The organism is Spirochaeta dissipatitropha (assembly GCF_054657935.1).
Genome location: NZ_BAAHXT010000006.1, coordinates 114,922 through 172,592 on the forward strand (window position 1 = coordinate 114,922; position 57,671 = coordinate 172,592).

Consider the following 57,671-nt stretch of genomic DNA (forward strand, 5'->3'; position numbering starts at 1 on the left):
GTCAGATCGGCTTACGGGAACGCGCTCTTTCCGAAAATCTGTTTTTTGCGATTATGCGGCGGCTTATAGAGAATGTAGGTAAATTACGTCGGGTTCCTGCTGCTCTGGAAGGTCTGAGCGATGCCCTGTATGACGTGTATTACGGCAATTTCAGTGTGTTCCAGTCATTGCCAGACGCCTGGGCGATTGACCAGATTTTTCCGGTTATGCCCCTGCATCGTCTTAATGAGGAGCCAACCCGCAAGGCAATTATCGCGGATATTACCTGTGACTCGGATGGAAAACTGGATCGCTTTGTGGACTCCCACGACTTGCGCAGAACACTGCCCCTGCATGAGCTGAATCAGGATGAAGAGTATTACCTCGGAGTATTTCTTGTAGGAGCATACCAGGAAACCCTTGGTGATTTGCATAATCTCTTTGGTGATACGAATATTGTAGGTGTGAGAATCAAGCCTGAAGGGGGATTTGATTTTGTCCACGAACTCGAAGGCGATTCTATTGCGGACGTCATTTCCTATGTTGAATATGATCCCAAGAACCTGCTTCGTATGTTCCGTGAGAAGGCAGAGCAGGCCGTGAGGGACGGTAGAATTCAGCCGCAGGACAGAAGAAGAATTCTGTCCGTATACGAAGCGGGGCTTAACGGCTACACATATTTTGAACGATAGCAGAGTATATGGATACAGATAATCAATTCAGGAGTTAAGTATGGCGAAAGTACTGATAGTTGGAGCTGGCGGAGTCAGCCAGGTTGTTGTGCACAAATGTGCACAGGTGTCGGAGGTGTTCTCGGAGATTGTGATTGCCAGCAGAACAGAGTCGAAATGTAAGGCTATTGCAGCCCAGCTTGAGGGAAAAACGTCATCGATTATCACTACGGCACAGGTGGATGCAGATAATGTCGCGGAAATGACCGCTCTAATCCGCAAGGTTACACCGGATCTGGTTCTGAATGTAGCTTTACCGTATCAGGATTTGCCGATTATGGATGCCTGTCTGGAAACCGGGGTTGATTATCTGGATACCGCTAACTACGAGCCTCCTGAGGAAGCAAGGTTTTCATATACATGGCAGTGGGAGTATCAGCAGAGGTTCCGGGAAGCCGGCATTATGGCTTTGTTAGGCAGTGGATTTGATCCCGGGGTCACCAATGTCTTTACAGCCTATGCAATGAAGCATCATTTTGATGAGATTGATACCCTTGATATAATCGATTGTAATGCCGGGGATCATGGAATGCCCTTCGCCACCAATTTCAACCCGGAGATCAATATTCGCGAGGTTACTGCAAAAGGCCGGTATTACCGCGAAGGTGAGTGGATCGAAACAGATCCGCTCAGTGAAAATCGGCTCTATGAGTTTCCCGACGGCATCGGAGGGAAGAAGATCTATCTCATGTTTCATGAGGAGCTTGAGTCACTGGTAAAACACTTTCCGAGTATCAAACAGGCCCGTTTCTGGATGACGTTTTCGGATAATTATCTCAAACATCTGGAGGTACTCCAGAATGTCGGGATGACCAGAATTGATCCCGTGGAGTATCAGGGGCAGAAAATTGTACCTCTCCAGTTTCTCAAGTCAGTGTTGCCGGATCCGGCTTCGCTTGGTCCACTGACCAAGGGTAAAACCTGCATCGGCTGTCATATAACCGGGAAAAAAGACGGAAAACCGAAGGAATATTATATCTACAACATTTGTTCCCATGAGGAAGCATATAAAGAAGTACAGTCTCAGGCAATCAGCTATACGACTGGTGTTCCCGCCATGATCGGCGCAAAAATGATGCTTACCGGAGCCTGGAAAGCCGCGGGAGTATTCAATATGGAAGAGTTTGATCCTGATCCATTTATGGAAGCCCTGAATCAGCACGGATTACCATGGCACGAACAGTTCCTGCGCTCATAGACCCTGCACGTGTGCCCTCTCCGTCTTTCGTTGTGGACAGGGCTGCACTTGAAGATAATCTGAAGATTCTGTCTGCTGTGCAGGAAAAATCCGGAGCAAAAATCCTGCTGGCGTTAAAAGCCTTTGCAATGCATTCGGTCTTCCCCCAAATCCGGCAGCATCTTCCCGGAGTATGTGCGAGTGGGCCTTATGAAGCAAGGCTTGGCCGGGAACTGTTTTGCTGTCCGGATGGAGAAGTGCATACCTTTGCTGCGGCTTATTCAGAACAGGATCTGGAGGAAGTATTACTGCTGTCGGATCACGTAGTATTCAATTCCTGCGGGCAGTGGCAGCGGTTCCGTACACGATGTCTTGAATATGCTGAAACCAGGAGGGATGAAGGGCGGCCCATTCATTTCGGACTGAGGATCAACCCCGAGCACTCTGAGGGGACGGTGCCCATTTATGACCCCTGCGGACCGCACTCCCGACTCGGAATTGTGGAATCTGAGCTTAGATCTTTCTGTGCGAGCGACGCTGATGCATTGAGAGGAATCAGCGGCTTTCATATGCATACCTTGTGTGAGCAGGGATCCGATGCATTGCAGAGAACGCTTGCCGCCTTCGAAAAGCGTTTCTCGGATTTTCTTCCCGATCTTGATTGGTTGAATCTTGGTGGCGGACACCATATTACGATGCCTGGCTATGACCGGGATCTGCTCGTGAATCTACTGCGAACACTGCGTGAGCGCTGGGATCTGCAGGTTTATCTTGAGCCCGGTGAAGCGGTCGCAATCCGGACGGGGGTCCTGGTCTGCTCGGTGCTTGATATCACGTATAATGGAATGCCTCTTGCTATTCTTGACATCTCGGCCACAGCGCACATGCCCGATGTACTTGAAATGCCGTATCGTCCTGAAATCTGGGGAGCCGGCGCACCGGGAGAGAAGGAGCATGTCTACAGGCTTGGAGGAATGAGCTGTCTTGCAGGAGATGTAATTGGCGATTACAGCTTTGACAGGCCGCTTGAGATCGGCGACCGGCTGGTCTTCGAGGACATGAGCCATTACACCATGGTGAAAACCACGATGTTTAATGGTGTTCACCATCCTTCGATAGTCTGTTACTCGCCTGTGGATAATTCAGTTGAGGTCATCCGGAATTTCTCCTACGAGGATTTTCGCGATCGTTTATCGTAATGTGTCATTGAAACGCTGTAGATAACCCGATACACTGTGTAAAGTTTATGCAATCACAATGGGTATTCCGGAAAACAGAACCGAGCTGCCGATTCGCAGCTGTTTATATATTTTTTCCTCTTCGGCTGCAGTATAATTGATAGGGATACATGAGAAGAAAAGCCGTATTTCCGATAATAATTACTGCAGCTCTGATTTTGAGCAGCTGTGCGACTCAGGCAGAACTTCAGCGGCCTGGAGTAAACCGCAGATGGGATGACTCTGTAGCAGCCAGCTTTGATGACGCTCATGTGCTGCTTCAATCTTCGCGGGACCTGAATGAACGTAGTCGTTACGCCCTTCACCTTTCCCGCAGTTATGAACAGCTTGGTGCTCACTCTGAAGCACTGCATTACGCCCGGATTGCGGAGCGGAGTCTCAGGCAACTCGACGAACCGGCGTACGATGTTTCTATTGAGTTGATTCACATTCTGTTTGATCTTGAACAGATATCCGAGGCAGAGCGTGAGCTGCAGCTTACGCTTGACTCATTGACCCTGAGCGGAGATGAAAATCTGCAGGGTGAGTATCTGAGCAGAATAATACAGTTGATTTTCTCACTTGATGATATTACCGGCGATCAGTTCCGCCGGGTTACCGATCGTGTTTTATTTATTGGAGATCCGAGAATCCGCTCTTCTGTGCTGCAGGAGACTATTTTCCACATGTGGCAGGTCAGTTTTTCCGGTGATGTTACCGGTATTGTACAGCACGCGATCGCGGCCAGCTCCGGAGTGCCTGATCGACTGACTCAGAGTGCTGGGTTAATATATCTCTCCGGACTCGTTGGTAAACTATCACAGCCGGTTTCCGGTGTAGATCCTGTACAACTGAGAAACCGCGGGCTGAGAATCTGGCGTGAGTCGGACCTCTGGACCATAGACAGAAATGTAGCATTGTTGGCCGTCAGAGGGAGCATTCTCAGCGGACACAGAGTGGTGCTCGAGGAACTTCTTTCCAGTGTGCCCGGGAATTCCGCCAGGGCCGAGATACTTCTGCAGGAAGCAGAATGGTTTCTGAGATACAGCGATGCTGACTCTGCTCTGTTTCTGCTACAGGAAGCTCAGCGTTATGCCTCCTCTATTGATTCCGATGAGCTTAAATCAATTGCATATGTCCGTTTGGCCCTGCTGAATGTTGAAATGGGTCATGAAGAGACTGCTGTGGACCTCATTAGAGAGGCAAGACAGTTGAGTCCCAGATACTGGCTTTCAAATACTGATGCAGCGTATGCTATGGCAGTTCTTTTTGCCAGGGAATCTGATACTGCAGGGATTGCGGAAGTTATAAGTAGTCTGCGGGATCCTGTGGATCAGGCGCAGGTCTATCTTGAGTTATATTCCGGACTGGATGATTCTCTGCTGGATAGTGTAGGGGCTGTAATTTTGCGAGAAGTTCCTTTTCTTCTGCGTAGAATTAACTGGTCGAGAAATAGTCTGCTCGGTGCTGAGCTCAGTTCGGCTGTCATCAGGGCTGCAGGAAGAGGAGATACGGCCTTTGTCGCGGAGCTGAGATCTATACGTCCGCCCCAGGATCTGCAGGTTCTGATTGAATCAAGGTATGCCCAGGCACTGCAGATTCGTGCTGAACAGTTCTAGGAATTACCGGATTTATTTAATCACCCAGGATTTTTCAAGGATTATCTTCTTCCGATTACTGTGCAGATTGAATCTTCTCCGTGAAGAATCCTGCGGAAATTCGGCAGATCTCTGCCTCCGGCAGCGATTACCTGCAGGTTTAATTCGCTGGCCTTCGCACTGGCAATCGGATCGAAAGGAGTGTTCTTTCCGGGTATCCATTCCGTTCCGACCATCTTTCTGAAATCATCCCAGCTGATGTAATCCAGTGCCTGCGCATCTGGATCAATTTTTGGATCTGCAGTATATACCTTCTCGATATTACTGAGATTGATTATTCTGTTTGCAGAGAAACGTTGTGCCAGCATGACAGCGTCAAAATCTGTGCTGAATCCAGGTTTCCAGCCAGCTGCTACAAGGATCTGCCCGGGAAAGTCAAATTCCGCAGTAGGATCTGTAACAACCGCTGTGCCGCATTCCTTGTCAAATACTGCGCGTACCAGTTCGGCGTTCAGGCGCGTCGCCATAATACCTATCCAGTCCTGAGCATCATTGTCAGCTTTCTCGCAGAGTTCTCTGTATGCCCTCTGGTATCGGCGTGCAGGTCCGCCTCCGCCGATAATCAGTATGATTTTTCTCTGGGAATTTTCCTGGAGATACTCCCGAATCGTCAGTGCCAGAGCATGAATGTAAGGTACGTCGACTTCGTCGGGTGCGACTATGCTGCCGCCAAGGGAGATAACTGTGATCATCGGGATCCTCCATAAACAACTTGAGTGATCCCATTATAGGGATTTCAGCGGCAAGAATAAAGGCCTGCAGCTATGGGGAATCTTGACAAAGTTCACGAACTCCCCGAATATGAGCAGAGTATTATGAAAAACAGAAATCACATAAGTCCGTCTGTATTCTTTCTATCCCTGCTGCTGATTTTTGCAGCCTCGGTTTTGCAGGCTCAGCAGATTATTACCGCCCCGAATTTTTTCTCGAGGGTTGGTGATAGATATGAGGAGATTGAAGATTATACAGCTGATATTTCAATGAGAAAAGGCGACACCAGGATGAGCGGCGAGCTTTTTCATCGCTATCCGAATCTTCTTCGTATCAATTTTACCAATCCACAGGAGCAGGTTCTGGTTACCGATGGAAGTACTCTCACCTTGTATGTTCCTGCTCTCGATGTAACAATGCAGCAGTCTCTTGGTGCCAGACAGCAGGATGAGGAAATTACTGCTCTGGCCACCCGTGAAGGGCTCGGTTTACTGAGACGCTTGTATAATGTAAGTTATCTGACTGATCCGACCCCTGTTCCTCTGCGTGAAGGTTCTGAGGTAATGGTTGTAAATCTCCGGCTTACCTGGAGAAATCCATCTGAAGGTTTCCGTGAGATTGTAATTGCGGTAGATGATGACATGCTTATCCGCAGAATGATCGGGACAACTGTAAACTATGAAGAGGTTGTACTCGAATTCAATAATATTGAACTTAATCAGAATTTGACAATGTCCCAGTTTGAATATCGATCGCCGCCTTCGGCAAATCGATTTAATAATTTCCTTTTCGGGGCTCAGAATTAGATTCAAGGAGAATGAATGGAATCCGTAGGTGAAAGGTTGCGAAAAGCTCGTGAGGCCAAAGGCAGCAGTATCGAGCAGGCGGCCCGGGATACCCACATCTCGCAAAATTTTCTCCGGGCAATTGAAGAAGAGCAGTTTGATCTGGTTCCAGGGGAGACATATCTACTGGGCTTTATACGTAAGTATTCCGAGTACCTGCAGAAAGATCCTCAGGAAATGGTTACTTTATATAAAAACCAGCTCCTTCAGGAGCAGCCTCTGCCTATTCATGAGTTGCTGAATCCAAAACCACGGATCTGGCCGAAGCTGCTGGTCGCAGGTGTTGCTGCGGCATTGCTGATAGCTGTTGGAATACTTGCAGCAACCGGGGTTCTGGGGATTCCTTTTCTTGATGGGGAAGGTAATACTCATGCTGCAGCCGCCGATGTCCAGGAGCAGACTCTGCCGGCAGCTGACGAAGAAAGCGCCGGGGCAGAAACGCCTGTTTCTGCTGCTTTGACTGATCCCGACGAGTCTGATACTGATGACATCGAAGCCTCCCTGGCTTCTTCGGCTGATTTTGCCAGGCCGGTCGGATCAAGCAGTATTGCATCACGACGTAGACAGAATCAGCTGCTTATGGAAGCCGCTGCGCCAGGACCGATCCAGCTGCGGGTAGAGGGTGGAGAAATTCCCAGCCTTGTACGCTTGCAGGCTGATAGTGTAGAGCCAAGGCAGCAGATGCTGAGTCAGGGCGACAGCATTCAGCTTGAAGGTACTCAGTATGTCCAGGTATACACCTCAAATGCCGGTGCAGTAAGTCTTACCGTTAACAATACCAGTATTCGCCTTGGTAGTGACGGTGAGGTTGCAGTAGCACGCTTTGCCTGGAACAATCCGGGCTCGGATAGTCCATTCCGGCTTGAGCAGGTGCCTGTTTACTGAGTACACTGCATGAATCTATGCATGAAAATCCCATATTCTCCGGACTGAATGAAAGCCAGAAAGCCGCTGTACTGCATAAGGGCGCTCCCTTACTGATTCTTGCTGGTGCAGGATCAGGCAAGACAAGGGTGATCACTCTAAAAATAGCATATCTGATATCCCAGGGCGTAGACCCTCGATCAATTCTGGCTGTGACATTTACCAATAAAGCAGCCAGGGAGATGCGTGAGCGTGCCGCTACGCTTGAGCCTGCTGCTGCTGACTGCATGATCCGGACCTTCCATAGTTTCGGTTCCTGGATGCTCAGGCGGAATGCAGCTCATGCCGGGATTCCTGCGGAGTTTTCTATTTATGACGACGATGATCAGGTGAGCCTGCTGGCAGGTCTATACCCGGAACAATCCCGCCAGTGGGTAAAGGCAATGGTACGTAGTATTTCCCGTGCCAAGGATATGGCCTTGCAGCCGGGAGACGATCTCAGCGCTGTGCATGCTGACCCCGAATTTGCAGAGGTTTACCAGGCATATGCAGCACGGCTGCAGTCTATCGGGAACGTTGATTTTGGAGACCTTATTCTCAGGCCCCTGGAATTGCTGAAACAGCACAGTGCCCTGGCAGATCGCTTTCACAGCAGATTTTCGATTGTGCTGGTAGATGAGTACCAGGATTCCAATACTGCTCAATTCAAGCTGCTGGAAGCGCTGACGGCTTCAGGTACCTATGTCTGCGTGGTAGGCGATGATGATCAGTCAATTTATCGCTTTCGGGGAGCTGAAGTACGCAATATTCTCGACTTCCCCGAGCATTTTCCCGGTACAGATATAATCCGGCTCGAACAGAACTACAGATCGACAAATGCAATACTCCAGGTTGCTCATGCCGTTGTCTCGAATAATGAAGGAAGGCTCGGGAAGGAGCTATGGACAGAGAACGGAGACGGGAAGATCCCCTTGATAGCGCAGCTCTATGATCAGGATGAGGAAGCTGAATTCTGTATGCAGCTGATCCGGAACGAGCCGGAGGTGGATACCGCAATTCTGTACCGGACTAATGCCCAGTCCCGTGTTTTCGAAACGGTGTTCCTGCGTAACGGTATACCCTATCGTATAGTTGGAACATTGCGGTTTTATGAGCGTGAAGAAGTCAAGGATGCCATAGCATTACTTAGATTCAGCGCTAATCCCAGGGATCCCGTATCATTTATACGCATAATTAATAAACCAGCCAGAGGAATCGGCAAAAAAAGTGTGGAAAAAATATTACAGCATGCCGGTTCCGCTGATTTAATGCAGTCAATGGATTTTATTTCCGGTGCATTACCGGCCAAAACTGCAAAGGCGGTATCCGGCTGTCTCGGTTTTTTCAGGGATATCGCCGCCGCCCTCCGTGATCAGCGCTTCGAAATGCTGAGTGAGCTTCTCGATTATGCCCTTAAACTATCCGGGCTGCTGCAGTATCACAAGGAGCAGGACGAGGTTGCTGGTATGCAGAAAGTCCAGAATCTGGAAGAGTTGGGCAATGCTGCTGCTATGTATCCCGGGACACTTGAAGGCCTGGTAGAATTTCTTGAAGCGATTGAACTGGACAGTGGTTCACGGCAGGAAACCGAAGATGCATCTGTAACGCTGATCACCATGCATAATACCAAGGGACTTGAGTTTGACAGGGTTATTATCAGTGGTATGGATGAAGGAGTGTTCCCCCGGGAGTCAGATCTGGATCCCGATAGCATGGAGGAAGAGAGAAGGTTGTTTTATGTGGCAGTTACAAGAGCCCGGCATGAGCTGTATATGACGACTACCAGATTGCGCCGCATGCACGGGAGGATTCTGGATACCTCTCCGTCCCGTTTTCTGAGGGAGATTCCTTCAGAGCTGGTGCGGACAAGTCTGGCCGGCGGTGATGCAGGCAGCAAAGAGGAATCGGGTCTTGAGTACCCGGTAGGCTCTGCAGTGTATCATGACGACTACGGAAGCGGTCGGGTCATCCGGTCGGAAATAAAGAGTGGAGAGCTTGTGATAATGGTACAGTTTGAAACCGGACGCAGTGCGCGGTTTCTTCCTGCCTACACGGCTATTGAGAGGATTAGTGGTGATGATTGGTAATGTAAGGCGCTGTCGGGACTATCATTGGTACGGGGCTGACGGCAGAAGATATCTGGATATGCGCCTGGATGAAGGCGGGGCATTCTGCGGCCATCGTCCTTCAAGGCTGTTATCGGACATCAAGCAGATACTCTCGCGGGGAACTGTCACAAGCTGCGTTAATCGCGAGTCAGAACGCTCGGTCAAACTCCTGGGGAAGCTTTTTACGGTATCCGGACTGGCAGATGCTGTTCCCGGGTATAAAATGGTTCTGCTGCCGCCTGGACTGTCTCTCCGGCAGCTTCCATTTGTGCTTCAGTTGCATAATTCAGATCTGGTTGATTCAAGGGATCCAAGAGGACAGAAGGCTGGATCAATGTTGATGTGGCGTCCTGGCTATGATGTTGAAGATACGCTCTCGGAAGGAAAAAAAGCAGTGTCCGATAGCATTGCAGCCGGAAAACGCCCCATCGTTGCACCGATTCTGCCCGTCCCCAGAAGTCTCTGTCCTCAGCCTCTGTTTATTCCGGAAGAAATTCCGGATACTCCGATCATGCACTCTGACTGGGCCAGGTCTCCGGTATTCAGTGAAATCAATCTGAAGAGTCTCGTTACGGGAATAGAGCTCTTTTTTTCACCTGTATATCCTTCCTGGAGTACGAAGCGCAGTGATATTGAATGGTTTCCGGAGAGCTTCAAGGCAAGAGCTTTTCCTGAGTGGTACAGTTCAGGACCCTATCAATATTTTTCAGGGTCAGCAGAGAGATATAATTCCTGGAAGATCGCTGCACTCAACCTGGGTTTACTCCTGCCGGAGGATCCATCGATTGCAGCAATTATGCCGGCCGTACTCAGCAGCAAGGAGAACAGTCTTATTAATGCCTTGCCGGATTCTGCTGGCTGCTTGCAGTGAGCTGTGGATTAAGCTAATAATATGGTATGACTAGTTCCCAGTTCTGGATATTTGCCGCTGAGTTGTTCATTTTTGGTATAGCCTCTTTCCTCGCGATCATCGTGTGGTCGAAAACACGGGAAATTCCCTGGCTGTTCATGGTAATCGCTGTGTTGTCCCTGTATGCCTCCTCCATACTGCATGCACTTGATCTGCTGGGAGCAGTAAATCTTGATCCAGTATTTCTTGGCGATGCCAGTCCTGTCAGAATACTGCTGCAGATATTGCCGGGGATGGCACTTATTGCAGGCTTTATAGCCTATATTCGCGGGAGATTGTAGAAATCAGTCCTCGTACAAGCCAACGGGATTTGCTTTTTTTTCTGTCTTGTGATAGCTTGGCTTCTGATATCTGCTAGGAGGATTTGCATGGTAGCATTAATTGTGGGACTTGTATTTTCGCTGGCTGGCCTGTACGCAGTTCTGCCAATGGATTGGGCATTACAGTGGGGACCTGAAGTCGTGCAGTTCATCAAGGGCGGTCTGCCAGTAATGGCATTTTTTATTGGATTTCTGGCAGTAATAATCGGCATCGCTGATATCAAAGACAGAATGGAAGCAAAGAAGGAAGAGGCAGAAGAGGCAGCCAGGCAAGGCTGATACGACGGGTAAAAAAGACATTGCCATCTCGACATACGGCACTTGACTTTTTTTCCGTTCTCAACAATTATATGCCTCCGAACTGAGTAGAACAAAGGGAATGATCATGAAAACAATATTCAAAAAACCGGCAGAGGTTGAGCGCTCGTGGTACCTGATCGATGCCGAAGGCGAAACCCTCGGACGGGTCGCAGTTAAAGTAGCCACTCTGCTGCGTGGAAAACATAAGCCTGAGTTTGCTCCCCATGCCGAAATCGGTGATTATGTTGTTGTTGTCAACGCTGATAAGGTGCAGGTGAGCGGAAGAAAAGAAAAGCTGAAGGTTTATTATCGTCACAGCGGGCATCCAGGTGGAATTTATTCCGAAACCTTCGAGAAGGTTATCGTGCGCAAGCCGGTATTTCCGCTCGAGCACGCAATTCGCGGAATGCTCCCGAAGAATCGTCTTGGCCGCAAGCTCTTCAAGAATGTCAAAGTGTATGCTGGTGATCGACATCCTCATGCATCACAGCAGCCAAAACAGATTTCTGTTAAGTAAGATCAAGGAGTAAGGAATGTCCGTATACGTTTCACAGGGAACAGGAAGAAGAAAAACATCTGTAGCACGGGTTTATCTGAAAAATGGTAGCGGTGATATTCAGGTGAACGGCAAGAATCTTGATGACTACTTCAACACCAAGGAACAGTCGTACATCGTACGTCAGGCACTGGTGGTTACTGATAATGAAAAGAAGTTTGACATTAAAGTAAATGTATTCGGTGGCGGTAAATCAGGTCAGGCAGGGGCTATACTACATGGTCTTGCTCGAGCGCTGGTATCTGTTGACGAGGAAAATCTGAAATCATTGCGCGCTAACGGCTTCATGAGCCGGGATTCAAGAATGGTTGAACGAAAGAAATATGGCCAGCCAGGTGCTCGTCGGAAGTTCCAGTTCTCCAAGCGTTAATTTTTTGTGCTATCCGATCATCTGGTCGAAATTATTCACATAGAAAAAGGAACCGTTGCGGGATGGCTAAGGCTGTCACTTGCTGACGGTTCTTTTTTTATGCTGCCCTTCAAGCTTGTGCATGAATCCGGCTGGGACCTACCTGGTTCATATGCTGATCCGGTGCAGCTTGAACAGCTTCAGCATTCAGCCTATCTGAAGCTGGTTCGTCGAAAAGCCCTTGATGCCTTGAGCAGAGCTGAGCACAGCCGCCAGAAACTGGAACAGAAGCTGACTCTCAAAGGTTATCCGATTGACTGTATAAGGGAGATTCTTGATGAGCTTGAGCAGCAGGGGCTGCAGAGTGATCTGCGTTTCGCCGAAGTCTGGGGACGATCCCGCATGGAACGTAAAGGTGAGGGGCCGCGCAAGGTAATGCTTGGTCTCAGAAGTCGTGGAATCTCTTCTGCAACTGCCTCAGAGGCCCTCTCAAGGCTTTTAGCCGAGGAGCCGGAGCTTGGCATGCGTGCGGTTCGTAAGGCTGTTGAACGACGTCTGGGAAGCCGCCGATACAGTGGTCCGGAAGCTCTGGTCCGTGAGCTTCAGTATGAAGGATTTGACCGTGAGCTTGTGATTGAAGTGCTTGATGCAAAGGAATCAGATTAAACACAGAAATGTATCTTTTTTGGGTTTTGTTGTTTATTTTGCTTTTCATATTCACCTTTTCCAAGTAGTATATTACAGGGTACGGAGTTTTTGGCCGTAAGCAGATAACAATCAGACAAATCGATTGAGGAGTATATATGGCAAGGAATGACAAAAAAATCCGCATTTTCAGCGCACTTGAGGTGGCAAATATTTGCGGAGTTGTAAATCAGACAGCAATCAACTGGATCAAAAAACAGCATCTGCGTGCATTTCAGACCCCTGGAGGACAATACAGGGTGTATGCGGAGGATCTCATTGATTTTCTTCAAATGCGCGGTATGCGCATGCCTGAGGAGCTTCAGAGGATCATGCAGGAGCAGATGTCATACGATTCCATAATGGTTGTAGATGATGATGAGCAGCTCTTGAATTCAATGATGGATTTTCTCAGAGACGAGTATCCACGATATGAGCTTTTTGCTGCTGCCGATGGTTTTCAGGCAGGCCGGATAATTGCCGAACACAAGCCTAAGGTAATTATTCTTGATATAGATCTTCCTGGTGAGAATGGCTACAGTGTATGTCGTGCTATACGAAGCGACGATACGCTCGGGATTCCGATTATAATTGCAGTTTCCGGCCTGGATGATGAAGAAGTCAAGTCTAAAATTGATGAAGCAGGTGCAGATACCTTTGTAAAAAAACCTCTTGATTTCGAGGCAATCCCCGAGTTGATCAAGGAACTGGTAAAAGAACGTCGGCGTGCACGGCGGCAACGGGAGCTTGATTGATATTATGGAGCAGTACACAATTCTTATTGTAGAAGATGAGGATGCTATCCGTTTGACGATGCGGGATTTTCTCGTCAGGAAGGGCTACAGTGTGCTGCTTGCCTCGGATGGAGTAGGGGCTATCAAGGTTCTAATAGATCATTCCGAGATCGATATGCTTATTACTGATTACAGAATGAATATTCTTGGTGGCGATTACTGGATAAAGTTTCTTGCCCGCTTCTGTCCTGATTTGCCGGTAATAGTTACCAGTGGTTTTCTACGGCCTGATTTCGAGATTCCATTCGAGGTTGTGTATAAGCCATTTGACTATAATGAACTTGAGAGATTGATTCAGGAGCGCCGCTGAGGTTTTCTGATACATCATTTCAATGCATGTTCAATGCATGCAATTGATGCCAAAAAAAGGCTGTCAGGGAATCAATCCCGGACAGCCTTTTCGCATTCAGTATCTGCCGGGCCTCCGTTTGGGCAGCCCCGGCGCAGTCTTACCTGGAAATACTGTAGAATGTATCCATTCCTGGGTATTCTGCGATATCATCGAGCATATCCTCGATTCTCAGCAGCTGGTTGTACTTTGCCAGACGATCGGAACGGCTCATTGAGCCTGTCTTGATCTGACCGGTTCCAAGTCCAACTACCAGGTCTGCAATAAATGCATCTTCGGTTTCACCTGAGCGGTGGCTGACGATTGCAGTGTAGCCGGCACGTTTTGCCATTTCTACTGCCTCAAACGTCTCTGTCAGAGTACCAATCTGGTTTACCTTGATCAGGATTGAATTTGCTATTCCCTTTTCGATTCCGGTTGAGAGGCGCTTGGTGTTGGTTACGAAGAGATCGTCGCCAACAAGCTGAACCTTGTCACCGATCTTGTCGGTGAGTGACTTCCAGCCATCCCAGTCGTTTTCGTCCATTCCGTCTTCAATTGAGATGATCGGGTATTTTGCTGCCCAGTCAGCCCAGTAAGAAGCCATTTCCTCGCTGGAGAGCTCACGTCCATCAGACTTCTTGAAGATATATTTCTTCTTGTCTGCGTCGTAGAACTCACTGGCTGCAGGATCAAGAGCAATGAACACGTCTTCACCGGCTTTGTAGCCAGCAGCCTTGATTGCTTCGAGAATTACCTCAACAGCCTCTTCATTTGACTTGAGGTTCGGTGCGAAACCGCCTTCATCACCAACTGCAGTGCTGTAGCCGCGACTTTTCAGAACAGTCTTCAGGTTATGAAAAATTTCTGCTGTCATACGAAGAGCAGAGCGGAAGTTTTCTGCTCCGACAGGCATAACCATGAATTCCTGGAAATCAACGGAGTTGTCTGCGTGCGATCCGCCGTTGATAATATTTGCCATTGGAACTGGCAGGGTACAGGCCTTGTATGCGCCGAGGTACTTGAACAAGGGAAGTCCAAGATGATCTGCTGCAGCACGGGCTACTGCCATACTTACACCAAGCATTGCATTTGCACCAAGTTTGGCTTTGTTTTCTGTTCCGTCAAGCTCGATAAGCGCACGGTCAAGAGCAACCTGGTCAAGTGCATCCATGCCTTCGATTTCTGCTGCGATTATTTCATTCACGTTTTCAACAGCCTTCAGAACGCCTTTGCCCATGTAGCGGCTTTTATCGCCGTCCCGAAGCTCAACTGCTTCATGTTCACCGGTTGACGCTCCGGAAGGTACGGCTGCACGGCCGAACGATCCGTCTTCCAATACAACATCAACTTCTACTGTCGGGTTTCCGCGGGAATCAAGAATCTCCCGTGCCTCGACGTATTCAATCATACTCATAGTTACTCCTTGGATTATTAGGATTTATCAGCTCTTACTATGCGAGTATGGCAGGGCATTGTCAAGGTCGGTCAGATAGAACTACAATAGCCTATGAGGTATTCGAGACTCTTCACCAGAACAGCACGGCAGGCACCAAGAGAGATTCAGGCGCCTAGTTACCAGCTCCTGCTCAGGGCTGGTTATATACGTCCACTGGCACCAGGGCTGTTCGGATATCTGCCGCTTGGTCAACGGGTTATCGAAAGAATTACAGGAATAATACGCGAAGAGATGCAGACACTGAACGGAGGTGAAATCAGTGTTCCGCTGGTTAATCCCATCGAGTTGTGGCAGCGCAGCGGGAGAATTGAGTCTTCCCAGGCTGATATTGCGCGTTTTACTGATTCTTCAGGACGGGAAATGATACTGTCTCCTACACATGAGGAGGCGGTAGTCGAACTTGTGGGGTCAACTTTGAGTTCCTACAGGGATCTTCCCCTGTTCGTGTATCAGTTTCAGCGAAAGTACCGCGATGAGGCCCGGACGCGGCATGGACTTCTGAGACTCAAGGAATTTCTGATGAAAGACGGCTACTCATTTCACCGGAATTTTTCTGATCTGAATAATTTTTTCCCGAAGGTTTTTTCTGCATATGAACGTATTTTCAGAAGCTGCGGACTTGATACGATACCGGTAGAAGCCGGTGTCGGATTCATGGGTGGTGACCGTGCGTATGAGTTTCACCTCCCTGCGGCCATCGGAGATGACGTTATTGTCCAGTGTGATGGCTGTAATTATGCAGCAAACCGGGACATTGCAGTTGGTTACAAGCAGATATTTGGTGGACAGCCGGGAGAATTCAGATGTCTGGATACTCCTAACTGCACGAGTATGGCAAAGCTCGGCAGATTCCTTGAACTTCCAAAAACCCATCTCGCCAAATCAATGGTGTTCCGGACCCCTCATCGCCTTGTCCTGGCTGTTGTGAGAGCAGACTTCCAGGTGAGCACCGAAAAGCTGTCAGCCGTCTGCGGTGAGGCGATATTAGGGTTGGCCGGTCCGTCTCAGCTACGTGATTCAGGATTGATTCCCGGTTACTTTTCACCTGTCGGACTGCAGGAAAGTGATGATCTCTCGATTGTAGTAGATGATGCAGTTGCAAATACTGCAAACCTGGTTTTCGGTGCAAATGAGCATGAAAAGCATTACGTGAATGTCAATTTCGGACGGGATTACGAGTGCAGCTCGGTAGCCGATATTGCCAGAATCGGGCGTCAGAATCAGTGCATGCACTGCGGTGGAGATCTGAAGGAACAGCACAGTATTGAGCTCGGCAATATCTTTCGTCTGGGAACATACTACACAAAAAGAATGGGACTCGAGGTCCAGGATGACCATGGCCGGCGTATCTATCCGCATATGGGGTCTTACGGTATAGGAATAGACCGGCTCATGGCTGCTGTAGTCGAGCGGCATCATGATCGGAAGGGAATTATATGGCCCTTTAATCTGGCTCCTTTCCGCGGTTATCTACTTTCTCTTGGTAAATCTCTGAGGGTTCAGGAATTATCTGAATCTCTGTATAGAGAGCTTGGCGACCTGGTATTGTTTGACGATCGTCAGGAGTCAATCAGCGCAAAACTGAAAGATGCCGAACTGCTCGGAATTCCATATGTGGTGATGGTTTCACCGGATTCAGTTGCAAACGGCATTGTGGAAATTATCGAACGCCGCAAGGGTGTTTCGAAAAAGGTTCCGCTTCATCAGGTAGAGCAGATATTGTCGCATCAGGATGGGTTCAGCCATGCAGTTTGATTTAACGCCGGAGCTCATAGACCAGATTCTCTTTGCCATGGAAAATCAGGAAGTGGAATTTATTGTGGAGGCTGATACCTCACTGGTTGTTCCTTTTGATCAGCTCTCGGAAGATAACTTTGAACCGAACAGGCATTACTCAATACCTGAATGGGGACCAAATGACGGGTTCCGTACGATGGAAGCTTTTTGTGCCCAGCTGCATAATCCTGTATATCGAGAGCGCTTGTTCGGAATCCTCAGTTCCGGCAGGAAGGTTTTCAGACGCTTCAAGGAGGTTCTGAGGGAGAGACCGGAACTTGAACAGCGATACCGGCAATTCAAACGACAGACAATGCAGCGGGTGATCAGTGTCTGGTACAATGATCTCCGGGATACCTGGGGGCTTGAGCGGAAGGCTACTGAATCAGTTTTCAGTGATGAGTTGCTGTACAGTGAGCTGTCCATTGTGGGGCCAGACAGAATTTTTGCAGCCGAGTCCTACCTGAGTCATGCCGAGAGACACGCATGGCGAAGCATGGCTGAGGATAGTGGTGAGCATACAATGCTGCGTGCCAGGCGCATCCGGAATCTGTTTTGTGGTTTGAATGATTCTTCAGAAACCGAAGATGTAGTGGAAGCTGCTATGTCCATGCCGGGAGTTCTGCTGTACGGGCAGAGTCCGGAAGGGGAAACTGCCGGCTGTATCTGGATTTGCCTGTCCCGGAGCGATACTGCTGAACTAGGGCTTATTTTCGTAGAACCTGAGTATCGAGGTATCGGGCTTGCTGAAAAACTGATAGAGAAAGCGATCGCGGAATTGAGGGGAAAATATCCGGAATGTCTCAGGCTTCATGTGCACATAGCCGGTAAAGCCTGTTTGCTGCTGGACTATCTCGAAAGAAGCGGAGCTCTTTTAAAGAGCGCCGCTTTTTCCTATGATTTACGGTGATTTCTAGGATTTTGCCTGTAGTGCTGCCAGGCGCTCTTCTCTGACAGAAACCGCTGACTGGTGCAGAGAATCAAGCTTTGCCATTATTGCATCTGCTACATGTTGTTTCAGATCACTGTCGGCAGGGGCATTCTCACGCGCATTATTGCGGAAATCCCGGGCACGGATTACTTCTGAAGCCTGCATGACGATAACATCGGGGGTGATGACATCATTTTCCATGGAATCGGTAACCTTCAGCAGATTGCCGGCAGTCCCGAGGAACAGCACATTATCAAATGACTTTAGATATGAATCCATTTCCGGTAGTCCCTTTTTGGTGCCGGGATCACCTTCGCGGTAGCGTGTGCCCGATGGAAACACCAGAATAATATGTCCGTTGTGTTTAGCCCGAATCATATGATGCAATGCAGCACGGTTAATATTATTGCTGACTTTCTTTTCCTGTTCCCATTCCGGGCTGTTCTCATAGCGCTTCAGGGAGCGAGAAGGGTAGATTACAATACGGGTATATGCTTCTGCAAAAGCGCGTACAAGGGGTTGTTCAACCGAGAGCTTCATTCCGGCGATTGCGATCAGGCTGTCTGCTATTTCTTTCCCGGAATCATCCTGCTGCTCGAGCAGCTCGAATATAGCTGGAATGTCGAAGTTGCTGTAATGCTCTACAAGCAGCAGACAGGATTCGCCTGCTTTCGAGCGCTCGTAAAATTCCTTCAGGTGCTCGAAACCTAAAAAACAGCTTCCCGGCAACATAATTTTCTTGATGAGTGAGGCAATGATCTTTCGATTGGTGTCATTGCCGATTTGATGCACCGTCTCCGGAGTAATGTGCTCAGGTGAGCGTGCATTTTTCATCAACAGTTCAATAACCTCTTTCTGTGAGTCTGTAACTTTCATAGGTCTAGAGTACGTGGCAGTTATCAATATGTCAATGTACAGGAAATCAGTTTTTCTGGTCTGCAGGTAAAATAGTGGAAACTCTTTGGTCATGACGAGAGTACGCGACTTCCGGGTTTCCAGGGTCCAGAGTACGGCGTCCGTTAACATAGAATACATAGAAATGCTGTTGATCAGGGGCAACTCTGAGTTCAATTTCATATTTTCCCGGTGAGGTTTCCCGCAATCGCTGGGCAAAGGGATCCCAGTGATTGAATGTTCCGCCGACTGTTACATTCATACCTGCAGCTCCCTTGTACTGCAGTCTGAGTCGGCCGTCGTTGCTGACAGCGGGGACTCTATAGCTGCCTTCAGGGGCTTCCGGTATCTGTATTCTGGAGAGTCGTCTTCCGGCGATATCTGCAACCGAGTCTTCTGCGAGCGGGTCTGTAATCCAGATTCCATCTATTCTCAAGCGGTAGACCAGGGAATCAAGGTCTCTGGGTACTGGTATGGCAAGTATATAGACATTATGCTGATTTATCGAAAAGGTGTGCAGCTTCTGGAACTGCTCGTGCTCGAATGCTGCGGCGACATACCGCGGACGCTGCTCCTGTCTGGGCTGACGGTAGCTGATAATGACATGGTCTGACACAATGTAGGGCGCTCGTGGACTGTGCAGCGACATTATGCTCATGTGCACTGAAAAATCCTCGACCGCGAATGCTTCGGCTATCGGACTGACAGCTCCAAGCAGACACATACATGTGAAAAATACTCTGTATAACTTCTGGACGGTTTTACTCATCTGCATTAACATTTTCGGTTAGATAGCCGGAAAGTTAAGTAATATACGCGGCTAATACTCAGTTTTTTCGCAGAACTGCCGAGATCAAAAGTAGGTTCAACAAATAGGATTATAATGAGCGTATGCCAAGGATAGAGGATCTACAGGACTTCCAGAAAAAACTTGTCTCAATAGCACGTGAAGGTGAGCTTCTGGCACAGCAAGGGAAGATCCCGGAGCTGGCTGATCCGCCGGACAATCAGATAGATGCTGATCAGTTTTCAGATCTGTTTGATGATGATCCCGGCAGCATGGAACCTGAAATTCAGGAAGATTATACCCAACAGCTTTTTGAATCGGTGCAGGCAGAAGATGAAGACAGCGGAGCTGCTGAGGATAGCAGCCATGATTTTGCCGATCTGCTTGCCCCTGACGATGATGATCCCTTTTCGGACATAGATGAGTTTGATATTCCGCAGGATCTGTTTGCAGGCGAGGATGAAGACGACGATGTCGCTGACGGCGATGCGGCGGATATCGCGGCAGCAGAAGAAGCTGTCCCGAGCGCCGATGAACCGGAAGAAGCCGAGCTGGAAGAAGCCGAGCTGGAAGAAGATTTTCTTAACCAGGATTCCCTGGATGATGTTTTCTCTGACGGAGATATGCCCGACGAGGCTGTGTCTGACGATAGTGTCTTTGATGATAGTTCCCTGGACGAGGTCGGCAGCATCCCGGATGATTTCGACCTGCCTTCCGATAGTGATTTTACCGACGCGAACGATGAAGCCGACGATGACGCCGACGATGACCTTGGAGATTTCGATCTTGAATCCTTCTCCTCGATTGAGGATGTTCCTGATCTTGATCAGGAACCCGACATTGAGTTTTCACGGCCCGAGGATAATGAAGCAGGCACTACCGGTGATCTGGATTCCATTGATGATATTGGTTCATTTGATGAACTGGATTCCATTGATGAGCTCGGTCCGGTTGATGATCTGGATGCTCTTTCTGATTTCGGGGCGATGGACTTTGGTGATACACTGGATGCAGATGTCTCAGGGAAGGGAGCTTCGGAATCCAATGACCTGGATGGTATCGATGATCTATCAGGTATCGATGATCTTGACGGCATACCTGGCCTGGATGACATGGAAGCTGAGCTTGGAGACTTCGATGTCGACATGGGCTCAGATGAGTTCAGTCTGGGAGATTTCGGTGCAGAGTTTGGAGTGCTTGAAGAAGAGCAGGGTGATGTCGGCCATGTAGATCACGAACATGATTTCGGAGACGATGATGCTGAATTACTTGAAGCAAGTCCCGAGGACAGTCTCCAGCTGTCGGAAAGTGAGTTTGCCGAGTTAAGGAAAAATCTTCAGAATCTCCCGCTTAATGTCAAAATGCATGTCGAGGAAATCATCGCTGAAGCTCAGGGCAGTCCTCGTCAGCAAAAAGCGCTTCTCGATCTGGTAATTGCCGGAGAAAATGCCAGAATCATTGCAGGGAATGCAGGGCGGATAATCGGTAGAAAGATTGAGGTTCCCAAGGGCTATGAGAAACACTCCGGTATTGAATTCGAAGAGCAGAAAGATTCTTTCTCGTATCAATTCAAGCATGTTATCTGGCCCGTTGTCCGTTCTGCAATAATAATCCTTGCTTTGCTGTCTACTCTGGTACTTTCAGTCTATCGCTTTGTCTTCAGCCCATTGTACGCGGGCAGTCTGTATCGTCAGGGGCATTCCGAACTTGTAGAGGAGAACTACAGCGAGGGAGAGCGTCTGTTTGCCAGAGCCAGGGAATACCACGACTCGAGGCGCTGGTTCCTGAGATATGCTGATGAATACAGAACCCAACGGGAGTTTTTGAGAGCCCGGTCAAAGTTTGAGGAGACACTTCTCCGGTGGCCTGGAAATCGTGCTGCTTTGCTTGCGTATGGAGGTATGGAATCAGAGGATCTACTGAATTATGCACGGGCTGAAGAACTGCTGTCCTCATATTATCGAGCAGAGAGCTCGAGAGTCTATGATTATGACATTCAATTGGCCAGGGGAGACAACTTTTTGCGCTGGGGTGAGCAGGACTTTGATAGATATGAGGACGCCAGAAGAACCTATGCCGGACTTCTTGAGCAGGAAGGGGTCAAGGATCTGCTGTTGTTCCGTATGCTCCGTTACTTTGTGCGCACGGATAATTTCGAAGAAGTCAGGCTGCTGCACTCCTTTATTGAGGCAGGAGGTGCAGCGATTGATGCAGATGCATGGACCGAGCTGGGCGGATATTATCTGGATAAACACGAGCAGAATCCTCTGCAGCACAGTCTGGAAGGCATCTCTCAGGTTCTGCTGGCGGCACTGGATGCAGACAGCAGTAAACCCGCAGTGTACTACCATCTTGCCCGGAATTTCCGGCACAGTGGTGATAGAGCAGCAGAAAATCGGGCCCTGGAAACTGGTATCGGCCTTTTTGATGCCAAGCGACCATTAGGAAGACTGGACGTGGAAATGCTGATTGATTCGCTGATACGTCGAGGTGAGAACCATTCTGCACGGGATCAGGATGTAGACGCTCTGCGTTATCTGTCCAGAGCGCGGAATGAATATGAGAGCGCTGTCAGCAGACTGCTCGTTCAGCCGGATGAACGATTCGGGCGCCTGTACTCACGAATGGGAGACATCTACTATTACCGCGGTAGTGAGTATGCCCAGGCCCTGGAACTGTATCGAAGAGCTGAAGCGAACGGATATTCAACCAGAGAACAGGATTACCGAACCGGTGTGATTCATTACAGGAGTCAGAGATATGACCAGGCTCTGGATGCATTTGCAGATGCCAGAGGGTCTTTCAGCGATCAGCGTAATCTCGAATATGCCCTGGGAAACACTCTGTACAGACGTGGAAGCTACAGTGCAGCAGCGGCTCATTATCAGCGGCTGCTGCGGGATCTGCAGAACGAGCGCCGGAATATAGAAAATCTTTTTGTAGATGAAAATCCTCAGCACTATGCACTTATAGAGTATCTGAGGCGGGTAAGCAATAATCTTGGTGCAGCTATGCTGAGGGAGTCGGGCATGACAGGTGAGCGTGAGCGCTGGAACAGGGGAATGGCTCACCTTACAGAGTCTGCGGAGCTGTCCGAGGATTTTTTCAGGAATCCGGAGACTGCGGAGCGGGCGGAGATCGTGAATCTGGGATATCTGAACCTCCGCTCTGCTATGTCACCTGCTGCCAGTTTTGATCTGGAAATATTTGATGGGCTGCTCCAGGATTTTTCGGATATTCGATTCCGAACCTACTGACATGCGACAGGTCCTGGGTATCAGGTGGTAACCGGGATCATCCATCCAAATCGATCTTCCCGTGCGCCGTATTGAATCCCTTTCAGGCTATAGAGCAGTTCGGTTGTCAGTACTCCCATTTTACCATTGCCGAATTCACGGGTCGTCCCCAGATGGCTTATGGATTCTATGTATGAAACACCGGCAGCGGTTCCGGTCACAAAGGTTTCTGTGGCCCGTTCAAGTACCTCGTGGATACTGATTTTACGTTCTTCCACCCGAACATTCATGGCCTTTGCCAGCTCGATTACACTCAATCTATTGATTCCGGGCAGAATGGTGTCCTCAAGTTGCGGGGTAACCAGGCTGTCGTCATCCAGCCGGAAGAAGATGTTACAGCTTGATCCTTCTTCTACATAGGTCTGTTCGCGGCTGTCCAGGAAAATAGCTTCCATGTAACCGTCGCGATTTGCCTGCTTTTTTACCAGAGTCGGTATAACATAATTTGCATCACATTTTATCCAGCCGGTGCCGCCTGGTGTTGCCCGTACCCGATCGGTAGTAACGGCCTTTGCATTGCCGTCGGGATCGAAGTATGAGCCGACCGGTGTGGCTATGCTTATAACCCAGGGAGCTGAACTAAGACCGAGACCAATGCCGGGTTCGGAATACGTGAAGGGGCGGATGTAGACTGCATGACCGTCAACAAAGCCGGTTTTTTCCCATTCTTTCCGGTATTCAGGGCGAAATCCGATTTCAGCATTGCAGGCGCTGATTCTCTGCATTGCCTGGACAAAGAGGTCTTCCGGGAATTCAGGCATCATGAGGCCGGCCATGGATCTGGCAAATCTCTCGGCATTTTTATCCGGCCGGAAGAGTTTCAGGGAGCCGTCCGGCTGAGGAAAGGCCTTGAGTCCTTCAAAGCAACCCATGCCGTACTGGGTTGTGTAATTTACCAGGGGCAGTTCGGGGAAGGAATTCCTGCGCCTGTAGTACTCGGCACGGGCTTCCTCAGGCAATGCAGCCTCTTCCTGTGGTGTCAGATGGGGTTTTTCTATCAAGTCGTCGCTCCAGCCCTTTTCTGGCTGAAATTTACTGATGTGAACATAGGGATACATGGACAAGGAAAAGCCAGCTGCCATTCTGAGCTCCTTTAAAGCGATATATTTGTATTCAGGTGGTATTGTAGCGCTCGGTAATGTTACAATGCAAGAGGGAAACCGACTAATGAGGAGGAATGTAATGATAGATAATGTGCTGATACTGGCCGGAGGCTCAGGAACACGATTGTGGCCGGCATCAACCCGTTCCCGTCCGAAGCAGTTTATGGAGCTGGGAGATGGTGAATCACTATTGGCCAAGGCAGTTGAGCGCGCACGCTGTGCATGTCCGCATGGCAAGCTGGTTATAGTGACGCATCATAGCCAGGTTGATCAGACGGTAGAGGTCCTCATTGCAGAAGCTCCCGGAAGCGGTGCCCATGTGCTTCCTGAGCCTATGGCCAGGAATACAGCCCCGGCCATTACCGCCGGGCTTCGCTATCTCGAATCGAAGGGTGAGAGCGGAGTTACACTGGTGCTGCCGGCAGATCATCTTATCAGTCCGATGGATGCCTTTGTGGATGATGTTGAGCGTGGAGCTGCCCTTGCCAGGGATGGCTTTCTGGTGACCTTTGGAATCAAGCCACTGCGGGCAGAAACCGGCTACGGTTATATTGAGGCCGGTGCTCCCGTCCAGCAGGGGAGAACCGTACGAACCTTCAGAGAGAAACCTGATCAGAAGACTGCCGAGTCGTATCTTGAGGCTGGTACCTTCCTCTGGAATTCGGGAATGTTTCTTTTTGATGGAGAGGTTTTTCTGAAGGAGCTTGGAAAATATCAGCCTGAGATCCTGCAGGAACTGCCGGCTGATCCGGAACTGTTCCGTCAGCATGGAGAAGAGGTTCCTGTTATAGGCGATCAGAGTGCGCTTGAGCACAGATACGCTCAGCTGCCGAATATTTCAGTTGATTATGCCGTTATGGAACGCAGCGAGCATTGTGCGGTGATCGAGGCCCGGTTCGGATGGAATGATGTAGGATCCTGGGATGAGGTAGCGGATATAGCTCCTCAACTGCACGACGCAACCTGGAATCCCGAGGGTGAAACCCCGGTTATTCAGATCGAGTCTGCTAATTCATTTGTTTTTGCAGACATGCCGGTAGCTTTGATTGGTGTAAGCGACCTGCATGTTGTGCAGAAGAACGGTATGCTGCTTATAAGCCGGAAGGGAGATGCCCAGAAAGTCAAAAATGTAGTAGAGGAATTGAGGAAAGACGGGGCTGTGGACTGCATTTAGAACCCTGGAGTGGATAATTAGAGGAATATGTTAAAAAATCGGTCGAGAGCTGAATTTTAACACAAGAAAATTTAATACTTTGTTGACACCTCCCAATTTCACTCATATACTAAGCTAAATTATTGTAAGAGGGGCGTAGCCCCTTATAACCTAAGAGGAGGAAACAATGAAAAAACTTGCCCTTGTGCTTGTTGTTTTACTTGCTTTCGGCGGACTGGTTTTTGCTGAAGAATTTACTGGCCCGACCCTGGAAGTAACCGGCGATGCCAGCCTGGTATGGCAGATCGACCTGAACGATCCGAACCTGAACGGATTTGAGAATTCTGAAGGTTCAAGCGGAAGCGTTAAATTTTCTGCCAGCACCGCTAAAGCTACTGAAGGTACCGGCTGGTGGGGTGAATTGGCTGTAAGCCTTTCTGCTTCAGCTGTTGGTTTCGAAAACATGATTGTAGTTGATGAAGATGGTAACCCAACATTTAACGATGATGGCGACCTGATCAAAAAACAGTTCCTGACTGGTGAATTCAGTACTTCTGTAGACACAGCTCGTCTTACTAATGGCGTACTGTATGTAGACATCAAGAAGCCCAGCATTGAAATTGACATGGCTAAGAACTTCCATGGCGATCCAGCTGCGAATGAGGCCTACGACGAAGTTAAAGGTCATGGTTTCACTTTCGGTCAGTTCGAGCAGGAAGCACTTGTAAAGACTTTTGCAATTGCTGTTTCCAGCGACGAAGGTAAAGCAAGTAACAGCTACAGCTATGCAGCTATTGCTACTCTTGACCTCGCTGAGATTGTTGACCTGGACGCAGGTGTTTACCTCAAGAGTGTTCCCCAGGCAAATACATTTGGATTCGGTCTTAAGCCAACTATTTCTGTAGCTCCTGCTACCATCGTACTTGGTTTTGACGGAAAGCTTGCTGATGAGTTTACATACGATTTTCTGGCCGATATCGCTGTAGACCTCGGTGACATTGCTCTTAGCCTCAAGGCTTTTAATAACAGTGATGAAGTACTTGATGTACAGGCTGGCTTAACTGCTACCCTTATCGAAGTACTGAAAGCTGGTCTCACTGTAGATGCACGTGAGCTCATTAACGATGCTGACGTAACACTCGGTGTTGCTGCTCACCTGACCTACGATGGTGCATTCGGTGAAGATACCTTCATTGATGTAGATGCTTTCAAAGCTGATGCGTTTGCTGCTGCTGGTCTCTTCGGAGCTGGTGTAAAAGTTAGCACTGACGACGTACTCGGCGATGCAATTGACTTCAAGGTTAATGTTGGTGCCGGTACTGCTATCGATGCAATTACTGCAAACGTATGGTCAGTTCTTGGAATCAGCACTGCTGAAGGTGCCGAACTCGGTTGGACAGCAGCTGCCAAGCTTGGTTACAGCGAAGGCGGACTCGGCGTAACTGCTGCTGCTGCTTTTACTGATGCAGAAACTTCTTACTTCAAGGTAGAAGCTGTTGCTGGAGCTGAGTTCACATCTATTGAAAACACTACCTTCACATTGGGTTGGGGTGTTGCTCAGTACGGTCCTGCCGGCGCAGCCGACAATGGTGTACTGTCTTTGACCACAAAGATTGCATTCTAATTTTACTTAAAGTAAAAAAAAGCCGCTTCCGAAAGGAAGCGGCTTTTTTTATGTCTGGTGTTCTTTGGTGAGTGGTAATGAAAAACCACAAAGAATTACAGATTATTGCCCCTCGTTCACAAGGTTCAATTAAAAGTCATGTAGTAGTAGGTGGTATGTACACAACGAAAAAAGGAGTTTCGTATGCATACCCCTCCATTCTGTCCCAACAAGAATTGTGAGCATCACAATCATCACATGCGCAGCCGGTCAGAGAAACAGAAAACTGGCACCTGGTTCTGGCTGAAAGGCAGAGGTTGTTCAGCCTGCGCTGGCAGTTTCCAGCAGTTTCAGTGTAAGGACTGCAGACGTTATTTCTCTGAACGTACCTTCTCAATCGATTATCGAGTGCACCGAATTGTGTCATACAATGATATACTGAAGGATGTCCGTAGCCGCTGTAGCCTGGCCGGAACCCAGCGAAACCGCGGGATTTCACCTGCCATCCGCCGCAACAGAATCAGCCGGCTGGCCCGCAACTGCATTGCGCTGCACGCTGAGCTCAGTCCCTACCTGAACAAGCCCGAGGATCTGATCGCTGATGGCTTTGTATCCTTTGAGGTGAGCCAATATTACCCGAGTAACCTGCATATTCTCATTGGGAAGGAAAGTGAATATCTCTATACTATGGATCACGTTACAATCCGCAGGACAGGAGTTATGACTGATGCCCAGAAAAAGAAACAGGCCCGGTTGGAGAAGGTCTACCGGCCTGAACCTCGAGGGATTGTGAACTCATTCGAGAGAATCCTGAACACCATGAGTAATCGTATCGAGCAGTGGAATATGCCGGAAATGCCTGATATAAATCTGCCCGCTCCGGTGTGTTTGATCACCGACAACAAGAAGGAATACCCTGACGCAATTGGCAGGAGCGAGCTGACGCATCGCCAGATTGCCAGTAGACGACTTACCTGGGAGCACATCAGTTCTGATCATAATCGTGGGCCAGGCGGGCCGATGTTTGCCATGGATAATTTTGATCGTGAGCTGCGAAAGGACATTGCATCGTATGTCAGGGAGACGGTCACCTTCAGGCGGAATGTGGTGAATGCAATGGAATCGGTACAGGTGTACCGCATGTATCATAACTTCATGAAGCCGTATCGTAGCAGGGATTCTCTGAGACAAAAGCGCTGGCAGCGGGCAGGATTACCGGAAAAAATGGTCCAAAGCAGACTGAAAAAACTCTTCACGCAGCGTTCGTTTTTGAGTCATCTGGAGACTGTACCGGAGGAAGATCTGAGGGTCTGGAAGCGACAATTATATACCCCGGGACAATTGCATCAGCAATTGCCTCCGAGATATATACTTAACTAAGGTTTTATGTGGAGTTTTGTGGTCACTAAAAGATTAATCAAGAAAGAGCATGAAAATTTCATCCCGGTGAATTGCCAGTCCCCATGGAGTAAATCCCTGATCCACTGTCTGTTGTATTCCCTGCCCTGATAGTTCAGGATCGATAGGGAAAGCTTGAATTAACCCCTGACGAGAGGTAACCAGGGCACTGTCCAGACTCAGAATATATACCCGGTCGTTATAAATGCTTATGTCCATGGGGCGAAACCCCTGATTGAAGAGTGCTGAAAAGTTTTCGTTGAGTGCATCGGGATCTATTGCGATATCTACTACGTTCATTCGGCTGGTATAGCTTTCCTGTTCCAGGTAGAGGAAGACGGCTGCATTTTCCTGCATATCGAAACCAACCGGAGTCCAGCCGTTTTGCAGGCGTGCCGAAAGTCGCTGTTGTACCTCATTATGCGGATAGACGGCAATTTCGTATCTGTCTGTACCAACCTGTTCTCTGCTGCTGAAAAGCAGCATATACACTGTACCGTCAGCCTGTTCGATTCCGATTGGAACAAGGCCTTTTTCGATCTGCTGATCGATTACAGCCTTACCGTCTTCCTGAGCGAGGTCAACGAAGAGAATGCTGGTGTGAGGTGTATCAGCGCTGATCGCGACGATACATGTTGAAAATAAGAGTAGGAATACTATTAGAATTCTGTGTTTCATATAGCTACTGTATCACGAGAGTGGCTGGCGATAAAGTGTTGCTCATAGCCATCAGACGATCTCCCGCAAGCATGTGATCCAGAGCAAGCGTGCCATCCAGAGCAAGCATGCCATCCAGAGCAAGCCGGATATCTACAGCAGCTGAGTCAATTCTTCTTTTGTAAATGAGTAGCTGGAACTGCAGTAGTGGCATTCAGTTTTCAGTGGGAAGGGGCCATGCTCACGCAATTCATTCCGGTCTTCAGCCGGAAGTCCCTGAAGGAAGGTGGCAAAGCGTTCTTTAGTGCAGCTGCAGAAGAATTCCACGCCCCTACTTCCTACGATCTCTATCGAGAAATCACTGAACAAACTGCGTGCAATTTCGCTGGCGGGCATGCCGCTGCTGCTCATCTCTGCAAGTTTATGGTTCAGGTCAAGTGTATCGGCGTATGTGGCAATCGGTATAAAATCATCCTTGCTGTGGGTGCTGGATTCCGGTAGGGTCTGCAGCAGCAGAGCGGAAGCGCTCCGCAGAAAAAATGTATCATCCCAGTCGAAACTGGTCCATATTCTTGTGGGCACCTGCTCGGACTGCAGATAATATGATTCAAACATTCGGTCAATTGATCCGGCTTCGAAATCCACGGTACTGTTCGATGGCTGACGTGTTCCTTCAGGAAAGCGGGTTACGTGTAGTGCTCCGGAACCGATCATTCGATCGGCCATGGAATTCAGGACATCTGTGTACTCTTTGCCATTATTCGGACTGCCACTGGTGGAGACTTCCGGGTCAAGATCGGTCTCTGTGAAGTGTTGGGCAAGGTAGCCTCGTATCTCACCAAGTACATTTACTTCGATAGACATGGCATTTGCAGGACCATTGGTTCTTAGTTTCCAGGCTGATCGGTCTTTGCCTTTCATGCCTCCACAATGCAGGCCGGCTGCAAGCAGTCCCTTACCGAGCACAACAGTTTCCAGTGGGGAAAGACCGTGATTACTGCGTGCCTGATGGATAAGCCGGCTGGCGTGAACAATGACACCACGGACACTGCCATTACCCAGGAGAAAAACATCGAGGCTGTCCTCCGGTATCCGGCTGAGGTTTGCAAGTACAGGGGCAGGCAGTGGTCGATACATCATATATGGTTTATATCCTTCCGAATAAAGTAGTCATGCGAGATAGTTTCTGCAGCAGCTTTTTCTCGAGCATCTCCGGAACAAAGCGCCATGTCCAGTTACCCCCAAGGGTACCCGGTGTGTTCATTCGTGCTTCTTTACCGAGTCCGAGAATATCCTGCAGGGGTATAATAGCAAAGGCTGCTGCACTGGCAAATACCCCGCGAATGAAATCCCAGTGAATTTCCTCTCCATGACTGTTCAGATATTCCAATGCTAGATTTCTATCGTCTTCTGAGGCGCTTTCGAGCCAGCCCTTCAGTGTGTCATTATCATGGGTTCCGGTATAGGCAATACAGCTGGATTCATAATTGTGGGGAAGAAATTCATTGATCATATCCTGACCGGAATCAAAACCGAATTGGAGAATTTTCATTCCAGGAAAGCCGAATTCCCGCTTTAGCTCTCTGACATCATCCGTAATAAAACCCAGGTCTTCTGCGAGGATTGGCGGACTGCCGAGAACCTCACGAACTCTGGTGAATAGATCCTTCCCGCGAGCTGGACACCATTCACCGCGTTCGGCTGTTGTGTCCCCGTAGGGAACTGCCCAATATGCTGCAAATCCCCTGAAATGATCGATTCTCAGATAGTCGAACATAGAAAGCTTATGCTGGATAATTTCTATCCACCATTCATATCCTGTTTCGTGGTGATAATCCCAATCGTAGAGTGGATTTCCCCACAGCTGTCCGGTAGCACTGAAATAATCAGGGGGTACACCTGCAACATGTGTCGGTCGGTGATGTTCGTCAAACAGAAATAGCTTTGGATTCGCCCAGGCTTCTGCGGAATCATACGCAACAAATATCGGCATGTCACCGATTATTTCTACACCGCTGCGGTTTGCGTATGAGCGTATATCCAGCCATTGTTCGAAAAAAATAAACTGCAGGAAGGAGTGATATGCGATTTCATGCTGATTTGATGCCTTTGCCTGTTTCACTGCCTCGGGGGAATGCATCCGCAGATCTTCATCCGGCCATTCAGACCAGGCGGCACCACCGAATTGTGATTTCAGTACCATAAAGACAGCGTAATCATCCAGCCAAGCAGCATTGTCCCTGCGGAAGCGTCTGAACCGGGCTGCCATTATATCGCTGTCCGGATCACCGAGGCTTCTGAGGAAGCTCTCACCGGCTTTTCTGAGTATCTGCATTTTCAGAGGAATCAGTCTTCCGAAATCAACAGTATCGGAAGGGAGTTCCTGCAGTGGTTCGAGATCCTGTGCATCAAGCAGCTGCATCTTCACCAGCTGCTCAACATCTATCAGCAGGGGGTTTCCAGCTACAGCCGAGAAACACTGATAAGGCGAATCACCGTAACCGGTTGGACCAAGCGGACACATCTGCCATAAACGCTGCCGAGACAGTACCAGAATGTCGATAAAGGACCTTGATTCTGCACCAATGCTCCCAATTCCATATTTTCCGGGCAGTGAGGTTGGGTGTGCAAGTACCCCAGCTGCACGCGGCAGTTCCATGTGTTGTTTTCTATGCTCCATACTTTATATTATACACAAATTAATGATTGATAAAACAGTTTAGTTAGCGTAATCTATGAGAATGAGCGAAAAAATTAATTCTCCACTATGGTACAAGGAAGCTGTTATCTATGAAGTGCATGTCAAGTCCTTCTATGATTCTAACGGCGATGGCATCGGTGACATTCGGGGTCTAACCGAGAAGCTTGATTACCTTCAGCAATTAGGTGTAACTGCCATCTGGATGCTGCCCTTTTATCCGTCTCCATTACGCGATGATGGTTATGATATCGCGGATTATTATGCCATTAACCCTGACTATGGAACGATTGAAGATTTTCGCGAACTTCTGACAGAGGCTCATGGGCGCGGTCTGAAGGTTATTACCGAGCTTGTCATTAACCACAGCAGTGATCAGCATGAATGGTTCCAGAGAGCCAGAAAGGCCCCTGCTGGATCTCCTGAGCGTGACTATTACGTCTGGAGTGACAATACAGAAAGAAACAAGGATGCACGGATCATATTCCAGGATTTTGAAGCCAGTAACTGGACCTGGGATTCGGTAGCTGGTGCATATTACTGGCATCGCTTTTATTCTCATCAGCCTGACCTGAATTTTGATAATCCACTGCTGCAGGAGGAAATATTCCGGGTCATGGAGTTCTGGCTGGATATGGGTGTGGACGGCATGCGCCTTGATGCAATTCCTTATCTTTTTGAGCGAGACGGCACCAATTGTGAGAATCTTCCCGAGACTCATGTGTTTCTGAAAAAACTCAGGACCAGGATCGATGAGAAGTACGAGGACCGTATGCTGCTTGCAGAAGCCAATCAATGGCCGGAGGATGCCGTCGAGTATTTCGGCAGCGGTGATGAATGCCACATGAGCTTCCATTTTCCTCTTATGCCAAGAATTTTTATGTCAATGCAGATGGAAGACCGCTTTCCCATTATTGATATTATGGAGCAGACTCCAGACATACCTGAAAACTGTCAATGGGCACTCTTTCTCAGGAACCATGATGAGTTGACCCTGGAGATGGTTACAGATGAAGAGCGCGACTACATGTACCGCGTCTATGCCCGGGATCCCAGAGCCAGGATCAACCTGGGAATCAGACGACGTCTTGCCCCGCTGCTTGGTAACGACCGCCGCAAGATCGAACTGGCAAACGTACTGCTTTTCTCCATGCCCGGCACACCTGTGCTGTATTACGGTGATGAAATCGGTATGGGAGACAATTACTATCTTGGTGATCGTGATGGCGTTCGGACACCGATGCAGTGGAGTCCCGACAGAAATGCCGGTTTCAGTAAAACTAATCCCCAGGGTCTGTATCTTCCGGTGATCATAGATCCCGAATATCATTTCGAAGGTGTAAATGTTGAAAACCAGCAGCGAAATCCTTCTTCACTATTCTGGTGGACAAAACGGCTTATTGAGACCCGAAAGCGTCTGCCTGCATTTTCTGATGGGGACATGGAATTTCTGCACCCGGAAAATTCCAGGGCGCTTGCTTTTCTGAGGAAAAATGAAGAACAGACTATACTGGTGGTCATGAATCTGAGCAGAAATCCGCAATCAGCTTCAATCGATTTATCGGAATACAAGGGATTTGTTCCTGTTGAGGTATTCAGCAGGAATCGCTTTCCGGTAATCGGGGACGCCTTGTATACCGTGACACTGGGTCCCTGGGATTATTTCTGGTTCGAACTGGCTGAATCTGGAATTATCGCACCAGTACTGGAAAAACTGCCTGAGATTCCATTGGCCTCTATGTGGCAGAAACAGCTGAAAGGAGCTCTTCTGGATGCTATAAGTAGTTATATAAAGCAGGCTGCCTGGTATCAGGACTCTCATCGAATTCCAGAAAAAACAGTATTGATAGACGCGGTTGCTGTTCCCGCCAAAGACCCCGAAATCAGTATGGTACTGCTTGAGTTCCAGTATACCGATGGCTCATCAGCCGCATATTCATTACCGCTGGGACTTGTTTCGGAGAAAGTAGAGGGTGAGATTCCTGCCGCAGCACTGGCGCGCCTTCACCCGGCTGATCCTGATCAGGAAGACACATTCGTTGTAGACGCAGTGTATCATCCCGATGTACTGCTGAAGATGCTGAAATATTTCGGAAAGGGACAACTATCTTCTCTTCGTCAGCAACGTCTTGGTGGAGGCTTTGAAATACGCGAGGATATTTCCGGATTTTCCGAACACGATGTAAGTCTTGTCGGTAACAATTTGAGGAATACTACTGTCAGCTTTGGTCACGATTATATAGTCAAGTTCTATCGCCGGGTTGAAGCTGCTCCAAATCCTGAACAGGAAATTCTGTCGTATCTGAGTGACTGCAGCACCGAGCTTGTGCCGGGCTACCTTGGAGCACTTGAGATTTCCCCCAAAGGCGGCAGTAAATATGTGCTGTCACTGGCACAGGAGTACAAGCAGCATGAGACTGACGGATGGACATTTGCGGTCGAATCTGCCGGAAGGTCCTATGAAAAGTTGCTCAGCAGTCAGCTTGATGTTTCAGTCATACATGATGCTATGGCATCTGTTTCTGCCAGAAGGATGGTTGTGTGGGAAGATATTCCTGATAATATGCGTGAATTTATCGAGCCCTACATTCTCGGTTTTGCTGAAACCGCAGGCAACAGGACAGCGGATCTACATGCCTGTATAGCTGAATCAGATCGCCCGGATTTTGCTCCCGAGGCCTTCAGCAAGCTATATCAGCGCTCTCTTTATCAATCCTTCCAGAGCCAGGTGAGACGGGTGGGGCAGTATATTGATCAGCAGAACGGGCGTGAGCTCCCTGATTTTGTTAGAGACTGGCTGAACGAACTTCGCGGATGTCAGGATGCAGCATTCTCTGCTCTGCGCCGTATTGCGGGTGACAAGCTTCCTGCCTACAAAATCCGTGTTCATAATGATTTTCACCTTGGGCAGATATTATGGACGGGAAAGGACGCCCTTATCATCGATTTTGAAGGACGGACCGATGTTCCATTCGGTGAACGGCGGCTGAAACGTCCTGCGATGGGAGACGCATCGGACCTCATGCGTAGTTTTCACTACGCCGTGTACCGTGCAATGCAGACCTACGGAGGTGGGCAGCTGGATGAGTTGAGTATTGCATGGGCAGATCTCTGGTACCGTTATACGAGTGGACGTTTCCTGATGACATATTCAGAGAAGATGGCTGAAAAGGGATGGCTGTCTGACGATTCAGATCTTCGAGAGGCCATTCTTGTGCCCTTCCTGCTGCAGCGTTCCTATACTGCTCTGGAACACCACCTGCAGACTGGAGACTGGGTAAACCTTCAGGTAGCTGTTCAGGGAATCCGTGATGTCCTGAGGGGTGCCTTGTGATACTTGTACTATTGATTCCCCTGGCAGTCATTGCGATGTCATTAGGTGTCCTTGCAGGCTATGAGAACAATGCCGGATCAATACGTTTCTGGAAACTGGTGAACAGTGCTAGCTGCTTCCTGATTGCTCTGCTCGGTTTGAGCACCGAGTTTGCAGTTCCTGCTTTCTCGATTTCTGTTGCTCTGGTAATGGCTCTGTTTTTGTTATCAGAGTATGTACGAAATGCTTCACACAAGGGCAGCCTGCAGAGGCTTGCCCTGATTCTGCTTGTAGCAGCTGTTCTGTATCTGAACCCGGACACAGGTGATGCAGCAGCCACGATTTTTTTCGGGGGCGGATTTGTCGCGGTATTGATTGTTTCGCTGTTTGCATCCAGAAGCTCCGTCAGTCCGGGAGCGCAGTTTCTGAGTGCTGCCCCTTTCGTTCTGGCTGCTGCGGCTCAGCTTGGCATGCTCGGACTTGTCCGGGGGGCAGCTTTGCCGATGTTGTGGGTTTCTGCTGGTTTCCTTTTTCTCCATGGGCTTGAAAGAACCTATTTTCCTGCAGGCTTTTTCAAGACCATGCGCACCGGGGACATGACACTGATGACGGCATACATGCTCATTTCAATTATTCCCGGTATGATAGGTATTGAGGGCGGCTGGTTACTCTGATTCCTGCTTCGTTTGTCTGGTCATCAACCGAAGGGCATCCAGCCCAGTAGCCTGCGTACGTTCATAATAAGCTCGATAAACTCCGGAGAATAGGCAGGGTGAGGGCTGCCCGGATAGGCTGCCCGGCCCTGGCTCTTGTATTCTGCGCCTTTGTATCTGAGATTTACCAGCCAGACTGGCCCATCAGGAATATCCGGGTTGATATATTCACGCTTCCAGTGTGGAACGCCAATTTCAAACAAGCTGTTCCAGAATTCTTCTACATCCTTGCTGCCTGGCTGATGTTTCAGCTCTTCCAGCTGTCCCGGATCCCGGATCAGCTTCTGGGTCGAGAAACTGTAGAATACAGTGTCATCACGCAGAAGGAACTGGTAGGTCGGGCCTAGTTGATTCTGAATGTGAATATAAAACTCGTCAAACATGGAAAGCCTCTTGAAAATAGTATAGCATATAATATGGAACAGGGGGCTTGCAAAGTGTAGCCTCTCTGATATAGTAAACCAGTTCAATAAACAAACAGGAGTTTTTATGGCCAAAACGAATGCCCGAATCGAGACACGCCGGGGAAGAGATGCGGAATCGATTAAATGGGGGTTTGCCGAGCACCTAAAATATACGCTCGGAGTCGACCGCTATTCAACCGAGGACTACAAACGCTTTATGGCTCTCTCGTATGCAGTGCGTGACCGCTTGATTAACCAATGGCTGCTTACACAGAGGACGCATCATAACAAAGGTGTGAAGCGTGTATACTACCTCTCACTTGAGTTCCTTATGGGAAGAGCCATGGGAAATAATGTAATCAACATGGGAATGGAGAACGAGGTTCGTGATGCCATGGCTGAACTTGGTTATGACTGGGAGGATTTACGTGAACAGGAAACCGATGCAGGCCTTGGAAACGGTGGTTTAGGACGTCTTGCTGCCTGTTTTCTGGATTCCATGGCTACCCTTGATCTACCGGCTTTCGGTTACGGTCTCAGATATGATTATGGAATATTCCGTCAGGGGATCGACAACGGTTATCAGATCGAGCATCCGGATGACTGGCTGCGACAGGGAAATCCCTGGGAGATTGAGCGACCGGACATTACTGTTCCTGTTCATTTCGGTGGACATGTAATAACCGTCGAGGAAAATGGAAAGCTACGCCACAAGTGGATAGACACCGAGGAAGTTCAGGGTGTTGCCTATGATACACCAATCGTCGGCTTTGGCGGGAAGACCGTTAATACCCTGCGGCTCTGGAGCGCTCAGTCCGGCGAGGAATTCGATTTCCAGCGGTTCAATGAAGGTGAATATGTCGAAGCAGTAGCCGATAAGGTTGCAGCAGAAAACCTGACCAAGGTACTGTATCCTAACGATACTCTTTATCTTGGGAAGGAACTGCGATTGAAACAGCAGTATCTGTTCGTGGCATGTTCGCTCTGGGACATACTCCGGCGGTTCAAGAAAAGTGGGAAGAGCTGGAAGCAGCTTCCTGATATGGCAGCAATCCAGCTGAATGACACGCATCCTTCTCTTGCGGTACCGGAGCTTATGAGACTGCTGTTGGACCAGGAAGGACTCGACTGGGATCAGGCATGGGATATCACCATCAAAACACTTGGTTACACCAATCATACCCTCATGCCGGAAGCCCTCGAAAAGTGGTCTGTTCACATGCTCGAGAAGCTGCTTCCGCGACATCTACAGATAATTTACAAGATAAATCATGATTTTCTCGAGCAGGTATCAATTTCCTATCCTGGAAATTCACAGCGTCTGAAATCAATGAGTATAATTGAGGAAGGAGATCAGAAGCAGGTTCGAATGGCGTACCTTTCCATTGTCGGATCACATTCCACCAATGGTGTTGCGGCATTGCATACTGAACTTCTAAAGGAGCGCCTGGTACCAGAGTTTGCGGAAATGTTTCCTGAAAGGTTCAACAACAAGACCAATGGAATTACCCAGCGCCGATTCCTCCTGAAAGCAAACCCGGATCTCAGTAAACTGATTACCGACACAATCGGAGATAGCTGGATTACGAATTTCGCTGATCTGAAGAAACTGGCTCCATATGCCAAGGATAAGGCTTTCCAGAAGAAATTCCTCAAGGTCAAAGAGCAATGCAAGATCCGTCTTGCCGAGACGGTTGAGCGGGAGACAGGCTGGAAGCTTGAAACAGATACTATTTTCGATGTCCAGATCAAGCGTATTCACGAGTACAAGCGACAGTTGCTCAATGCTCTGCATATCGTCATGCTCTACAACAGAATCCGTAAGGGAGAGGACGTGTATCCGCGTACATTTCTTATCGGTGGAAAGGCTGCCCCGGGCTATAAAATGGCCAAGCTGATTATCAAGCTTGTGAACAATCTCGGAAACGTGATCAACAAGGATCCAATGGTGCGCGACAAGCTCCGCGTCTATTTCCTGCCGAATTACCGTGTGAGTCTTGCCGAAAAGATGTTTCCCGCGACGGACGTCTCGGAACAGATTTCCACAGCCGGAACAGAGGCCTCAGGTACCGGTAACATGAAGTTCATGGCAAATGGTGCAATCACCCTTGGAACACTTGATGGTGCCAATATCGAGATCTGTGAGGAAGCTGGTGCTGAAAACTGTGTTATTTTCGGACTTACAGCTACCGAGGTTAATGATCTTCGGCCCGTATATAATCCCTACACCTACTATCAGGACAATGAGGAGATTCGGGAAGCCCTGGATCTGCTGTTCTCAGGGCACTTCAACTTCGGCGAGCCCGGATTGTTTGAGCCGATTCGTGAGCTTCTGTTTGAAAAAGGTGATTACTACATGCACCTGGCAGATCTGCAGTCCTATGCAGATGCTCAGCGTGAGGTGGAAAAACTGTATCAGAACAGAAGTAAATGGGCTGAGAAAGCAATTCTGAATATTGCAGCTGCCGGGAAATTCTCATCTGACCGAACCATTGCTGAGTATGCCAAAGATATCTGGGGCGTTGAAGCATGTGAGATAGAGTATAATCTCGATGTAGCTGAAACACTAGATGAGGCAAAGTCACAGGCATGAATGAATCCGCCATTGCTGCCCTGACTTCGGAGTTCCTGTTTGGCCCTGATCTCGTTTTCTTCCTGGTTGCCGCCCTGCGCCTGATACTGGCGCTGCTCTGCGGTGGCTTGATTGGCTGGGAACGGGAAAGTAACAGTCAGCCTGCAGGTCTCCGGACGCACATGCTGATCTGTATGGGTGCAGCTTTGGTAATGATTCTATCATCTGCAATAGCGCGGCAGTTTCCTGTCGAACAGGGGGCTGATCCCGCGCGTATTGCTGCCCAGGTAATCTCCGGCGTCGGGTTTATCGGCGGCGGAGCCATTCTCCGCATGCGTGGGGGAGTCAAAGGTATTACTACAGCTGCCAGTCTGTGGGTGGCTGCCGGGCTTGGCCTTACGGTTGGGGCAGGACTTTATCTTATTGCTGTTCTGGCAACATTACTCATTCTTTTTACGCTGAGAAGCTTGTCCCGCTTTGAAAACAGGATGGTGAATTCCGTGGTACTTCGTCGTCTTGAGGTAGCTGCTCTGTTGAAATACCCGGATGTAGAGTTTCAGATACGAGAACTTCTTGATAAAGCCGGGCTGACAATTCTGGAAGAGGAACTTGATTTTCAGATGTCGACCGAGCAGTTTGAACTTACATTTCAAATGAAAATGCCGACTAAATTTACAGCTTCAGCTTTCTGCAGAGAGGTTTCGGAACTCACCGGTGTCCGCAGGGTGAAGCTTAAAGCGCCCAGGTAACTTTTTATTCAATTTCAATATAGTCACTGAAATCAGCAGAGAAGGCATCGTGCCTGGATTCGGGGACTGCTATCAGGTTCCAGATTCGCTTGTCGCTGAAGCGGCTGGCGCCATACAGTTTCTCATCCTTGTTTCTGAATAACCCGTAGGGAATATAGCCTTTGAGCTGCAGCTCATGAACGATTTCCCGTCTTTCGTAGCCTGCGTTCATACAGTTCTCAGTACTGTATTCCACGAGAATTACAGGATGGGCCTGACGCAGAAGACCTGAAGCACCTTGCAGGGCAAAGAGTTCTGCACCTTCAATATCCATTTTGATCAAAGCAGGCAAGGGAAGGTTAAGTTCTTTCTGCATATCGTCCAGGGGCTGTACGTGAATCTCGGCATGCCCATAGGACTCCAGATGGTACTGTTTCTGCTGCTCAGGATCCCGTGGAAAAATCGAGTTGAAAGTTTCATCGCTGAACTGGTGGATGAGTACGTGCTGATCCTGATTTGCAAGCCCTCTGGGAATAACCGTGATGTCTGATTCAAGCCCGGCTTCATGAATATTTTTTCTCAGACCTTCAAGAGTAGCCGGAACTGGTTCAAATGCGACCACGCTGCAGCCTTTTCGAGCCAGGGCAATGCTGAACATGCCTGTGTGCGCGCCTATGTCATACACTACTGGTTTATTCAGATAGTCGGCCAGTCTGTTGAGCCATTTGCCGACGTTTTCGTGTATGTCTCCGAAATCTGATATCATGTCATTACTCCCGCTGCTTTTATTGACTATTGAATAGTAGACTGCCGGGAATTACTCGTCAAGCAAGACTTATAAGCGCTGGATAATTGCCTATGTGACCGCTTCTTTGTATTTTATAGTATATGAAGCAGACACAGCAGCTACATCGGGTCGCAGGAATCCGACAGCTTACAGATTCATCATATGTCTTGAGAATGGAATGGAAAGGCGGGCAAGTCAATCCCGGTCAACGCTTTGCGATTGGAATACCCGGAATTGGCGAGAAGCGCTGGTATTCGGTTTATTCCAGACCGAATTGCGAAGAGGTGGAATTCCTGATCCGTGAGGTTCAGGACGGCTTGTTGTCCCGTGCATTCAGAAAAGCCAGAATCGGAGACTTGCTGGAAATCCAGGGGCCGGCTGGGCATTTTACAATAGATCCAGGGACCATTGATGAAACTACATACCTTTTCATTGCGACCGGAACCGGGATCGCGCCCTTTCATGCCTTTGTCCAGGCATATCCGGATTTAAATTATATCCTGCTTCACGGTGTACGGTATCTTGATGAGAGATATGAGTTCCAGGATTATCATCCAGAGCGCTATGTCGCCTGTGTTTCCCGTCAGAAAGGCGGCGATTATTACGGGCGTGTTACGGATTACATCCACGAACTTGATGTGCCTCCGACACACAAAGTGTATCTCTGCGGTAATCAGCAGATGATTTATCAGGTCTACTATGAGCTTCTTTCACGTGAGCATCCCAGAGAAGGATTCCACACCGAGGTCTATTTCTGACGGCTCGGGAGCGTGGTGCTCAAAAATTCAGACTTCCATTACCAGATCGGTTGCGCCGGCGGCGCGTACTCTCAGACTGTCTATGCCCAGCGGGTTATGATCCTTGCTGATATCCGGTACTGAAAACAGATGTTCCAGGAACATACCTGCAGCACCGTAGGCTATAGTGTTTTCCTTGCGGTCGCTGAATCGAATTCTTGTCTGCACCGGGATGTCGTAGGACCAGTTCCGATCGATTTCTTCCTGCATTATATTGAGAATTTCTGGATGGAACTCGATTCTACCACCCAGAATTACGGTATCAAGATTCAGCATGTTTACTATGAGAGCGATGTTTCTGGAAAGTTCTCTTGCGATCTTCTCGAAAATATGTGGGTCGTCCTCATAGCATTCAGCTTCCTGATCACTCACTGAAAACTGGTTGATATATTCACCGCTGCGGAACAGGCTTCTGAATTCACCAGCTGAGTACTGCCGCCCGTACATGACCCTGTTCTCTATTCCAATGCTTGCACCAACAGCAATACCATTGTAGGCCGCATCGTGAACTGTGCTTTTACGTGTTTCTGCGAGTATGTATACGAAATTTCCGGGATCTCTTCCTTCTTCCGGAAAAGCGATTTCACCCCAGGCTCCGCAATTTGCATCATTATCAATGAGAACCGGAATGCTCACTGCCTTATCGAGTTCAGAATACAGCTCCTGGGGCATTTTTATATGCAGAGGAGTAGATCGGTATATTATGCCGTCATAGGGATTGATAATTCCTGCTGTGCCGATAGCTGCTCCGATGATCGGAATTCCGCAGGCCTGCAGTTCCGGCTGCAGGCTTTCATAGATTTCTGTAAAGCTTCTGGCTACAGAGAAGAATTTGCCAGGCAAGGTACGCTTGCACTCAAACAGTATGCGTCCGCTCATATCCACCAGAACGGCAATCGCATACTCAGTCTGAATTTCCACCCCCAGAACTGCTCCAAAGGCTGGATTTATTGCAAGATAAATCGGCTTCCGTCCGCCCTGAGGGCTGGCATCGCCTTTTGAAACCTGAAGGAGCAAACCGCAGTCAATGCATTCACCGACAATTTTCGAGACGGTTGATTTGTCGAGCTGGAGATAAGCTGCCAAATCAACTCTGCTCATTGTCTGTTTCGTCCACAAGCTGCGCAGTATCCGTGCTGCATTGACTCCGATTATCATGTGATTCCTGTCTCCCTGCTTTATTAGTTGTGCTGGTTCGCTGCTATAGAGACATGTACATCTACTTCTCGAACACCTTTACGCTGCAATCCGGTAATCAGTTCTGCAGGCAGTATATTACCTTCAAGTGCTTCGCCATTACAATATATGCTGGTCTCTCCACTGCAAATACCGCGGGGCTTATGAACCAGAATATGCAGCATTATTCCACGGTAGTTCCTGTGGACCTTGAAGTTCGTCCAGTCTCCGGGTACACAGGGAGAAATCTCCAGGCCGTTATAGACGGGGCGTATACCGAGAATGTGTTTACATGCCGCCTGATACATCCAGGAAGCGGTGCCGGAAAGCCAACTGTTTCTTCCAAGCCCTGCCTGTGGATGTTCATCACTGAGAATGTTCTGCGCATAGCAGTAGGGCTCGACTTCGTACTGCTCGATGCTTTCATTTCTCGCTGCAGGGTTAATCTGGGCATAATACTCGAATGCCCGGTTACCATTGCCTAGCATTGTTTCCGCAATTATTACCCAGGGATTCGAATGAAGGAAGATACCACCATTCTCCTTGGCACCGGGCGGGAAGGTGGTCACACCACCTATCTCCGGGATATACCCATCATAGCCGGGGGTTGAAAGCTTGATACCATTGGAGGTGTTCAGTTTTTCATTCACGCTGTTCAGGGCTTGCTCGGCCCGCTGCTTGTCAGCATATCCCCCGATAATCGTCCATGACTGGGCATTGGTATAGATCTGACCGTAGGTGTTCTCAGCTGTGCCAAGCGCCTGTCCTTTGTCATCGAAGTAGCGTCGGTACCATGAGCCATCCCAGGCAATGCTGTTGACGGTCTCTTTCATGGCACTGTGTCGTTTCCGGTATTCTTCTGCTGTTTGGCTGTCGCCAAGAAAATCCATGAGGCTGATCATTTCAGTCAGTGCTTTGCCGTACATTCCGGCAATCATTACAGATTCTGCACCTTCCGGTAGGTTGACTGTATCGTTCCAGTCTGCAAAACCGAGTAATGGCAGTCCGTGGCTGCCGGTGTTTCCGAAGGTAAAGTCGAGTGCCCGTTTCAGATGTTCAAGTACCGTTCCGCTCTCTATAGCTGTGCCGGATTTGTCTTTTTCATAAAACGGAATCTCTGCTTTCAGAAAATCAAGATCAGCGGTTTCCTTGATATACTCACACACTGCAAGAACAACCCAGAGATGATCATCGCCATAATATTTCGGACGGTCCTCCTCTTCGCGGCTGTCTCCCTCGTTGGCAATCAGGGTAACAGGATTGAACTGATGCATGGCGGAACCGTTCCGCTTCTGCACCTGCAGGAGCATATTCAACAGTTTCTTTGCAAGTTCCGGAGCCCCGGCAATTATGCCCATGACATCCTGTGAGCTGTCGCGAAAGCCCATCATTCTGGCGCCTAATCCAAGTTGATACAGAGACAGATATCGTGACCAGTAATATGTAATCAGGCACTGGTGAGGATTGTGGACGTTCACCATGGAAGCAAAGGCTGGATCCGGTACATCTATCTGGAACTTGTTGAGAAAACCGTCCCAGTAATTCCGGAGTTCTGTGAATGCAGCATGGACATTTTCTTCCTTGCGGAATCTTGTTATGCGTTCCTTTGCTGCATCTATGGTGGTACTCTGTCCCAACTGCGTAATCAGGGTCCGGGATTCGCCGGGTGCGATTTCTCCAAGATGATGCATTAATGCTGCAATATTATCTCCGCGCCGGGCCTCACTGTTGTTGAGTTCAGTCTCCTGGAGGCTCTGAGGATTAGCCCAGGTTCCATAACCTGAATCCCCCAGAAACAGACTTCTGTCCGTCTCATATGAGCTGACCGGGAGATTGGATGTAAAATAATTCTCTGCATAGCCGCGCTTCATGTATGCATACTGCCTGAGAATTACACCACCTTTGGCGTCGCTCAAGGCATCGCTCTGCATGGTCTGAGGTACCCAGTCAGCATTGGTAAATTGTTTCAGTGCATCAAAATGGGTGTACTCCACGACTGGTATCAAATCGACCCGGCAGCTGTTCCGGCTGTTATTTTTGACTGTGATTTTTCGTATGACTTCTGATCCACCAAGGGGAACAAAAACAAGTATTTCGAAATCCAGATCGTAAAAACTACTGCGGAACAGAGAGTAACCCTGGCCGACACGGCACTCATATTTACTGTATGAATGCAGACATGGTGTGTAGAATGGCGAAAAAACAGTATTCGTATGATCTGCAGTATTAAGCCTGACGTACAGTGTTTCTCCGTTGAAGTCCGCTGCCGGTAGCTGTGGAACATACTTGACTATACGATTGGTGGCGGGATCACCCTTACAGATAACGCCGCCGCCTTTCTGATCAATAAATCCGCCGAAATCTCTCGTGCCTATATAATTGATCCAGGGAGTTGGTGTTTTGGGACTTGTAATTACATATTCCCGGTTTATATGATCAAAGAATCCGCAGTTCATAGATACACCTCCACTGTGTTGCTGCTGCCGGCTGCCTGGGCCGGAATAATATTTCCGCTGATTTGCGTTCCGTTCAGAAGCATGCGTTTAACACCCTTCATGCGTTTATCCGGATTTTTTATGGTGATGTGATATTCCGCACCCCGAAAGCGTCGTTGTACAGTGAATTCCTGCCAGTCCGGCGGAATACATGGGTCAACCAACAGACCGTCAAAATCAGCCCTTACACCAAGTATATGCTGTGAAACAGCCACAAAATTCCATGCTGCAGTACCTGTCAACCAGGAATTCTTTGCTTCACCATGTCGGGCGGCATCTTTTCCTGCAATCATCTGTGAATATACATAGGGCTCAGTCCGGTGAAGATCACTGATTTCCTCAAGGTATGCTGGCGCAATTCTACGATAGTACTCAAATGCCTTGTCTCCACGTCCGAGACTTGTCTCACCGATTATAACCCAGGGATTATTATGACAGAAAATGCCGGCATTTTCCTTATAGCCTTCAGGATAGGAGCTGATTTCTCCCAGCTGCAGGTAGTATTTGGAGTATGGCGGCTGCTGCAGGACGATCCCGTAGTCAGTAGCCAAATGAGTCTCAACCGCATCCAGGGCCTTACGTGGCATGTCGTCTTCGGTACCAATCTCTGCCATCGAACAGAATCCCTGGCTTTCAATGAATATTTTGCCTTCTTCGCATTCCTTGCTGCCGATTTTTTCTCCCGCATCGTCATATGCGCGGAGATACCAGTCTCCATCCCATCCGCTTTTCTTGACGGCTTCTTCCATTTCCTTGACAGCAGCCAGTACTCGCTTCTGTTCATCTTTTTTGCCGCTACGCAGGGCCAGCTCAGCGTACTGCCGGCCGTAGTATACAAACATTCCAGCGATGAATACGCTTTCAGCTGTTTTTCCTTCTTTAGAATCTGCGGTCTGAAATGACTGGTCAGGGTTGGTTGAAAAACTGTTCAGATTCAGACAATCATTCCAGTCAGCTCTACCTATGAGTGGAAGCATGTGCGGGCCGAGATTATTCAGCACATGATTTACTGAACGCGTCAGATGTTCAAACAGTGAACCGCTGTTATCCGGATTGTTCTCGAATGGAACATCGGCATCCAGAATTGCCCAGTCATTGGTTTCACGGATATATGCGGTAACACTTGCAATCAACCATAGTGGATCATCATTGAAGTTTCCTCCGATTGCATCGTTCCCGCGCTTCGTAAGCGGTTGATACTGATGATAACATCCGCCGTCCGCTAACTGTGTAGCTGCGACATCCAGGATTCTCTCCTTTGCCCGCTCCGGAATAAGATGAACAAAGCCCAAGAGATCCTGGTTGGTGTCCCGGAATCCCAGTCCTCTGCCAATGCCGCTCTCGAAATAGCTGGCACTTCTCCCTACATTGTAGGTCACCATGCACTGATACTGATTCCAGACATTGACCATGCGTTCCAGTCTGTTGTCGGAATGCTTCAGCTTGTAACCAGCCAGCAGGTTGTCCCAGTATGTTTTCAACTTGTCCAGAGCCTGCTCTGCTTTGGCCGGACTGGCAAAGGTCTCAATCATTTTTTCTGCTCTGCTTGTATTGATTTTTCCCAGAGCCGTCCATTTTTCATTTTCCGGATTCTCTACATAACCGAGAATGAAAACCTGTTTGATCTCTTCTCCTGGAGCTATGCTGTATTTGAGTTGATGACTGGCAATAGGAGACCATCCATCGGCAACGGAGTTGCTAGCCTTGTCGGCAAGGACCGTTTGCGGCTGCTGGAACCCGTTGTACATACCGAAAAAAGCCTCACGATCGGTATCGAAGCCGGCTGGTTTTCCATCTGTGTGGAAAAAAGCGAGATGATTTCTTCTCTCCCGGTATTCCGTCTTGTGATAAATGGTGCCGCCATGAATTTCTACTTCGCCTATCGAAAGATTTCTCTGGAAGTTCGTCATATCATCCTGGGCATTCCAGAGACACCACTCGATGAACGAGAATAGCGACACATTCTTTGTTTCCTGGCTGGTGTTTTTCAGGCTGATCAGGTGTACCTCACATGCGGATCCTACAGGTACGAAGGCCTGCTGTGAGCATGTCAGTCCATTTTTGCTGCCGGTAATCGTTGTGTAGCCAAGTCCATGCCGACATTCATATGTATCCAGCTCGGTTGTTGCCGGTTTCCAGGCAGGTGACCAGATGCTTCCATTATCGTTTATATAGAAATACTTACCGCCGAAGTCAAGCGGCATATTATTGTAGCGGTATCGGGTTATTCTTCTATACAGCGCGTCCTTGTAGTAGGAATAGCCTCCTGCGGTATTTGATATCAGACTGAAATAATCCTCAGACCCCAGATAATTGATCCAGGGAAGAGGGGTCCTTGGATCGGTAATTACATACTCTTTGTTTTGATCGTCAAAATGACCGTATTGCATTTGTTTCTCCTTATATTCTGAAACATCAGGTTAGTTTATAAGTTGATTCTATCAACTAACATCTGAGCTGTCAAACTTTCTTTCTTTAAAATCAACTATAATTGGAAGATTTCTCCGGAAAGGTTTATGATGTAGTTATGAAACAGGGTGAATGGTATAAGGTCTTCGGTGATTCCGATAATGTTACATACTATCACGTTCTGAACATTTCAGATGAGGTTGTGAAAGTTGAGGCTTTCGAGTATCACCCTCTGCTGAGGCGTGTCGAATCAATCTCGCAGTATGGTATATCTGCAAAGGACTGGATGGAGCGGGAGGCTGAGAATTCAATTCATCCTGTTCCCAGGACACAAGTGCCGTTTCTCATTGGTGTGTAGCAGAAAAACGCGTGATAAAATCTTTCCTGCTCACGCGGTTTGATTCGCTGATCAATTGCCCGTTGTGATAGTACCTTATGTATGGAATCAAGGCGTTTTTCCATGAGCGCTCTTTTACACGCATGAACTCATTCTGATATGGCTTTTTATTATAGATAACTATACCTACCGCAATGTCCACATCCGGGACGTTACCATCTTTCTTTTCTGACTCATGCAACCAGCGCTGCATGGAGCTCCAGTCCGGACACCAATCCTGGGTTGCGATTACTGCAGTGTTCATCAGCCTGGAACGTACCGATTCCGGATATTCATGGTCCTGTATAGTTGTTTCTATTTCTGATTCCGATATCTGAAAGAGCTGTATCATATGCATTTCCTTTCTTGTACTGTGGTACCACTATAAGATAGTATGAGTTCTCGAAAGTGGCAAACACTTGAAAATAATATCGATTTGTATTAATATATGATTATCTATATATAAGGATGGTTTCTATGGAAAACACAAGAAAAGTTATAATTATCGGATCAGGACCTGCAGCGCATACTGCAGCTATATATGCAGCCAGGGCAGAGATGAAGCCGCTTCTGTTTGAAGGTTTCATGGCAGGTGGTGTTGCTGCAGGAGGCCAGCTTACAACTACAACCGAAGTTGATAATTTCCCGGGTTTCCCGGAGGGCATCAGCGGTCCTGAATTGATGGATAACATGCGGAAACAGTCTATTCGTTTTGGAACCGAGATCAAGACAGAAACGGTCAGCGCCGTCGATACTTCTTCACGCCCATTCCGGGTTACAGCTGACAGCGGTGAATATCTGGCAGATGCGGTAATTGTTGCAACCGGGGCTACTGCCAGAAGACTGGATCTTCCAGGGGAGGACCGCCTTTGGCAGCGAGGTATTTCTGCCTGTGCCGTCTGTGATGGAGCACTCCCTCTATTCCGGAATCAGCCTCTGGTAGTAATAGGAGGAGGGGACAGTGCAGCTGAGGAAGCAAGTTTTCTGACCAAGTACGGCAGTTCAGTGACACTTCTGGTCCGCAGGGATGAAATGCGTGCCTCAAAGGCCATGCAGAAGCGTGTGTTCAATAACGAGAAAATCCAGATTATGTGGAAAACACAGGCAGTAGAAGTCCGTGGGGAAAAGATGCTCGAGGAAGTGCTGGTTCGCAACAGTGAAACCGGGGAAGAAACCCTTGTTCCGGCCAAAGGCCTCTTTTATGCCGTTGGCCACACTCCGAACACAGACTTTCTGGGAAATGCTCTCGATACAGATGATGCCGGGTACATACAGACCATTCCGGGAACTACCAGAACAAATATCCCCGGGATTTTTGCCTGCGGCGATGTGCAGGATAAGCACTATCGCCAGGCGATTTCTGCGGCGGGTTCAGGATGTATGGCTGCTTTGGATGCAGAGAAATTCCTGGCCGAACAGGCAGATGCTTAAGCTCAGCTGAAAAATTCATTCAGTAAATTTGTTTTCAGGGGCCGCTTCCCACCGGTTGCGGCCTTTATCCTTAGCCTTGTAAAGGGCTTTGTCCGCCCGGTTGATGGCGGTATCCCATTTCTCTTCAGGGGATTTGACAGTCACACCGAATGAGAAGCTGATACTCCGCTGATCCGGAAGCTGCCAGTCAATCTCTGACATTGCGGTGCGGATTTTTTCAATAGTTGTAATGCTACCGTCCAGATCCGTTTCCGGCAGACAGATAAGAAACTCCTCTCCACCCCAGCGGATTAAAATGTCCTGTTTTCGTATGCTGCCACGCATGGTTTCGGCAGCTTTCACCAAGACTCTGTCACCTGCTTCATGACCAAAGCTGTCGTTTACACTCTTGAAATTATCCAGGTCCAGCAGAATTGTTCCGATGGGCTGTGAATGACGTTGGCTTCGTTCTTCCTCGTATTCCAGATAATCCCAGCCTTTACGTCGATTCAGCAGCTTGGTCAATGGATCAGTACTGGCTAATTCAGACAGGGCTTTGTTGGCTTTGCTTAGTTCGTTCTGCTTCTGTTGAAGTTCTTCTTCGGCTTTCATGGCTTTGAGGATCTGGAGGTTCAGCTCATTGGTGTAGTCCTCCATGCGCCGTTGGGCATCGCGGAGCTGTAGATGAGCCCTGACCCTATGTACCAGTTCTTCTGCGAAAAACGGCTTTGCAATATAGTCGACAGCACCGTGCCGAAAGCCATCTATAAGGGTTTGCTTGTCGGTTTTTGCGGTAAGGAAAATGACAGGAACCTGTTTGTACTGCGGCATTTTCTTGATCCTGCTGCAAAGCTCCAGGCCATCTATGCCTGGCATCATGATATCAAGCAGAAAAAGGTCAAAATCCATAGTGCTGAGTCGATCCAGGGCTTCTTCGGCATCTGTGGCATAACTAATAACCAGATCCGGAGCCTTTAATATGCTGGCGGCAATCTGTATGTTTTCCGGCTGATCGTCCACGATCAGAACAGAATAATGAGCTGTCTTATTCATGCATCTTTCCTTGTTATTTCTTCCTGTCTATCTGTATGGGCAGTGAGTTGTTCAATCTGCTGCCATTTAGCAGTCATTTCTGCTATGTCCCAGTTATCAGCAGCCTCAGACAGCTGCTGCAGCAGTCCTTCTGCCAGTGCTCCCGGCTTATAGGTATCTATCTGCTCCCGGGCCCAGGCTGCAATCTCTTCGGGAACTGATCTTGCTTTTACAGCAGGGCCAGTTTCCATGAAGTAAAGCAGCCATTGCTCCGGCAGTTCCAGCACAGGTGCCTTGCTATCAGATTGCAGTCTGTCTGCTTCGGACTCCGACTTAGCTGTGCTTTCATTCGATTCATAGTTGCTTGATGCTTCCAGACCGGGGAATCGGACTGTGAAACAGCTTCCCTGACCTGCCTCGCTTGTGAGGTTCAGGTCGCCTCCCATTATTGAGACCAGACTTTTAACAATTGCAAGACCGAGTCCTGTGCCGCTGAAGCGTCGTGAATCCTGGTTTTCAAGCTGTGAAAACCTGTCGAAAATCACTTCGTGAAATCTGGCATCTATACCAATGCCGGTATCCGTAATGCTCAGACTCAAACAGCCGTATCTTGATCTCTCTGGGGTCCAGTCCAGCTTGACTTCAATTTTTCCTGAGTCGGTAAATTTTACTGCATTGTCCATGAGGTTATAGCTGATCTGTCGCCATCTGGAAGGATCAAGCTTGACACGAGGCATGAAAGCGGGGTGTTTCAGGATTAATTCCAGGTTTTTCCTGCTGATCCTGTCCTTAAATCTTCCGTTGATTTCTATGAGCGCGCTCAGCGGGTTGAAGAACTCCGGTGTAAGCTCAAGTAAATCACTCTCTATTCTGGATATGTCCAGCATCTCTGAAACCATGCGCGTCAGGTTCTGTCCTGACTGTTCAATTGAGTCGGCATAGCGCTTGATTTCAGGTAATGGATCTGCTTCCTGAATCAATCGGGCAAAACCAAGAATACTGTTGAGTGGTGTCCTCATCTCGTGGTTCATGATAGATAAAAACGAGCGTTTGGTCCTTGCCGCTTCCTCTGCTGCATGCTTGTACTCGGTCAGAGTAGATGCTATCCGGTTCCTCTCTTCTGCATCTTCCTGAACTGCAATAAAGCCAAGCAATCGTCCTTTTTTCGAGAAATGAGGACTAATATACTGGAGTGTACTATAGTAACTGCCGTCCTTCTTTTTGTTTGTGATTTCCTCATTCCACACCTCACCAGCTTTTATGGTCTCCCAGAGGCGTTGGTAATATTCCGGAGCTGTTTTTCCGGACTTCAGAATGGATGGGGTTTTACCCTTGAGCTCTTTGAGACTGTAGCCTGTCAGTTTCGAGAAACTCTGGTTCGCAAAGTATATTTTCCCCTCGATGTCCGTAGCATATACAGCCACGGGTGAATTATTGAGTATTTGGTGTATTCGTCTTGAGAACCGCATCCATAATAATAAGGCAACAGATATGCCTGCAGTAAAAGCAACCAGTCCAAGCAGTGCGTACAGCATACGTAAATCATAGCTCACCTGGATGGGAACTGCAATCGTGTGGCTGATTTAGAGAAAGATTCTGTATACGGGGTTGTCAGTTTCATCCTTGCAACTGTAACCAAGTTTCTCCAGTTGAATCTGGAAGTCCTGTCTTTCATTCAGAGGAATCTGAAAGCCACAGAGAACTTTGCCGTATGCTGCCCCGTGATTCCGGTAGTGAAAAAGGCTGATGTTCCAGCGTTTTCCGAGGTTTTTCAGAAACTGCACCAGGGCTCCCGGGCGCTCCGGAAAGACGAAACTGTATAACACCTCATCTGATGCATGATGGGATTTCCCTCCAACCATATGACGAATATGTGATTTAGCAATGTCATTAGTGGTAAGATCCAGTACCTGGTACTCAGCTGTCAGGAGTGTATCAATCAGATCCCGCTTCTCTGAGTCCCCCTCAATCTGTATACCTGCAAAAATATTTGCTATATGATCATCGTCGTATCGGTAGTTGAATTCGGTTATTGCTCTTTTACCCAGCAGGCTGCAGAACTGGAGGAAGGCTCCTGGCCGTTCAGGAATGGTAACTGCCAGCAATGCTTCTCTTTCTTCACCAACCTCGGCCTGCTCTGCAACATAGCGCAGGCGGTCAAAATTCATGTTTGCACCGCTGGCTACCGTTATATAGGTCTGATTATTCAGTTCCGGATGTCTGCTGGCATATTTCTTGACACCTGCTAATGCGAGGGCGCCGGCAGGTTCGGCAACAGAACGGGTGTCATCAAACATGTCCTTCACTGCTCCGCATATTTCATCGGAGTTGACAGTGACCACCTCATCGACACAAGTCCTGCATATTTCCCAGGTATATTCTCCAATCTGCGCGACGGCCACTCCGTCGGCAAATATGCCAACCTGATCCAGAATGACACGTTCACCGGCTTCCATAGCGGCGTGAAGGCAGGCTGATTCCTCGAATTCAACACCAATTACCCGAATGTCTGGTTGAAGATATTTAATATAGGCAGCCATTCCTGCGATTAAACCACCACCTCCGACGGGAACAAAGACAGCATCAATCTGTCTGCTGCATTGCTGAAGTATTTCCCGGGCAATGGTTCCCTGTCCGGCGATGGTGAGGGGATCGTCATACGGGTGAATATAGGTGAGGTCCTGTTCTTCCATCAGTTTTCTGGAATATGCAGCGGCCTCATCAAAGGCATCTCCTGTGAGTATGACTTTGACAAAGGAGCCGCCATGACTACGGACTGCTTTGACCTTGATTTCCGGTGTGGTTTTGGGCATGACAATGGTTGCCCGGATTTTCAGAAGATTGGCGGAGTAGGCTGTGCCTTGCGCATGATTACCAGCGGAGGCGCAGATTACGCCTTTCTTCTTCTGTTCATCGCTAAGGTTTGCCATGCGGTTATAGGCACCGCGGATCTTGAATGAGAATACCGGCTGTAGGTCCTCACGCTTGATAAAGACACTGTGACCTATACGGACAGAGAGGTTTTTTGCAAATTCCAGCGGGGTTTCCCGTGCGGCTTCGTATACCCGGGCATTCAGAATGTTTTTTACGTAGGTTTCCAGTGTCATTGAGAATCAGCATAGAAAAGCCGGAGAAGGCTGTCAAGTAAGCAATATGTGTTCTTTAAGTCCACAATTCGGGATGGTAAAGTGTAAAGAGCTTTGTTTTTTCATTAAAAAAACATTGACATGAAGAAGAACCGGGCGTACTATGTTTTTAGCTGATCAGGTGATCAGTGAAATTTTTAGGCAATTGCGAGGAGGTGCGCATGAAAATGAGAGTCACAACGGGCTTCATTATTATTGCTGTTGTTGCTGCTGGAATGCTTTTTACCAGCGCAGGTCAATCTGAAACCGCCAGAGGCCAGATCGTTATAGACGTATTGGCATATGGTGATCAGTCCGGTCAGGAAGGTCAGGATTTCGAGGATATGGTAGCTGATTTTGAAGCTGCTAACCCTGGAATCAGAATTGATTATGAATTGCTGTATGACCAGGCCTATCATCAGAAGGTAGAGGCCCGGCTTGCTGCCAATGATGTGCCGGATATGGCATACATGTGGGTAGATGCACTTGGTCAGGCATGGCGCGATTCAAATCAGTATGTTGACCATAGGTCTTTTATTGATCCGAGCTACTATGATTTCGATCTGATCGATCCGCATGATGTTAACGGTGAGATCTACCAGGTTCCAAACGGAACTGCCAATATTACATCGGTAATGTATACCAATACTGCGCTGCTTGCTGAACTTGGTCTGGATATTCCACAAACCTATGCAGATCTTGTGGCTATGGTTCCTGTTGCTCAGGCTGCCGGGGTAGAAGTAGTTGCACTGGCTGGTGCTGAAGGCTGGGTATGGAACTCATGTGTTCTTGGTACAGTTATTTCCCGCATGAGCGGTGAGGCTGACTGGCTTGCAAAGGCTATGGAAGGACAGTATTCATTTACTGATCAGGTTTTTGTTGACAGTCTTGCGTTCCTGAAAACCATGGTTGATGACGGTGTCCTTTCCAACACTGCAATTCTGACCGATTATGGTGCAGCCCTTTCCAACTTCACCAACAGTCAGGCATTGTTCATGATTGATGGTCAGTGGAGAGCTGGTGGGATTGAAGACTCACAGCTTGATCCAGCAGATGTAGTAATGCTGCCGATACCTGCACTTCCAGGTGAAAAACCGGCAATGGCAGGATCTGCTGCTGGTGCGCTGAGTGTTGGCTACGGAATTACCCGAGCTGCCTATGAAGGTGATCAGGCTGTATTTAATGCAGCGCTTTCATTCCTGAACTTCATGAACAGTCATGAGAACAAGACCCGTGATCTGATCGAAGGTGCGATTGTAGCTCCTGTATTGAAAGATTTTGTAATCCCTTCTGATCTGCCACACATGAGTGCTGAAAAGCTGCGTTTTATGGATATTGTTGGACCTACCGTAGGTGTTGTTGATGCTTTCGTTCCTGGCGAAGCCAATAACTTCCTGAACACAGGTATGCAGAATATTGTTGTCGGCCGTGCGACTCCACAAGAAGTTGCCGCCGGTGTCGAGCAGCGGGTTAATCGCTGATCGTCTCAATCAACCGGCCTGCATGTCAGGCCGGTTTTTTTATAGTGAAAAACGGTATTTCCGTTCTGCCTGGCGGCAGTTACTAATTTTGAGTATTTTATATGAGTCCGTTCAGCATAAAGCGCTGCAATTCCGGTCTCAAGGAGATTTATAATGAAGAATCGTGCAAGTGGAAAAGATGTTGCGGTGTATCTTTCCATGATCATGCCGGCACTGGTCATCTATTTGCTGATCATTGCGTATCCGGTGCTGAACAGCATTGTAATCAGTTTCACAGACTATAATCCTCTCAGGAATCAGCCAATGAGCTTCCTGGGTTTATCCAACTATACAACCATGTTTCGGGATCCGGATTTCTGGCATGCTTTCAGAAATAATATGATAGTCGTAGGGGTTTCAGTTTTTGGTCAGATTCCTATTGGTTTCATACTGGCATATATCCTGTTCAGGAAACTGGTGAAGCAGCAGGCGTTTTTCCAGGCAATGATTTTCATGCCACAATTCCTGTCTACAATCGTTATTGGTATTTTGTGGCGCAGAATATTCCTGGCGAATGGTCCTGTTTCCAGACTGATTCAGCTGGTGAGCGGTGATCCCACCAGGCAGTTTACTATGATGCTGTACCCGGAAACCGTTATGATTCCGATAGCTTTTGCACTGATCTGGATTTATACAGGCTTTTTTATGATCATCTTCCTGGCTAACCTGCAGAAAATTGACACTGGAATGATAGAGGCTGCTCAGATAGATGGGGCATCGGAATCCCAGATTTTCCTGAAAATCATCGTACCACTGCTATCCGGCGTCATATTGATCAATGCGATCCTGGCCATTGCGGGTTCATTCCGGGGTTTTGACCTTATCTTTTCAATGACAACCCAGGGTATACAGCGGGATAATGCCATGGTTCTGCCGATTTTCATGTATCAGAAAGCCTTCCAGGACAGGAGCAACGACCTTCGTTTTGCCTACGGAGCCGCTATTGCGAATGCAATAGTCCTGATCAGTATCAGTATCATTATGTTTGCTAATTTTGTGGGCAAGAAATTCGGAACCGGAGAGGAGCATTAAAATGGGTGTTGATACAACAAATACTATAGTTGGGGCCAGCAAGAGACGCAGCTCTCACTATGTATACCAGTCCATATCGTATTTTGTTTTTATTAGCTGGACACTGCTCACAGTCCTTCCTCTGATCTGGATGGGTTACTCATCTTTCAAGACGAATTCTGAACTCACAAGAGATATATTTGCATTACCGAGTATGCTGATGTTTGATGGGGATCATGTATACCGGGTAGTAGATGAGCGTCATCCTGATCGTTCCTTTGAAGGTGATTATCTTGCAATTGAGTCTACGACGATCCGTAGGTACCGGCATTTTCTTGACGCAGATAGCCTGACTCCCGAGCTGTTGGCACTGGATGTCGGGGATCGACTGATTGTGAATGACCTGCCTCCTTCAGTGCGCCGGGGAGTACTGTGGAGAACATTTATCTACAACTATTCTTCGGCCTGGGAACGTGGATCACTGGGTGAGAAATTCATGAACAGTGTGATTTATGTAACGGTTTCTACCTCTCTGCAGCTGCTGTTTGCGCTTATGGCAAGCTATGCTTTTGCAAAGATGGGCTTTACCTTTGTTTCCCGTCACCTGAGCAGGATCATTGCATTTGGGTATCTGCTGAGTATACCGTCGCTCATGATACCCCTCTTTATAATGCTGTCAAATCTGGGTCTGACTAACAATCATTACGGCATAATTCTTGTCTACATTGCGTTTGGATTGCCTCTGGCGGTCATGCTTTGCCAGGGTTTTATTCGGGGTATTCCTGACAGTATTATCGAGTCTGCCCAGATGGACGGGGCATCTCACTGGAGAATCTTCCTGGCGATTATTGTACCCATGACTACACCGGTAATTATTACCATTGCGATAGTCGGGGGTCTCGGGATATGGAATGAATTCCTGCTGGTCCTCGTGGTCGGCGGCAGAGCCACTCAGTCATTGCCGGTAGGGGTGTTCTCCTTTGCCAGTCAGACCAGTGTGGAGCTTGGGTGGCAGATGGCAGCCCTTGTAATTTCTGTTCTGCCAGCAGTTATTGTGTATTTCTCGTTCAACAAACGAATAACACGTGGTGTTGTTGCGGGAGCAGTCAAGGGGTAAACCTGGGGCGCACAAACCTGTTGCATGAGAAGCCGGCGGAACTAAACCCGCCGGCTTTTTCTTTTCTCTGGGCTGAGTGTGCAAGGTTTCCAGAGGGTATTGCGGTATGTTGGTACTCCGGTTTATGCTGATAATGTTCTGCGGGAGGAAGTCATGACAGTCGGTGGCAATATGCTCAGTGTAAAACAAGGGAACCGTGCCCAGATCCTGAGCAATCTCCATAGGCTTGGGAAAACCTCGAGGAAAGAACTCGCCCGGATTATGCAGCTTACGCCTGCATCAATCACGATTAATGTGAATGCAATGATTTCCGAGGGAATCATTAAAGAAGCGGGGCTGGATAATCGCAGTCAATCTGTTGGCAGACCGCAGAAATTTATCGATATTAATTACGATTACCGCCTGCTGGTCGGTGTTCATATAGAAACAGGTAATAGTTTTGCCTGCCTGGGGACCATGCAGCTTGACCTCATTGACCGGAGGCCGATCAAAACAGCGGACAGGAGCCCGGAGGATTTTCTTGAGGCACTGGCTGAGTCGATCCGGGATTTACTCAGTGCTAATGACTGCAAGGCAGGGGATTGCCTGGGAATAGGTGTTTCCATAGTCGGGGTCGTGGACCAGGATCAGGGAGACGTTCTGCATGCCTGGGCATTGCTGCCGGAACCCTGCAGTCTCGTACAGGAATTGCAGGGTTTAACGGGAATGCCGGTCTTTATAGATAATAATGTTCGTGCCCTGGCACAGGCAGAATATTTCTCGTGTCGTCCGACACCTCCGGACAATGCAATGATGGTTAAATACGGGAATGGTATCGGCTCTGCCTTTATAATCAAGGGGAATTTCTATTCGGGATATACCCATACCGCCGGTGAAATCGGTCATACCTTCTTTGCTGACAATGGCAAACGCTGCTGCTGCGGCAAGACCGGTTGTCTTGAAACCGTAGCATCTGCCTGGTCAATCCGCGAATCACTTCAGCTTGCTCCTGATCTGCCTGAAGCGGAGTTGGTAGCTATGTATTATGCGGGGAATACCGAAGTTGCGGCTGCCTTCCGGGTTGCGGTTCATGCGATGGCAGTTTCCTTCTGTAATACCTTTATGCTGTTTGATCCAGAGTTGATAATGCTCTATGGATTCATTTTTGAAATACCGGAATTGCTTTTCGATCTGCAGATGGAGTTATCACGGTTGAGCGGTATTGATCTCCAGCAGATCAAGGAGCGGCTTGTGCTTTCCAATCATAACCTGCAGCTGGAAGAGCAGAGCCCGATGAGTGTCCTGCTCAGACGTTTTCTTGACTCTGGAGGTCTGGAAAGTCAGCATACTGTCTGATTTCATGGCTTGGTCCTGAGTTCAGG

General features: G+C 48.5%; 50 protein-coding genes (2 of these 50 only partly in view). 32 read left to right on the forward strand and 18 right to left on the reverse strand.

Features of this window, described 5'->3' with window-relative positions; all coding sequences use genetic code 11:
- The 4 genes from speA to ACYQ2L_RS09000 all read left to right on the forward strand — a co-directional run.
- Positions 1–671 carry the 3' end of a biosynthetic arginine decarboxylase gene (gene speA, locus ACYQ2L_RS08985; protein ID WP_460054144.1) on the forward strand. 1,246 nt of this gene lie to the left of the window's left edge, so 671 of the gene's 1,917 nt are visible here — the last part of the coding sequence; its start codon lies beyond the left edge, outside the window; it ends in the stop codon at positions 669–671.
- A gap of 40 nt (positions 672–711) precedes the next feature.
- Positions 712–1,908, forward strand: a complete 1,197-nt coding sequence (locus tag ACYQ2L_RS08990) for a saccharopine dehydrogenase family protein (protein ID WP_460054146.1) — start codon at positions 712–714, stop codon at positions 1,906–1,908.
- Positions 1,881–3,086 carry a carboxynorspermidine decarboxylase gene (nspC, locus tag ACYQ2L_RS08995; protein ID WP_460054149.1) on the forward strand — a complete coding sequence of 402 codons (1,206 nt, stop codon included), beginning with the start codon at positions 1,881–1,883 and terminating at the stop codon, positions 3,084–3,086. The genes ACYQ2L_RS08990 and nspC overlap by 28 nt, the downstream gene beginning before the upstream one ends.
- A 149-nt stretch (positions 3,087–3,235) precedes the next feature.
- Positions 3,236–4,723 (forward strand): tetratricopeptide repeat protein, encoded by a 1,488-nt coding sequence (locus tag ACYQ2L_RS09000; protein ID WP_460054154.1) that lies wholly within the window; start codon positions 3,236–3,238, stop codon positions 4,721–4,723.
- Between the two features lie 41 nt (positions 4,724–4,764).
- Here ACYQ2L_RS09000 and pyrH read toward each other — a convergent pair whose 3' ends face one another.
- Positions 4,765–5,454, reverse strand: a complete 690-nt coding sequence (pyrH, locus tag ACYQ2L_RS09005) for a UMP kinase (RefSeq protein ID WP_460054158.1) — start codon at positions 5,452–5,454, stop codon at positions 4,765–4,767.
- 123 nt (positions 5,455–5,577) lie between these two features.
- Here pyrH and ACYQ2L_RS09010 point away from each other — a divergent pair, with 123 nt between their 5' ends.
- The 11 genes from ACYQ2L_RS09010 to ACYQ2L_RS09060 all read left to right on the forward strand — a co-directional run bounded on the left by ACYQ2L_RS09010 (position 5,578) and on the right by ACYQ2L_RS09060 (position 13,552).
- A complete protein-coding gene (locus ACYQ2L_RS09010) occupies positions 5,578–6,279 on the forward strand; it encodes a LolA family protein (RefSeq protein WP_460054161.1) in 702 nt (233 codons plus the stop codon).
- A gap of 15 nt (positions 6,280–6,294) precedes the next feature.
- Positions 6,295–7,203 carry a helix-turn-helix domain-containing protein gene (locus ACYQ2L_RS09015; RefSeq protein ID WP_460054166.1) on the forward strand — a complete coding sequence of 303 codons (909 nt, stop codon included), beginning with the start codon at positions 6,295–6,297 and terminating at the stop codon, positions 7,201–7,203.
- A gap of 17 nt (positions 7,204–7,220) precedes the next feature.
- Positions 7,221–9,308, forward strand: a complete 2,088-nt coding sequence (locus ACYQ2L_RS09020) for an ATP-dependent helicase (RefSeq protein ID WP_460054170.1) — start codon at positions 7,221–7,223, stop codon at positions 9,306–9,308.
- A complete protein-coding gene (locus tag ACYQ2L_RS09025) occupies positions 9,298–10,200 on the forward strand; it encodes a hypothetical protein (RefSeq protein ID WP_460054178.1) in 903 nt (300 codons plus the stop codon). The genes ACYQ2L_RS09020 and ACYQ2L_RS09025 overlap by 11 nt, the downstream gene beginning before the upstream one ends.
- Before the next feature lie 26 nt (positions 10,201–10,226).
- The gene (locus tag ACYQ2L_RS09030) at positions 10,227–10,520 is read left to right on the forward strand and encodes a hypothetical protein (RefSeq protein WP_460054185.1); all 294 of its coding nucleotides are present in this window, start codon (positions 10,227–10,229) and stop codon (positions 10,518–10,520) included.
- Positions 10,521–10,607: 87 nt separating this feature from the next.
- Positions 10,608–10,838, forward strand: a complete 231-nt coding sequence (locus ACYQ2L_RS09035; RefSeq protein ID WP_460054187.1) for a hypothetical protein — start codon at positions 10,608–10,610, stop codon at positions 10,836–10,838.
- Positions 10,839–10,944: 106 nt separating this feature from the next.
- Positions 10,945–11,376 carry a 50S ribosomal protein L13 gene (gene rplM / locus ACYQ2L_RS09040; RefSeq protein WP_460054190.1) on the forward strand — a complete coding sequence of 144 codons (432 nt, stop codon included), beginning with the start codon at positions 10,945–10,947 and terminating at the stop codon, positions 11,374–11,376.
- A gap of 16 nt (positions 11,377–11,392) precedes the next feature.
- Positions 11,393–11,785, forward strand: coding sequence for a 30S ribosomal protein S9 (rpsI, locus tag ACYQ2L_RS09045; RefSeq protein WP_460054195.1), 393 nt, complete (start codon positions 11,393–11,395; stop codon positions 11,783–11,785).
- A 6-nt stretch (positions 11,786–11,791) separates the two neighbouring features.
- A complete protein-coding gene (locus ACYQ2L_RS09050) occupies positions 11,792–12,430 on the forward strand; it encodes a regulatory protein RecX (RefSeq protein ID WP_460054199.1) in 639 nt (212 codons plus the stop codon).
- A gap of 137 nt (positions 12,431–12,567) precedes the next feature.
- Positions 12,568–13,203: a response regulator transcription factor gene (locus ACYQ2L_RS09055; RefSeq protein ID WP_460054204.1), complete on the forward strand. Its 636-nt coding sequence runs from the start codon at positions 12,568–12,570 to the stop codon at positions 13,201–13,203.
- A 4-nt stretch (positions 13,204–13,207) separates the two neighbouring features.
- Entirely contained in the window at positions 13,208–13,552 is a 345-nt protein-coding gene (locus ACYQ2L_RS09060) for a response regulator (protein WP_460054209.1), read from the forward strand.
- A 139-nt stretch (positions 13,553–13,691) separates the two neighbouring features.
- Here ACYQ2L_RS09060 and eno read toward each other — a convergent pair whose 3' ends face one another.
- Positions 13,692–14,987 carry a phosphopyruvate hydratase gene (gene eno, locus ACYQ2L_RS09065; RefSeq protein WP_460054213.1) on the reverse strand — a complete coding sequence of 432 codons (1,296 nt, stop codon included), beginning with the start codon at positions 14,985–14,987 and terminating at the stop codon, positions 13,692–13,694.
- Between the two features lie 93 nt (positions 14,988–15,080).
- Here eno and ACYQ2L_RS09070 point away from each other — a divergent pair, with 93 nt between their 5' ends.
- Complete coding sequence (locus tag ACYQ2L_RS09070; protein WP_460054217.1) at positions 15,081–16,784, forward strand: proline--tRNA ligase; 1,704 nt, start codon at positions 15,081–15,083, stop codon at positions 16,782–16,784.
- Positions 16,774–17,715, forward strand: a complete 942-nt coding sequence (locus tag ACYQ2L_RS09075) for a GNAT family N-acetyltransferase (protein WP_460054223.1) — start codon at positions 16,774–16,776, stop codon at positions 17,713–17,715. The genes ACYQ2L_RS09070 and ACYQ2L_RS09075 overlap by 11 nt, the downstream gene beginning before the upstream one ends.
- A gap of 3 nt (positions 17,716–17,718) precedes the next feature.
- Here ACYQ2L_RS09075 and ACYQ2L_RS09080 read toward each other — a convergent pair whose 3' ends face one another.
- Positions 17,719–18,612, reverse strand: coding sequence for a 1-acyl-sn-glycerol-3-phosphate acyltransferase (locus tag ACYQ2L_RS09080; RefSeq protein ID WP_460054226.1), 894 nt, complete (start codon positions 18,610–18,612; stop codon positions 17,719–17,721).
- A gap of 46 nt (positions 18,613–18,658) precedes the next feature.
- On the reverse strand, positions 18,659–19,354 hold the full coding sequence (locus ACYQ2L_RS09085) for an early set domain-containing protein (RefSeq protein WP_460054229.1): 696 nt from the start codon (positions 19,352–19,354) through the stop codon (positions 18,659–18,661).
- A 167-nt stretch (positions 19,355–19,521) separates the two neighbouring features.
- Between ACYQ2L_RS09085 and flcA the strand changes: the two genes are divergently transcribed.
- A complete protein-coding gene (flcA, locus tag ACYQ2L_RS09090; protein ID WP_460054231.1) occupies positions 19,522–22,674 on the forward strand; it encodes a periplasmic flagellar collar protein FlcA in 3,153 nt (1,050 codons plus the stop codon).
- A 20-nt stretch (positions 22,675–22,694) separates the two neighbouring features.
- Here the strand turns inward: flcA and ACYQ2L_RS09095 are convergent, their stop codons facing one another.
- Positions 22,695–23,795 (reverse strand): aminotransferase class IV, encoded by a 1,101-nt coding sequence (locus ACYQ2L_RS09095; RefSeq protein ID WP_460054234.1) that lies wholly within the window; start codon positions 23,793–23,795, stop codon positions 22,695–22,697.
- Between the two features lie 100 nt (positions 23,796–23,895).
- Here ACYQ2L_RS09095 and ACYQ2L_RS09100 point away from each other — a divergent pair, with 100 nt between their 5' ends.
- The 3 genes from ACYQ2L_RS09100 (at position 23,896) to ACYQ2L_RS09110 (ending at position 27,952) form a co-directional block, all read left to right on the forward strand.
- Complete coding sequence (locus ACYQ2L_RS09100; RefSeq protein WP_460054237.1) at positions 23,896–24,990, forward strand: mannose-1-phosphate guanylyltransferase; 1,095 nt, start codon at positions 23,896–23,898, stop codon at positions 24,988–24,990.
- Between the two features lie 166 nt (positions 24,991–25,156).
- Complete coding sequence (locus ACYQ2L_RS09105; protein WP_460054239.1) at positions 25,157–26,593, forward strand: hypothetical protein; 1,437 nt, start codon at positions 25,157–25,159, stop codon at positions 26,591–26,593.
- Positions 26,594–26,776: 183 nt separating this feature from the next.
- Entirely contained in the window at positions 26,777–27,952 is a 1,176-nt protein-coding gene (locus tag ACYQ2L_RS09110; protein ID WP_460054242.1) for a hypothetical protein, read from the forward strand.
- 33 nt (positions 27,953–27,985) lie between these two features.
- Here ACYQ2L_RS09110 and ACYQ2L_RS09115 read toward each other — a convergent pair whose 3' ends face one another.
- The 3 genes from ACYQ2L_RS09115 to malQ all read right to left on the reverse strand — a co-directional run bounded on the left by ACYQ2L_RS09115 (position 27,986) and on the right by malQ (position 31,307).
- Positions 27,986–28,648 carry a hypothetical protein gene (locus tag ACYQ2L_RS09115; protein WP_460054249.1) on the reverse strand — a complete coding sequence of 221 codons (663 nt, stop codon included), beginning with the start codon at positions 28,646–28,648 and terminating at the stop codon, positions 27,986–27,988.
- A gap of 132 nt (positions 28,649–28,780) precedes the next feature.
- The gene (hslO, locus tag ACYQ2L_RS09120; RefSeq protein ID WP_460054253.1) at positions 28,781–29,767 is read right to left on the reverse strand and encodes an Hsp33 family molecular chaperone HslO; all 987 of its coding nucleotides are present in this window, start codon (positions 29,765–29,767) and stop codon (positions 28,781–28,783) included.
- A 7-nt stretch (positions 29,768–29,774) separates the two neighbouring features.
- Positions 29,775–31,307: a 4-alpha-glucanotransferase gene (gene malQ, locus ACYQ2L_RS09125; protein ID WP_460054256.1), complete on the reverse strand. Its 1,533-nt coding sequence runs from the start codon at positions 31,305–31,307 to the stop codon at positions 29,775–29,777.
- A gap of 61 nt (positions 31,308–31,368) precedes the next feature.
- Here malQ and treS point away from each other — a divergent pair, with 61 nt between their 5' ends.
- Both treS and ACYQ2L_RS09135 read left to right on the forward strand, forming a co-directional pair.
- Positions 31,369–34,659 (forward strand): maltose alpha-D-glucosyltransferase, encoded by a 3,291-nt coding sequence (gene treS, locus ACYQ2L_RS09130; RefSeq protein ID WP_460054259.1) that lies wholly within the window; start codon positions 31,369–31,371, stop codon positions 34,657–34,659.
- Complete coding sequence (locus ACYQ2L_RS09135; RefSeq protein WP_460054263.1) at positions 34,656–35,312, forward strand: hypothetical protein; 657 nt, start codon at positions 34,656–34,658, stop codon at positions 35,310–35,312. Before treS ends, ACYQ2L_RS09135 begins: the two co-directional genes overlap by 4 nt.
- A 23-nt stretch (positions 35,313–35,335) precedes the next feature.
- Here the strand turns inward: ACYQ2L_RS09135 and ACYQ2L_RS09140 are convergent, their stop codons facing one another.
- The gene (locus ACYQ2L_RS09140) at positions 35,336–35,734 is read right to left on the reverse strand and encodes a hypothetical protein (protein ID WP_460054267.1); all 399 of its coding nucleotides are present in this window, start codon (positions 35,732–35,734) and stop codon (positions 35,336–35,338) included.
- Between the two features lie 106 nt (positions 35,735–35,840).
- On the opposite strand from ACYQ2L_RS09140, the gene ACYQ2L_RS09145 reads away from it, so the two are divergent.
- Complete coding sequence (locus tag ACYQ2L_RS09145) at positions 35,841–38,348, forward strand: glycogen/starch/alpha-glucan phosphorylase (RefSeq protein ID WP_460054269.1); 2,508 nt, start codon at positions 35,841–35,843, stop codon at positions 38,346–38,348.
- Positions 38,345–39,076, forward strand: a complete 732-nt coding sequence (locus ACYQ2L_RS09150) for an MgtC/SapB family protein (RefSeq protein WP_460054274.1) — start codon at positions 38,345–38,347, stop codon at positions 39,074–39,076. Before ACYQ2L_RS09145 ends, ACYQ2L_RS09150 begins: the two co-directional genes overlap by 4 nt.
- A gap of 4 nt (positions 39,077–39,080) precedes the next feature.
- Here ACYQ2L_RS09150 and ACYQ2L_RS09155 read toward each other — a convergent pair whose 3' ends face one another.
- A complete protein-coding gene (locus ACYQ2L_RS09155; protein WP_460054277.1) occupies positions 39,081–39,821 on the reverse strand; it encodes an FkbM family methyltransferase in 741 nt (246 codons plus the stop codon).
- Positions 39,822–39,943: 122 nt separating this feature from the next.
- Between ACYQ2L_RS09155 and ACYQ2L_RS09160 the strand changes: the two genes are divergently transcribed.
- The gene (locus ACYQ2L_RS09160) at positions 39,944–40,600 is read left to right on the forward strand and encodes an FAD-binding oxidoreductase (protein WP_460054280.1); all 657 of its coding nucleotides are present in this window, start codon (positions 39,944–39,946) and stop codon (positions 40,598–40,600) included.
- A gap of 27 nt (positions 40,601–40,627) precedes the next feature.
- Here ACYQ2L_RS09160 and ACYQ2L_RS09165 read toward each other — a convergent pair whose 3' ends face one another.
- Genes ACYQ2L_RS09165 through ACYQ2L_RS09175 form a run of 3 tightly spaced genes read right to left on the reverse strand, consistent with a single transcriptional unit; the run spans position 40,628 to position 46,700 of the window.
- Positions 40,628–41,797 carry an ROK family transcriptional regulator gene (locus ACYQ2L_RS09165; RefSeq protein ID WP_460054282.1) on the reverse strand — a complete coding sequence of 390 codons (1,170 nt, stop codon included), beginning with the start codon at positions 41,795–41,797 and terminating at the stop codon, positions 40,628–40,630.
- Between the two features lie 23 nt (positions 41,798–41,820).
- Entirely contained in the window at positions 41,821–44,271 is a 2,451-nt protein-coding gene (locus ACYQ2L_RS09170; protein WP_460054287.1) for a glycoside hydrolase family 94 protein, read from the reverse strand.
- Positions 44,268–46,700 carry a glycoside hydrolase family 94 protein gene (locus tag ACYQ2L_RS09175; protein WP_460054289.1) on the reverse strand — a complete coding sequence of 811 codons (2,433 nt, stop codon included), beginning with the start codon at positions 46,698–46,700 and terminating at the stop codon, positions 44,268–44,270. The genes ACYQ2L_RS09170 and ACYQ2L_RS09175 overlap by 4 nt, the downstream gene beginning before the upstream one ends.
- A 137-nt stretch (positions 46,701–46,837) precedes the next feature.
- On the opposite strand from ACYQ2L_RS09175, the gene ACYQ2L_RS09180 reads away from it, so the two are divergent.
- On the forward strand, positions 46,838–47,077 hold the full coding sequence (locus ACYQ2L_RS09180; protein WP_460054291.1) for a hypothetical protein: 240 nt from the start codon (positions 46,838–46,840) through the stop codon (positions 47,075–47,077).
- Here ACYQ2L_RS09180 and ACYQ2L_RS09185 read toward each other — a convergent pair.
- Positions 47,064–47,447, reverse strand: a complete 384-nt coding sequence (locus ACYQ2L_RS09185) for a hypothetical protein (protein ID WP_460054294.1) — start codon at positions 47,445–47,447, stop codon at positions 47,064–47,066. The genes ACYQ2L_RS09180 and ACYQ2L_RS09185 overlap by 14 nt on opposite strands.
- 125 nt (positions 47,448–47,572) lie before the next feature.
- Between ACYQ2L_RS09185 and trxB the strand changes: the two genes are divergently transcribed.
- Entirely contained in the window at positions 47,573–48,526 is a 954-nt protein-coding gene (gene trxB / locus ACYQ2L_RS09190; protein WP_460054297.1) for a thioredoxin-disulfide reductase, read from the forward strand.
- A gap of 15 nt (positions 48,527–48,541) precedes the next feature.
- Here the strand turns inward: trxB and ACYQ2L_RS09195 are convergent, their stop codons facing one another.
- From ACYQ2L_RS09195 to ilvA, 3 genes are read right to left on the reverse strand one after another with little or no spacing between them, the layout of a single operon-like run.
- Entirely contained in the window at positions 48,542–49,558 is a 1,017-nt protein-coding gene (locus ACYQ2L_RS09195; RefSeq protein ID WP_460054301.1) for a GGDEF domain-containing response regulator, read from the reverse strand.
- Positions 49,555–51,072 (reverse strand): PAS domain-containing sensor histidine kinase, encoded by a 1,518-nt coding sequence (locus ACYQ2L_RS09200; RefSeq protein ID WP_460054305.1) that lies wholly within the window; start codon positions 51,070–51,072, stop codon positions 49,555–49,557. Before ACYQ2L_RS09200 ends, ACYQ2L_RS09195 begins: the two co-directional genes overlap by 4 nt.
- Positions 51,073–51,120: 48 nt before the next feature.
- Positions 51,121–52,644 carry a threonine ammonia-lyase, biosynthetic gene (gene ilvA, locus ACYQ2L_RS09205; RefSeq protein WP_460054309.1) on the reverse strand — a complete coding sequence of 508 codons (1,524 nt, stop codon included), beginning with the start codon at positions 52,642–52,644 and terminating at the stop codon, positions 51,121–51,123.
- A gap of 200 nt (positions 52,645–52,844) precedes the next feature.
- On the opposite strand from ilvA, the gene ACYQ2L_RS09210 reads away from it, so the two are divergent.
- From ACYQ2L_RS09210 to ACYQ2L_RS09225, 4 genes are all read left to right on the forward strand, one after another.
- Positions 52,845–54,143, forward strand: a complete 1,299-nt coding sequence (locus ACYQ2L_RS09210; protein ID WP_460054312.1) for an ABC transporter substrate-binding protein — start codon at positions 52,845–52,847, stop codon at positions 54,141–54,143.
- A 153-nt stretch (positions 54,144–54,296) separates the two neighbouring features.
- Positions 54,297–55,214: a carbohydrate ABC transporter permease gene (locus ACYQ2L_RS09215; RefSeq protein WP_460054315.1), complete on the forward strand. Its 918-nt coding sequence runs from the start codon at positions 54,297–54,299 to the stop codon at positions 55,212–55,214.
- A 1-nt stretch (position 55,215) separates the two neighbouring features.
- Positions 55,216–56,310: a carbohydrate ABC transporter permease gene (locus tag ACYQ2L_RS09220; protein ID WP_460054318.1), complete on the forward strand. Its 1,095-nt coding sequence runs from the start codon at positions 55,216–55,218 to the stop codon at positions 56,308–56,310.
- A 153-nt stretch (positions 56,311–56,463) separates the two neighbouring features.
- Positions 56,464–57,645 carry an ROK family transcriptional regulator gene (locus ACYQ2L_RS09225; protein ID WP_460054322.1) on the forward strand — a complete coding sequence of 394 codons (1,182 nt, stop codon included), beginning with the start codon at positions 56,464–56,466 and terminating at the stop codon, positions 57,643–57,645.
- Between the two features lie 21 nt (positions 57,646–57,666).
- Here the strand turns inward: ACYQ2L_RS09225 and ACYQ2L_RS09230 are convergent, their stop codons facing one another.
- A protein-coding gene (locus ACYQ2L_RS09230; protein WP_460054324.1) for a hypothetical protein crosses the window boundary here: on the reverse strand, positions 57,667–57,671 show its 3' end. 346 nt of this gene lie beyond the right edge of the window; the window shows 5 of its 351 coding nt (coding positions 347–351); the start codon falls outside the window, past its right edge — the gene reads right to left on this strand; it ends in the stop codon at positions 57,667–57,669.

What these genes read in the sequence shown, in the direction of transcription:
- ACYQ2L_RS09105 (WP_460054239.1), top strand. Translation starts at nt 25,157, where the DNA reads ATGAAAAAACTTGCCCTTGTGCTTGTTGTTTTACTTGCTTTCGGCGGA.
- ACYQ2L_RS09030 (WP_460054185.1), top strand. Translation starts at nt 10,227, where the DNA reads ATGACTAGTTCCCAGTTCTGGATATTTGCCGCTGAGTTGTTCATTTTT.
- ACYQ2L_RS09085 (WP_460054229.1), bottom strand. Translation starts at nt 19,354, where the DNA reads ATGTGTCTGCTTGGAGCTGTCAGTCCGATAGCCGAAGCATTCGCGGTC.
- ACYQ2L_RS09140 (WP_460054267.1), bottom strand. Translation starts at nt 35,734, where the DNA reads ATGTTTGACGAGTTTTATATTCACATTCAGAATCAACTAGGCCCGACC.
- ACYQ2L_RS09095 (WP_460054234.1), bottom strand. Translation starts at nt 23,795, where the DNA reads ATGGCAGCTGGCTTTTCCTTGTCCATGTATCCCTATGTTCACATCAGT.
- eno (WP_460054213.1), bottom strand. Translation starts at nt 14,987, where the DNA reads ATGAGTATGATTGAATACGTCGAGGCACGGGAGATTCTTGATTCCCGC.
- malQ (WP_460054256.1), bottom strand. Translation starts at nt 31,307, where the DNA reads ATGGAGCATAGAAAACAACACATGGAACTGCCGCGTGCAGCTGGGGTA.
- flcA (WP_460054231.1), top strand. Translation starts at nt 19,522, where the DNA reads ATGCCAAGGATAGAGGATCTACAGGACTTCCAGAAAAAACTTGTCTCA.
- ACYQ2L_RS09175 (WP_460054289.1), bottom strand. Translation starts at nt 46,700, where the DNA reads ATGCAATACGGTCATTTTGACGATCAAAACAAAGAGTATGTAATTACC.
- ACYQ2L_RS09195 (WP_460054301.1), bottom strand. Translation starts at nt 49,558, where the DNA reads ATGAATAAGACAGCTCATTATTCTGTTCTGATCGTGGACGATCAGCCG.
- ACYQ2L_RS09055 (WP_460054204.1), top strand. Translation starts at nt 12,568, where the DNA reads ATGGCAAGGAATGACAAAAAAATCCGCATTTTCAGCGCACTTGAGGTG.
- ilvA (WP_460054309.1), bottom strand. Translation starts at nt 52,644, where the DNA reads ATGACACTGGAAACCTACGTAAAAAACATTCTGAATGCCCGGGTATAC.
- ACYQ2L_RS09225 (WP_460054322.1), top strand. Translation starts at nt 56,464, where the DNA reads ATGACAGTCGGTGGCAATATGCTCAGTGTAAAACAAGGGAACCGTGCC.
- ACYQ2L_RS09060 (WP_460054209.1), top strand. Translation starts at nt 13,208, where the DNA reads ATGGAGCAGTACACAATTCTTATTGTAGAAGATGAGGATGCTATCCGT.
- rpsI (WP_460054195.1), top strand. Translation starts at nt 11,393, where the DNA reads ATGTCCGTATACGTTTCACAGGGAACAGGAAGAAGAAAAACATCTGTA.
- ACYQ2L_RS09145 (WP_460054269.1), top strand. Translation starts at nt 35,841, where the DNA reads ATGGCCAAAACGAATGCCCGAATCGAGACACGCCGGGGAAGAGATGCG.
- rplM (WP_460054190.1), top strand. Translation starts at nt 10,945, where the DNA reads ATGAAAACAATATTCAAAAAACCGGCAGAGGTTGAGCGCTCGTGGTAC.
- ACYQ2L_RS09075 (WP_460054223.1), top strand. Translation starts at nt 16,774, where the DNA reads ATGCAGTTTGATTTAACGCCGGAGCTCATAGACCAGATTCTCTTTGCC.
- pyrH (WP_460054158.1), bottom strand. Translation starts at nt 5,454, where the DNA reads ATGATCACAGTTATCTCCCTTGGCGGCAGCATAGTCGCACCCGACGAA.
- ACYQ2L_RS09200 (WP_460054305.1), bottom strand. Translation starts at nt 51,072, where the DNA reads ATGCTGTACGCACTGCTTGGACTGGTTGCTTTTACTGCAGGCATATCT.
- ACYQ2L_RS09215 (WP_460054315.1), top strand. Translation starts at nt 54,297, where the DNA reads ATGAAGAATCGTGCAAGTGGAAAAGATGTTGCGGTGTATCTTTCCATG.
- ACYQ2L_RS09035 (WP_460054187.1), top strand. Translation starts at nt 10,608, where the DNA reads ATGGTAGCATTAATTGTGGGACTTGTATTTTCGCTGGCTGGCCTGTAC.
- ACYQ2L_RS09070 (WP_460054217.1), top strand. Translation starts at nt 15,081, where the DNA reads ATGAGGTATTCGAGACTCTTCACCAGAACAGCACGGCAGGCACCAAGA.
- ACYQ2L_RS09080 (WP_460054226.1), bottom strand. Translation starts at nt 18,612, where the DNA reads ATGAAAGTTACAGACTCACAGAAAGAGGTTATTGAACTGTTGATGAAA.
- ACYQ2L_RS09025 (WP_460054178.1), top strand. Translation starts at nt 9,298, where the DNA reads ATGATTGGTAATGTAAGGCGCTGTCGGGACTATCATTGGTACGGGGCT.
- ACYQ2L_RS09185 (WP_460054294.1), bottom strand. Translation starts at nt 47,447, where the DNA reads ATGATACAGCTCTTTCAGATATCGGAATCAGAAATAGAAACAACTATA.
- ACYQ2L_RS09220 (WP_460054318.1), top strand. Translation starts at nt 55,216, where the DNA reads ATGGGTGTTGATACAACAAATACTATAGTTGGGGCCAGCAAGAGACGC.
- ACYQ2L_RS09170 (WP_460054287.1), bottom strand. Translation starts at nt 44,271, where the DNA reads ATGAACTGCGGATTCTTTGATCATATAAACCGGGAATATGTAATTACA.
- treS (WP_460054259.1), top strand. Translation starts at nt 31,369, where the DNA reads ATGAGCGAAAAAATTAATTCTCCACTATGGTACAAGGAAGCTGTTATC.
- ACYQ2L_RS09020 (WP_460054170.1), top strand. Translation starts at nt 7,221, where the DNA reads ATGCATGAAAATCCCATATTCTCCGGACTGAATGAAAGCCAGAAAGCC.
- ACYQ2L_RS08990 (WP_460054146.1), top strand. Translation starts at nt 712, where the DNA reads ATGGCGAAAGTACTGATAGTTGGAGCTGGCGGAGTCAGCCAGGTTGTT.
- ACYQ2L_RS09000 (WP_460054154.1), top strand. Translation starts at nt 3,236, where the DNA reads ATGAGAAGAAAAGCCGTATTTCCGATAATAATTACTGCAGCTCTGATT.
- ACYQ2L_RS09180 (WP_460054291.1), top strand. Translation starts at nt 46,838, where the DNA reads ATGAAACAGGGTGAATGGTATAAGGTCTTCGGTGATTCCGATAATGTT.
- ACYQ2L_RS09110 (WP_460054242.1), top strand. Translation starts at nt 26,777, where the DNA reads ATGCATACCCCTCCATTCTGTCCCAACAAGAATTGTGAGCATCACAAT.
- ACYQ2L_RS09100 (WP_460054237.1), top strand. Translation starts at nt 23,896, where the DNA reads ATGATAGATAATGTGCTGATACTGGCCGGAGGCTCAGGAACACGATTG.
- ACYQ2L_RS09155 (WP_460054277.1), bottom strand. Translation starts at nt 39,821, where the DNA reads ATGATATCAGATTTCGGAGACATACACGAAAACGTCGGCAAATGGCTC.
- ACYQ2L_RS09210 (WP_460054312.1), top strand. Translation starts at nt 52,845, where the DNA reads ATGAAAATGAGAGTCACAACGGGCTTCATTATTATTGCTGTTGTTGCT.
- ACYQ2L_RS09115 (WP_460054249.1), bottom strand. Translation starts at nt 28,648, where the DNA reads ATGAAACACAGAATTCTAATAGTATTCCTACTCTTATTTTCAACATGT.
- hslO (WP_460054253.1), bottom strand. Translation starts at nt 29,767, where the DNA reads ATGATGTATCGACCACTGCCTGCCCCTGTACTTGCAAACCTCAGCCGG.
- ACYQ2L_RS09010 (WP_460054161.1), top strand. Translation starts at nt 5,578, where the DNA reads ATGAAAAACAGAAATCACATAAGTCCGTCTGTATTCTTTCTATCCCTG.
- nspC (WP_460054149.1), top strand. Translation starts at nt 1,881, where the DNA reads ATGGCACGAACAGTTCCTGCGCTCATAGACCCTGCACGTGTGCCCTCT.
- trxB (WP_460054297.1), top strand. Translation starts at nt 47,573, where the DNA reads ATGGAAAACACAAGAAAAGTTATAATTATCGGATCAGGACCTGCAGCG.
- ACYQ2L_RS09165 (WP_460054282.1), bottom strand. Translation starts at nt 41,797, where the DNA reads ATGATAATCGGAGTCAATGCAGCACGGATACTGCGCAGCTTGTGGACG.
- ACYQ2L_RS09015 (WP_460054166.1), top strand. Translation starts at nt 6,295, where the DNA reads ATGGAATCCGTAGGTGAAAGGTTGCGAAAAGCTCGTGAGGCCAAAGGC.
- ACYQ2L_RS09150 (WP_460054274.1), top strand. Translation starts at nt 38,345, where the DNA reads ATGAATGAATCCGCCATTGCTGCCCTGACTTCGGAGTTCCTGTTTGGC.
- ACYQ2L_RS09160 (WP_460054280.1), top strand. Translation starts at nt 39,944, where the DNA reads ATGAAGCAGACACAGCAGCTACATCGGGTCGCAGGAATCCGACAGCTT.